Raw genomic sequence first — 54863 nt, 5'->3', positions numbered from 1 at the left:
GAGCAGGTTCTCGCCGCGGAACGCGACCATCGACTCGTAGCCCTTCTTGAAGTCCGGGCTCTTGGCGCCGGTCTCGGCATAATAGTCGTCCGCCGCCTTCAGCGCCGCTTCCATCACCGGCAGCGGGAAGGCGCGCAACTGCGCGCCCTGGGCGACGAGGCGGCGCAGCCCGCCCGGATTCACCGCGTCGTATTTGGCGAGCATCCAGTTGTTCGCCGCCTCGCAGGCGTGCTGGACGATGGCCTGGTAGTGCTTCGGCAGCTTGGCCCAGGCTTCCTTGCCGATGATCAGGTGCAGCATGGCGCCGCCCTCCCACCAGCCGGGGTAGTAGTAGTATTTCGCGACGCGGATGAAGCCGAGCTTCTCGTCGTCATAGGGGCCGACGAACTCGGCCGCGTCGATCGAGCCGCGCTCCAGCGCCGGGTAGACGTCGCCGGGCGCGATCTGGGTCGGCACCACGCCGAGCTTGGCCAGCACCGAGCCGCCCATGCCGCCGATGCGGAACTTCAGCCCCTTCAGGTCCTCGACGCCCTTGAGCTCGTTGCGGAAGAAGCCGCCCATCTGGCAGCCGGAATTGCCGCAGGGGATCGCATAGGCGTTGAAGCGGTCGAGCACGCCGTTCACGATCTCGCCGCCGCCGCCGAAATACCACCAGCTATGCTGCTGCCGGGCGTTGAGGCCGAAGGGAATGCCGGTGCCGAGCCCCAGCGTCGGGTCCTTGCCGATGTAGAAATAGGTCGGCGAATGCGCGCATTCGACCGTGCCGGAGGAGACCGCGTCGAGCGCCTGCAGGCCGGGGACGATCTCGCCCGGCGCGAAGACCTGCACCTCGAACTTCCCGTCCGTGGCGTCGGAGACGTATTTCGAGAACTGCTGCGCGGTGCCGTAGATCGTGTCGAGCGATTTCGGGAAGCTCGAGGTCAGCCGCCATTTCACCGCGGGCTGCGACTGCGCGATCGCGGGGGCCGCGACGGCGGTCGCGGCTGCGGCGAGGGCGCCCGTTTTCAAAAACGACCGACGTTCCATATGGTCTCCTCCCCAGAGCCTGGTCCAAGGCTCGTTGCGCCCTTATTGGCGCGTCCGGCAAGGAATGAAAAGAGATGAAGCTCGCCTCTCTCTCGCATGGCCGCGATGGCCGGCTGGTCGTGGTTTCCAGGGACCTGACGCGCGCGACCGACGCCTTTCCCGTCGTCGCCACATTGCAGGCGGCGCTGGACGACTGGGAGCGGCTGGCGCCGCGCCTCGCCGATCTCGCCGAGGGGCTGGAGCATGGCGCGGTGCCGTCCTTCCGCTTCCACGAGCATGATTGCGCCTCGCCCCTGCCGCGGGCGGTCCAGTGGCTCGACGGCTCGGCCTATGTGAACCATGTCGCGCTCGCCCGGAAGGCGCGCGGCGCGGCCCTGCCGGAGAATGTCTGGACCGATCCGCTGATGTATCAGGGCGGCAGCGACGCCTCGCTTGCGCCGCGCGGGCCGATCCTCGCCCGCAGCGAGGAGGACGGCATCGATTTCGAGGGCGAGGTCGCGGTGGTGACGGGCGACGTGCCGATGGGAGCGAGCCGCGAGCAGGGCCTTGCCGCGATCCGTCTCGTCATGCTCGCAAACGACGTGAGCTTGCGGAATCGGATTCCGAGCGAATTGGCGAAAGGCTTTGGATTCGTTCAGTCGAAGCCGGCCTCGGCCTTCTCGCCGGTGGCCGTCACGCCCGAGGAACTCGGCGAAGCCTGGCGCGACGGCAAGCTGCATGGCGCGCTGCTGGCGCAGCTCAACGGCGCCCCCTTCGGCCGGCCCGATGCCGGCGCCGACATGACCTTCGATTTCGGCACGCTGATCGCCCATGCCGCCGCGACGCGCCGGCTCTCGGCCGGCACGGTCATCGGCTCCGGCACGGTCTCGAATCGCGACGCCGATGGCGGGCCGGGCCGGCCGATGGCGGAAGGCGGGCTGGGCTATGCCTGCATCGCCGAGCAGCGCATGGTCGAGACGCTGCGCCACGGCGAACCGAGGACGCCCTTCCTGCGTTTCGGCGACACGGTTCGCATCGAGATGAAGGACGCCGCCGGGCATTCGATCTTCGGCGCGATCGAGCAGGAGGTTCTGCCGCATGGTTGAGACGGGCTCCGGCCGGCGCGGGGCGCTGGCCGCTCATTTCCGCAAGATGGCCCACAACAACGCCTGGGCGAACTGGCGGCTGCTCGCCGCCTGCGCCCGATTGAGCGAGGCCGCGTTCGAGGCCGAGCGCACGAGCTTCTTCCCCTCGCTGCACGCGACGCTGAACCACAATCTGATGATCGATCTCTACTATATCGATGCACTCGAACGCGGCGGCCTTGGCCAGCAGGTCTTCGCGCGCTTCCAGCCTCTGGAGATCGCCCAGCTCCTGCCGGCCCAGGCGGCGGCCGACCGGCGGCTGATCGCCTTCTGCGACGGGGCGAGCGACGACCTGCTGGCGACGACGGTCGCGACCGATCGCGGCGAGAGCGGCCGGATCGAGGAGCGCGTCGACGACCTGCTGGCGCATCTCTTCCAGCACCAGATCCATCATCGGGGGCAAGCCCATGCGATGCTGGCGGGAACCGCTGTCGCGCCGCCCCAGCTCGACGAATATTTCCTGCGCTACGATTCGCAGCAGACCCGCGTCGAGCTGCGCCGCCTCGACCTGGCCCCGCCCGAGGAATTGCTCTGACGGCCCTCCTGTCGCTGCCTGCTTGGCGGCGGCCGGGGGGACGGATAACCTGATGGCGACGACGCCCCTGCCGCGAGAGCCGAGACGCCATGATCGACCCCGTGCCGCTCTATTCGACGACCATTCCGCTGGCCTTCTTCATCTGGGGGCCGGTCTTCGTCGTGGTGCTCTACTGGCTCGTCGGCGCCTGGTCGAACCGGCAGGGCGTGCCGCGCATGCTGGAGAGCGACTGGGACGGCTATTCCGTCGCCGATGTCGAGAAGCTCTTCTCGCTCTATGGCGAGACGCGGCGGGCCCGCTACCGCAACCGGGTGCTGCCGGCCGACGTGGCCTGCGCCTTCACCTATGCCATCGTCGGCGCCATCCTGATCGCGGGGCTGACGACGCGCGGCCAGCCTCTCTGGGTGGCGGCGCTCTGCGGCGGCGGCTGGCTGATCGGCGGGCTTTGCGACGTGGCCGAGAATCTCGCGGTTGCCCGCCTGCTCGACCGATATCCTCGCGTCGCCGCCGGGGACGTCGCCTTCGCCAGCGCGATGACGCGGCTGAAGCTGGTCCTCTTCTCGCTTGGTGTCATCGGCGCGCTGGTCGCGGCCTATCTCGCCTTCAGGCCGCTGGCGGCCTGAGCCGCAGCCATGCCTCGCGGGTGAGCCGCAGGCGCGAAGCCGGCACGGCGGGCACGCCGATCAGGACCTGCGGATCGGTCGGCGCGGCCGCGAAGCCCAGCCGCTGCGCCAGCCTCAGCGAGGCGGCGTTGCGCGGATGGGTGGTGACGAGGACTTTTGGCAGGGCCAGCGTCTCGAAGCCGTGGCTGAGCAAGCAGGCGGCCGCCTCCCGCGCATAGCCCTTGCCCCAGTGGCGCACCGCGAAGCGATAGCTGAGCTGGACCTCGCCCGGGCCCTCGCCGTCCGGGATCAGCCCGACATAGCCGGCGAACGCCGCTGGCTCTTCTTTGGCGAAGACCGACCAGTAGCCGAGCCCGCGCGCGACGTGGCTGAAGCTGCGCGCGGCGACGGCGTCGCGCCCCATCGCCGGGTCGTCGACCGAGGCGATGTGGCGCATCACCTGCGGATCGGCGTTGAGGCGCGCGATGGCGTCGAGATCGTCGAGCCGGCGCGGTCGCAGCCGCAATCGCGGGCTTTCCAGTTCGGGGAGCATCCTGTCGCCTCTGCTTTGCTGTGGGGCGTGGCCGCGGAACTCTGGCGCGCCGGCGCGCGGCATCCCATATCCTGCCGGGCGCCGAACCGAAACGCGCCGGGAGAATGGGAATGCTGCTTCGTCGTTGGATCCTGGCTGCGCTGGCCGTCACCCTGTCCGGAGCGTTCATGGCGCCCGCCATGGCGCAGGAAGATCTCATCTTCAAGAAATCGACCGTCTGGAAGGCGCTGACGCCGGACGACAAGCTCGCCGTCTACGGCGTCGACGATCCGCTGGTGGAGGGCGTCGCCTGTCACTACACCGTGCCGGAGAAGGGCGGCGTCAAGGGCATGTTCGGCGTGGCCGAGGAGGTCTCGGAGATCTCGCTGTCCTGCCAGCAGATCGGCCCGGTCCGCTTCAAGGAGAAGGCGGGGCAGGGCGATGTCGTCTTCCGCGAGCGCCGCTCGCTGATCTGGAAGAAGATGCAGATCGTGCGCGGCTGCGACGCCAAGCGCAACGTGCTGGTCTATCTCGCCTATTCGGACAAGCTGATCGACGGCTCGCCGCAGAACGCGACCTCCTCGGTGCCGATCATGCCCTGGGGCAATACGGGCGAGGCGCCGAAATGCGCCGACTGGATCAGGTAGGGTCGACGATTATTCGCCGCAGGTGATGCTGAGCGGCTGCTCGGCGGCGGCGACCGGGCTCGGCCGGGTCACGGTGCCGGTGAAGTCGGCCTTGTCGGCGATGCCGAAGGCCACCGCCTTGCCGAAGCCCTGCGATTCGCACCAGGCATTGGCGACGATCTTGCCGCATTCCGCCTTGGCCGAGATGCAGTCGGCGATGCCGTAGCCGTCGCTGGCGGGGATCAGGAAGGTGCGCTGCTCGCTGGGCGCGGCGGCGGGGCGGCTCATCGGCATGATCGAGAGCGAGATCCCGGCGACGGCGATCCCGAGCAGTCCGACAAAAGCCACGGCGCGGCGCATCTGAAGCGATTCCTGAGGAAGCCGGGCGAGGAACCCGGGAAGCGGGAGCATGGTTCCGGCCGGTTAAATTTGAATGAATTCCGCCAGGGCCACGGCGCTTGCTGCGTTGCAGCAAGCGCGCGCCCTCTTGACGGAAAGCGCGCGGGAAGGCAATCACGTCTCCCCATGACGCGAGCCGCCATCAACAGCCGGATTTGCATTATTTGCCGCTAGCCTTCGCTGGCCGGCTGCTCACGTCCTCGTCCTGAAAAACGAACCGACAAAAGCGCCCCGGCCAGCGGCCAGGCCGTTTTTCGTGTTTTGCCGTTTCGTTCGTTCCAGGACCCAGCCCCGATGCCGCCGACCCTGAGGCTCTACAACACGCTGACGCGGACGAAGCAGGACTTCGCGCCGATCGATCCGTCGAATGTGCGCATGTATGTCTGCGGCCCGACGGTCTACGACTACGCCCATATCGGCAATGCCCGCCCGGTCGTCGTCTTCGACGTGCTCTACCGGCTGCTGCGCCACATCTACGGCGCGGATCACGTCACTTATGCCCGCAACCTCACCGACGTCGACGACAAGATCAACGCCCGCGCCGCGCGCGACTATCCCGGCCTGACGCTGAACGAGGCGATCGCCAGGGTCACGCAGGCGACGACCGCGCAGTTCCACGCCGATATCGACGCGCTCGGCACGCTCAGGCCGACCACCGAGCCGCGCGCCACCGAGCATATCGCGGAGATGAAGGCGATCATCGAGCGCCTGATCGCGCGCGGCGTCGCCTATGTCGCCGAGGAGCATGTGCTGTTCCATGTCCCGGCCGTCGCGCATCTCGCCAGGGCGCCGAAATACGGCACGCTCGCGCGCCGCTCGCTCGACGAGATGCTGGCCGGCGCCCGCGTCGACGTCGCGCCCTATAAGCGCGACCCGATGGATTTCGTGCTGTGGAAGCCGAGCCGCGACGGCATCGATCCCGGCTGGCCGTCTCCGGCCGGCATCGCCACGCCCGGCCGTCCCGGCTGGCACATCGAATGCTCGGCCATGTCGATGGCGAAGCTGCTCACGCCCTTCGGCGGCGGGCTCGCCTGCGACGATCCGCAGAAGAACGTCTTCGACATCCATGGCGGCGGCATCGACCTCGTCTTCCCGCACCATGAGAACGAGATCGCCCAGTCCTGCTGCGCGCTCGGTGGCGGGGAAGGGCAGCCGCTGATGGCCAATATCTGGATGCATAACGGCTTCCTGCAGGTCGAAGGCGAGAAGATGTCGAAGTCGCTCGGCAACTTCGTCACGATCCACGAACTGCTGGAGACGGAGAGCTTCGGCGGCCGCTCATGGCCGGGCGCGGTGCTGCGCCTCGCGATGCTCAAGACGCATTACCGCCAGCCGATCGACTGGACGGTGAAGGCGCTGGAGGAGGCGGAGAAGATGCTGCAGGACTGGGCGGAGGTCGCGCAGGGCGCGACGGCGTCCGAGCCTTCGGCCGAACTGCTCGATGCGCTGGCCGACGATCTCAACACGGCGCGCGTGCTGGCCGAGCTCCATGCCCTGCGCAAGTCCGGCGATCTGCCGGCGCTGCTGGCCGGCCTCGAGCTTCTCGGGGTCGCGCTGCCGCAGATCGCGGCGCCCGCTGCCGTCGATCCCGTGGTCGAGCGCCTGATCGCCGCGCGCCTCGACGCCCGCCGCGCGAGGAACTTCGCCGAGTCCGACCGCATCCGGGACGAACTCGCCGCCATGGGCATCGCGCTCAAGGACGGCAAGGACCCCGCCACCGGCGAGCCGACGACCACCTGGGAGGTCAAGCGATGAGCCCGAAGATCCGCCCCGCCGGCTCGCTCTCCTTCGCCATCAAGCTCGTCATGCTGGCGATGGTCGTGCCGCGCGTCGTCCGCTTCAAGCTGAGGGGCGGGCGGTGAGCGCCGCCCGCGTCCATCTCTTCGACACGACGCTTCGCGACGGCGCCCAGACCACCGGCGTCGATTTCTCGCTCGACGACAAGCGCGCCGTGGCGAGCCTGCTCGACCGGCTCGGCGTCGACTATGTCGAGGGCGGCTATCCCGGCGCCAACCCGCTCGACACCGCCTTCTTCGAGCGGAAGGCGACCAGGCGGGCGAAGTTCGCCGCCTTCGGCATGACCAAGCGGGCGGGGCGCTCGGCCGCCAACGACCCCGGCATCGCGGCGCTGCTGGAGGCGAAGGCCGATGCGATCGTCTTCGTCGCCAAGGCCTGGGACTACCATGTCCATGTCGCGCTGGAGATCTCGCTGGAGGATAATCTCGCCGGCATCCGCGAGAGCGTTGCGGCGGCGAGGGCCGCCGGCCGCGAGGTGATGCTCGATTGCGAGCATTTCTTCGACGGCTACAAGGCCAATCCCGACTACGCGCTCGCCTGCGCCCGCACCGCCTACGAGGCCGGCGCCCGCTGGGTCGTGCTCTGCGACACCAATGGCGGCACGCTGCCCGACGAGATCGGCGCCATCGTCCGCGAGGTCGCCAAGGCCGTGCCGGGCGACAATCTCGGCATCCACGCCCATGACGATTGCGGCTGCGCCGTCGCCAATTCGCTGGCGGCGGTGGAGGCGGGCGCGCGCCAGATCCAGGGCACGCTCAACGGCCTCGGCGAGCGCTGCGGCAACGCCAATCTCGTCACGCTGATCGGCGCGCTGAAACTGAAGGAGCGCTATCGCGACCGCTTCGCGCTCGGCGTCGACGACGGCCAGCTCGCCGAATTGACCCATGTCTCGCGCGCCCTCGACGAGATGCTGAACCGGGCGCCGAACCGCCACGCGCCTTTCGTCGGCGCCTCGGCCTTCGCCACCAAGGCCGGCATCCACGCCTCCGCCGTGCTCAAGGACCCGCGCACCTACGAGCATGTCGCACCGGAAGCCACGGGCAACACCCGCAAGGTCCTGATCTCCGACCAGGGCGGCAAGTCGAATCTCGTCGCCGAGCTGGAGCGCATCGGCGTCACGCTCGGCCGCGACGATCCGCGCCTCAACCGCGTGCTGCAGGAGGTCAAGGAGAAGGAGGCGCAGGGCTATGCCTTCGAGGGCGCCGACGCCTCCTTCTTCCTGCTGGTCAAGCGCATCCTCGGCGAGGTGCCGGAATACTTCTCCGTCGAGCGCTTCGCCGTGAATGTCGAGCGCCGCTACAACGCGCTGGGCGAGCTCGTCACCTTCTCCGAGGCGATCGTGAAGGTGCAGGTCGGCGACGACGTGCTGATCTCGGCGGCCGAAGGCGACAGCGGCCCGGTCAACGCGCTCGATATCGCGCTGCGCAAGGACCTCGGCCGTTACCAGTCGCTGATCGAAGGTCTGCGGCTGCTGGACTACAAGGTCCGCATCTTCCAGGGCGGCACCGACGCCGTCACCCGCGTGCTGATCGAATCCGGCGACGAGACCGGCGAGCGCTGGACCACGGTCGGCGTCAGCGCCAACATCATCGACGCTTCCTTCCAGGCGCTGGTGGACTCGATCACCTACAAGCTGGCCAGGGCCGGCGCGACGGCTTGAAAAGCTCCTTGCCGCAAACACGGATCATCCCGGGCGTAGCGAAGCGCAGACCCGGGCTCCATGCCGGAACCTTGGCCGGATGCGCTCCGGCATGGATCCGGATCGGCGCGGCTTCGCCACTTGTGTGGGACGACGGCGTGAGGGACGGCTAGAATCTCACTCCGTCAGGCGGATGACGCGGTCCCTGCACAGATCCATGTCGGCGTCGCTGGTGGCGTCGTCCTCGAACCTGCCCTGCACGGTGTAGGAGCAGCCCTGCGGCTTGTTGAGCCTGAGCGCGATGCTTTTGCCGGGCGCCAGCGGCTTGGCGAGCTTCGCGACGAGGCGAGGCTGGTCGCCCGCCGTGGCGATCTCGAAGCTGCTCAGGGGCACGCTGCGCTGGTTGTTGATCGTGATCTGCGGATGCGGTCGCGTGCCTTGCGCGGCGGCCGGCAGGGCAAGGCTGAGGACAGCCCCCAGTCCCAGGCCGATCGCGGCGAGTTTGCGGAATGCCATGGTCGTGTCTCCCCGTCTGCGAGCGTCGGGCGCTCTTTGCGAGGAGACACTCCCCCTTCGGCGAGAGCAAGGCAACTCCGCGGCGCAAGCTTGCCGGAGGCCGTGCCCCTTCCACCCTCTCGCTGCGGGTGCAAGGCCGCCCCTGCAACGAGCTGCATGCATGGTTGCCGATTTGCCCCTATATGGGTGCGTTCACTGGAATCGCTTGAAAATGTCCGTGCCTGCCGCGCCGTCCCCGGCGCCGAGCCTTGCCCGCTCCGTCACGATCCAGCCGGGGTCCGGCTTCTTCGCCACCTTCCGCGCGCTCTGGCCCTATCTCTGGCCGGCCGGGCGGTCGGATCTGCGCGCCCGCGTCGTCGCCGCCTTCGCCCTGATGATCATCGGGCGCCTGATCCTGATGGGCGTGCCCTTCACCTTCAAATGGATCACCGACGCGCTGGCCGGGACCCATTCCAGCGTCCAGGACTGGCTGCCCTGGCTGGTCGGCGCGCCGCTGGCGCTGACGGTGCTCTACGGGCTGGCGCGGGTCGGCTCCTCGGCCTTCGTCCAGATGCGCGACGCGATCTTCGCGCCGGTCTTCATGCATGCGGTCCGCACGCTGGCGCTGCAGACCTTCGGCCACCTGCATTATCTCTCGCTGCGCTTCCATCTCGAGCGCAAGACCGGCGGCCTGACGCGCGTTCTGGAGCGCGGCCGCAACGGCATCGAGGAGATGGTCCGGCTCGGCCTCAACCAGCTCGTGCCCGTCGTCGTCGAGGTCGTGCTGATCATCGCCGTGCTGCTCGGCCTGTTCGACTGGCGCTATGTCGTCGTGCTGGTCGCGATGGTCGTCGCCTACATGACCTATACCATCAAGGCGACCGAGTGGCGGATCGCCATCCGCTCGGCCATGAACGAATCCGACACCGACGCCAATTCCAAGGCGATCGATTCGCTCCTGAACTACGAGACGGTGAAGTATTTCGGCGCCGAGGCCCGCGAGACCGCGCGCTACGACACAGCGATGGCGCTCTACGAGCGCAACTCGATCAAGTCCTACACCTCGCTCGCCTGGCTGAATTTCGGCCAGGCCGTGATCTTCGCGGCCGGCCTGACGCTGTCGATGGTGATGGCGGTGCGCGGCTTCCAGGCCGGGACCAACACGGTCGGCGACCTTATCCTGATCAATTCGATGCTGATCCAGCTCTATCTGCCGCTGAACTTCATGGGCACCGTCTATCGCGAGATCAAGCAGGCGACGCTCGACATTGCCCAGATGTTCGCCCTGATCGGCCGCGACGCCGAGATCCAGGACAAGCCGGGCGCCCGGCCCCTGCAGGTCCCGGCCGGCGCGGTCGTCTTCGAGGACGTGCATTTCGCCTATGTGCCGGAGCGGCCGATCCTGCGCGGCGTCTCCTTCAGGGTCGAGCCGGGCCGGACCGTCGCCATCGTCGGGCCCTCCGGCGCCGGCAAGTCGACGATCTCGCGCCTGCTCTTCCGCTTCTACGAGCCGCAGAAGGGCCGCATCCTGATCGACGGCCAGCCCATCGCCGACGTCCAGCAGGTGAGCCTGCGCGCCGCCATCGGCATGGTCCCGCAGGATACCGTGCTGTTCAACGACACGATCGAGTACAATATCCGCTACGGCCGCCCCGATGCGACGATGGAGGAGGTCGAGGAGGCCGCCCGCCTCGCCCAGATCGACCGCTTCATCCGCACCTTGCCCGAGGGCTACGCCACCTCGGTCGGCGAGCGCGGCCTGAAACTCTCGGGCGGCGAGAAGCAGCGCGTCGCCATCGCCCGCACCATCCTGAAGGGGCCGCCGATCCTGGTGCTCGACGAGGCGACCTCGGCGCTCGATTCCTTCACCGAGAAGGAGATCCAGGACGCGCTCGACCGGGTCAGCGAAGGGCGCACCACGCTGGTCATCGCGCACCGGCTCTCCACCGTTGTCAATGCCGACGAGATCATCGTGCTCGACAAGGGCGTCATCGTCGAGCGCGGCCACCATCGCGAATTGCTGGCCGCGAACGGCGTCTATGCCGCGATGTGGAACCGCCAGCGCGAGGTCGACGAGGCCAAGGCCACCCTCCAGCGCGCGACGGCGGCGGAGGGCGAAAGCGTCAGGCTCACGCTGTCCTGACGGGCCGGCCGGAGCCGTGCGGGCGCCGCTCGCGGGGAGGCGCGAGAGGCCGGCGCAGAGTGGCGCGGGCGGCGGTTTTCCGGCATGATCGCCGCCGATGAGGTGACGGCGAGCCGCAGGGGGACGCCATGTTCGACCCGACGGCTCTGGTTGGCTTCCACACCTGGCTGAGCCTGGTCGCCATCGTCGCCGGTTTCCCGGTGGCGGCCGGGCTGCTCCGCGGCCACACCAAGCCGGGCTGGACCGGCGTCTTCCTCTCGACCGCCTTCGCGACCAGCGCGACCGGCTTCGGGCTTCCGGCGCCGGGCCTGCTGCCGTCCCATATCGTGGGGGCGATCTCGCTGGCGCTGATCGTCGTCGCCGGCTTCGCGCTCTATGGGAGGCTGCTCGAAGGGGCGTGGCGACGGACCTATGCGATCGCGGCCGTGCTCGCCTTCTACCTGCTTTTGTTCGTTCTGGTGGTGCAGCTCTTCCTCAAGGTGCCGGCGCTGCACGCGCTGGCTCCGACCGGCTCGGAGCCGCCCTTCGCGCTCGCGCAGGGCATCCTCTTCCTGATCTTCGCCGGCCTGACCTGGCAGGCGGCCATCCGCTTCGTGCGCGTCCCCCGTCTCGCCGGCTGAGCTGGGCCGCTCAGCGCCGCGGACGGGGCCGCATGCGCAGCGGCCGGCGCGGCCGCAGCGTGACCTTGAGCGAAGGCTCGGGCGCCCGCGTCGACAAGGGCTCCAGCCGGACGGCCGGCAGCAGCGAAGCCAGGATCGCGACGGCTTCCATCGTGGCGAAGGCGCTGCCGATGCAGATCCGCGGACCGGCGCCGAAAGGCAGATAGGCATAGCGATGCCGGGAGCGGCCGGCCTCGGGAAGGAAGCGCCGCGGGTCGAAGCGGTCGGGCTCCTCCCACAGCGTTTCGTGGCGGTGCACGGCCTGGATCGGCACATAGATCACGCTGCCTTCGCCCAGCATCAGCCCGCCGAGCTGGAAGGGCTTCTCGACCTGCCGCGTGATCACCGGCGCCGGCGGGTAGAGGCGCATCGCCTCCTGGAACACGGCCTTGGTGAAGGGCAGGGCCATGACCTGCTCGGGCGCCAGCGGCGCGCCGCCCGTCACCGCCGCGATCTCCGCCACGACCTGCTCCTCGATGTCGCGATGCCGCGCCAGCAGATGCAGCGTCCAGGCGAGGCCGAGCGCCGTCGTCTCGTGCCCGGCGGTGATGAAGGTCAGGAGATTGTCGACGATCTCGCCGTCCTGCATGGCGCGTCCGGTTTCCGGGTCGCTGGCCGTGAGCAGCATGTCGAGCAGGTCGCCGCGCTGCGTCGGGGCGCCGCGCCGCGTCGCCACGAGCTCTCCCAGGCTCTCGCGCAGATAGGCCGTCGCGGCTCTCGCCCGGGACCGGCCGGGATAGGGCAGCCATTCGGGCATGCCGAGCAGGCTGTAGGCGAAGACGAAGCTCGTCGGCTCGAGATAGTCGGTGATGCTGCGCTCGACCTTCGCCACGTCGAGATTGGCGCTGCCCGACAGCATCGTCTCGACGATGATCGCGAAGGTCGTCCGCATCATCTCGTGGCCGATGTCGAGGGCGTCGCCGCCATCGGCCAGCCAGCGCGAGCGCGTATCGGCGGCAGCCGCGAGCATCGCCGGAAGGAAGCCGCGCAGCCTCTCGTGCTGGAAGCCGGCTGCGACCGATTGGCGCTGCCAGCGCCAATGCGCCCCTTCCGCCGTCAGCAGGCCGTCGCCGAGCGCCGGGCCCAGCACCTTGTGCACGATCTCGCCCTTGTTGAGATGCCCGGCCTGGCGCACCAGCGCCTCCTGGATCAGCGGGGGATCGCAGACATAGAGGCTCTGCTTCCCGCCGACATCGGCCAGGACCATCTTCTCGCGGAAGATCTCCGGCGGCAGCGCCGTCAGCGGATTGCGCAGAATCGCGGCGAACAGGCCGATCGGGGAGCGGCTGGTCTGCGCGATTCCGGTTGCGGCGAGATGCTCCGGCTTGGCGGCGATCGTCATTCCTGGCCTTTCTGTGCGATCCGGTGTCGCCCCCTGAACTGGGGAGCCGATTGTGGCGGGACAATGCGGCCTCGCCGCCCCCGCCCGGGCGCGGCGATATGCAGTGAACCGGCGCGAGGCGCCCGGGTTCCGTGCCCCCCGGCCGCTCCATTCCGGGGGGAAGGCCGCCCCAGCCGCCTTCCGCTCTTTCCCTCGCCGTGCGAAGGCCCTAAATCAGCGCTGCGCCGTGGCCGGTTTCCGGGATCGCGGCAAGCCATTCCCGCGCGCCTCGCGCCGCACACGAACAGCGGAACTGTCCATGTCCCTCGTCGATTCCGTCCGCAAGGTGATCGTGCCCATCCACAAGGAGGGCTATGTCTTCATCGCGATCGGGCTGGTGGCGACCATCGTCCTGGCCAACCTCTGGTCGCCCTTCGGCTGGATCGGCGCGATCGTCACCGTCTGGATCTGCTATTTCTTCCGCGACCCGGTCCGCATCACGCCGCAGCGGGAGGGGCTGGTGATCTCCCCGGCCGACGGCCGCGTCAGCCAGATCGCCTCGGCCATGCCGCCGCCGGAGCTCGACCTGCCGGCCGAGCCGATGACCCGCGTCTCGATCTTCATGAACGTCTTCGACTGCCATGTGAACCGCGCGCCCGTGCCCGGCCGCATCCTGAAGATGGCCTATACGCCCGGCCTCTTCCTCAATGCCGAGCTCGACAAGGCGAGCGACGACAACGAGCGCAACGCCCTGGCGATCGAGACCGCGTCCGGCCCGATCGGCGTCGTCCAGATCGCCGGGCTGATCGCGCGCCGGATCGTGCCCTTCGTCAAGGAGGGCGACACGCTGGCGACGGGCGAGCGTTTCGGCCTCATCCGCTTCGGCTCGCGGGTGGATGTCTATCTCCCGGCGCATGTCGTGCCGCTGGTGGGCGAAGGACAGACGGCGATCGCCGGCGAGACGGTGCTGGCCGACCTGTCCGGCAACGAGCCGCTCGCCCGCAGCTATCGCGGAATCTGACCGGGCCGGGCACCGGCCGGCGCGGGATCTTCGCGCCGAAGCCAGGTTGGCGATCTAGACCCTTGTTTTCGCAGCGTATTTGCCCGGAAAGCGGATTCGACTTTTCGGGCCGGTGCTCTAGCTTAGAACTGCGAAACCGCGTATTTCGGCAGCCATGAGCGACCTGTTTCCTCCTTTCGAGCCCGAGCGCGTCGAGCCGAAGCGCGCCCGCTTCAAGTCGATCCCGTTCCGGCTGATCGCGCCGAACCTCGTCACGCTGCTGGCGCTCTGCCTCGGCCTGACGGCGATGCGGCTCGTGGTCGAGGGCAAGCTCGAGACCGCGACGATCTGCATCCTGATCGCCGCCGCGCTCGACGGTGTCGACGGCCGGCTGGCGCGGATGCTGAAGGGCACGTCGCGCTTCGGCGCGGAGCTCGATTCGCTGTCGGATTTCGTCAATTTCGGCGTGGCCACCGGCTATGTGCTGTGGATCTTCATCCTGCACGACCTGAAGTCCTTCGGCTGGATCATCGTGCTGACGCTGGCCTGCGCCATGGCGCTGCGGCTCGCGCGCTTCAACGTCATGATCGACGATCCCGACCGGCCCGAATGGCAGAAGAACTTCTTCGTCGGCATGCCGGCCCCGGCGGGCGCCATCACCGCCATGCTGCCGCTCTACCTCCATGCCGTCGGCCTGCCGGTGCAGGAATACGGCGCCCCCTTCGTCGGGCTCTACATCCTGTTCATCGCCTTCCTGACGATCTCGCGCATTCCCTGCTATGCCGGCAAGACGCTGGGCGCGCGGGTGCCGCGCGACATGGTGCTGCCGATCTTCGTCGCGGTAGTGGTGATCGCCGGCCTGCTCTTCGCCTACACCTTCGAGATGCTGACGCTGGTCGTCGTCGCCTATCTCGCGCTGATTCCGCTCAGCGTCGCCCGCTACCGCAAGCTCGAGCGCGAGCATGCGGCGCCGGCGCCGCTGCCGGCGACGACGCCGGAAGGCGCCGCCTGACTTTAAGACCGGCGAAGGGGATTACCGGCGCCGGCCCGTGAGCCTTGCGGCGTTGGCGCGGGTGCGGCGGGCGAAGGGTTCGAGCGTGCTGTGCGCGACCTTGGCGGCCGCCTCGGTCAGGTCGGCCTGCGCCAGCGGGTTGAGCGCGAAGCTCCACCAGAACGCCGTCGTGGCATAGGTCGCGGCGACGCTGCTTTCGACCACGGCCGAGACCTTCTCGACCACGGCCTTGGTCGCCTCGCGCTGGCCGGAGGAATCGCCGAGCGCGCCCTTCAGCAGCAGCGGCATCCGCATCGCGATGGTGAGCCCGGCCTCCGCCTGCATGGCGAGCATCCGCGTGGCCAGCGCCTGCGCCTCTGCCCCCGCCGCAGCGGTGAGCGACGGCTTGCGCGATCTCGGCATGGGGAAACTCCGGGGAATCGTGGCGATGGACGGCAGGGCGTCAAAAAAGGGCGCAGACTGTGGCGCGGCCGGAGGCCCTTGGCAATGGCCGGAACGAGGGGTGTGCCGCTTATCTTTTGGGCAGAACGCCGTCGCGGCGCCGGGCGCCGGCCCATGCTTGCGCTTCGGCGCGGGCAGGTCGGTCGCGGATTTATCAACCGGGCGAAATGCTCTAAAGCCTGGGGCTCCGCTCTTTTCCCCGCATGCTGGAACCCTGCCGAGCCGCCCCTTGAGTTTGTTCTCGTCCCCCAAGCAGGCCGGTTGGCGGCCGATGCTGGTCCTCGCCTCGGCCTCGCCGCGCCGGCTCGCCTTGCTGGAGCAGGCCGGCCTGAAACCCGACGCCCTTCTGCCGGCCGATCTCGACGAGACGCCGCACAAGGCCGAGCGCCCGCGCGATCTCGCCCGCCGCCTCGCCCGCGAAAAGGCCCAGGCCGCGCGCCAGGGCGCCAAGGCGCGCGCCGATCTCGAGAGCTGCTACATCGTCGCGGCGGACACCGTCGTCGCCGTCGGCCGCCGCATCCTGCCCAAGGCGGAGATCGTCGACGAGGCCGCGGCCTGCCTGCGCCTGCTCTCCGGCCGCGCCCACCGCGTCTATACCGGCGTGGCGCTGGTGACGCCCTCGGGCGCGATCCGCGACCGCATCGTCGAGACGCGGCTGCGCTTCAAGCGGCTCTCGACCGAGGATATCGAGCATTACCTCGCCTCCGGGGAATGGCGCGGCAAGGCGGGCGGCTACGCCATCCAGGGCATCGCCGGCTCCTTCGTCGTCAAGCTCGTCGGCTCCTATACCGGCGTGGTCGGCCTGCCGCTCTACGAGACGGTGAACCTGCTCGGCGGCGAGGGCTTCCCGATCCGCTTCGGCTGGATGAACGCCGCCTGATCCACGCAGATCGCCGGGGCTTGCCTCCTCGCCGCATTGCCCCGATCCTCCCGCCCGCGGCGCGCCGGACCGACAGGCGCGCATCATGGCGCGCCGGCGTTTCGGACCGGCGACGGGGAGGCACGGAATGGCGGGACGTCTGAGAGGCAAGGTCGCGATCGTGGCGGGGGCCGGATCGATCGGGCCGGGCTGGGGCAACGGCAAGGCGACGGCGACGGTGTTCGCCCGCGAAGGCGCCAGGGTGGTCTGCGCCGACATCAACCGCGACGCGGCCGAGGAGACCGCGGCCATCATCCAGAACGAGGGCGGCCAGGCCTTCGCCGTGCAGGCGGACGTCACCCGGGCCGATCAGGTCGCCGATCTGGTCGACCGGGCGCTGGGGCGTTATGGCCGCATCGACATTCTCGACAACAATGTCGGCATCGCCGAGGTCGGCAGCGTCGTCGACCTGCCGGAGGAGACCTGGGAAAAGGTCTTCCGCGTCAATCTCACCGGCGCCTTCCTGGCGATGAAGCACGTCATTCCGGTGATGCAGCGCCAGTTCGAGGAGACGGGCGAGGGCGGCTCGATCGTCAACATCTCCTCCATCGCCTCGATCCGCCATACCGGCGTGCCCTATGCCAGCTATTCCGCCACCAAGGCCGGACTCAACCATCTCACCCGCACGACAGCGGTGCAGTTCGCCGCGCAGAAGATCCGCGTGAACGCCATCCTGCCGGGCCTGATGAAGACGCCGATGGTCGAGCATTCGGCCGGGCTCGCCAAGGTCTATGGCGGGGGCGACGTCGAGGCGATGTGGGCGGCGCGTGCGGCGCAGGTGCCGATGGGTCATATGGGCGAGGCCTGGGACGTGGCCAATGCGGCGCTCTTCCTCGCCAGCGACGAGGCGCGCTATGTCACCGGCATCGAACTCGTGGTCGACGGAGGCATCACGCTGAAATATGGCTGAAACCGAGAAGAAACCGCCGGCCGCGCGGCCTTGCCCGATCTGCGGCAAGCCGGCGGCCGAGCGCTTCCGCCCCTTCTGCTCGGCGCGCTGCGCCGATATCGACCTCGGCCGCTGGCTCAAGGGCAGCTATGTGATCCCGGGCGAGCCGCTCGACGAGGCCGAGGACGCGCCGCCATCCCGCGAGCGGGACGCATGAGGCCGGCCGGTCTCCCGGGCCGGCGGCCCCCGGCCGCGCTCCGAAGCCTGCGGAACCTCCTATCCGAGCGCTTCGCGCTGCTTCAGGAGCTCGTTGAGCCGGTCCTGCTGCTCGGCGATGCGGTTGGCGATGGCCTCTTCCGCGGCCGCGCCGGCCGCGCCGGTGGCCTGCTCGGTCAGCTCGGCGATATTGCGCCGGGCGATGGCGATTCGAGCGTCCAGATCCTGCAACGTCGCATTTTCAGGCATAGGGGCCTCCGTGTATCGCGCCGGAACGAGGGCGTTCCGGATCGCGTGATCGTGCTGTGCCAGGACCGTCGGCGCCCGGGCTGCGCTGCCGGTCCGTCTCCGCATTCTTCCGCAGCTTGAGGCTCCGCGTCCAGCGCGAAGCATCGGCATGCGACGAAGGAGAAGCGCGCCGCCGGCGAGGGCCGGGGCTTGTGCATGGCCGGGACTTTGGGGGGTGCCACGGCAGGTCGCGATGCGCTAGTTTGCGGCATGGACGACTTTCCCGGGATCATCCGCTCGCCCCTGTCGCAGAGCATCACCCATGACGGCATCACCGTCCGGGTTGAGATCTATCGGCTCGACGGCACCGAGGGCTGGACGCTCGAGCTGGTCGACGAGGAGGGCGGCTCGACCGTCTGGCAGGACAGCTTCGCCACCGACGCCGAGGCCTTCGCCGAATTCATGGACGGCGTCCGGCAACTCGGCCTGGCCAAGCTCATCGACCCCGACGACGACGACATCGCCACGGTTCATTGAGGCCCGGCGTGCCGCGCTATTCCGACGAGCTCGAAGCCGTTCTCGCCTGCGAGCAGGCGCTCCGCCGCCGGATCGCGGAACGCATCGCCGAAGAGGCCGGCGCGCCGGTTCGCGGCGGTCTCTCGCCCGAGCATGTCGCCGCCGCCGATGCCGCCATCGCCTCCTGGCAGAGCGAGGGCGAGGAGATCCAGGATCTTGCCGCCTTCAGGCCGATGGGACCTCTGCAGGAACTGCTGGCGGAGCACCGCGCCATCCTGGAACGGATCGACGACATGCGCGACCGCAGGCTGTCCTGACGCCCATGGGCGGTTTGTCCGGCCGCTTCCAGGCGGTGGATCGTGCACGCCGCCGAAGACAAAAGCGCTATCGGAAAACGCCGAATGGGCGTTGATTACTTTCTAGGGCCAATCGACATTCAAGATTCTATTTTTTGCTGATGCGTGATTCATGGGCCTGCGGATTAGTTGATCTGGAGGTCGGTGATGTCGAAAGCGATACGAGTTGAGCCCTGAGCATTGGGTCCGGATCGGTGATCTGTTGCCGGGTAAGCCCGGCGATTCGGGCCGCTCGGGGGCTGACAATCTCACTTTCGTCAACGGCGTGCTTTGGGTGTTGCGTTCGGGTGCGCACCGGCACGACCTGCCTGAGCGCTATGGCAAATGGAAAACCGTTCACAAGCGGTTCACGCGATGGGCCAAGGCCGGTGTGTGGGAGCGTGTCTTCGCTCACCTGATCGATGGCCCCGCCAACGATTATATCAGCCTCGATTCAAGCCTCGCGCGAGCGCACCAGCAGGCAGCCACCGGCAAGGGCGGCGGTCAAAAAGGGGGGATCAGGCTCTGGGGCGTTCCAGGGGAGGACTGACCACTAAAATCCATATGGCCGTCGACGCACTTGGCCGGCCGCTCAAGCTGATCCTGACGCCCGGACAGCGCGGCGATGCACCACTCGCTCCAGCCTTGCTCAAAGGTCTTTCACCGCGACGCGTGCTAGGCGACAAGGCCTATGATTCCAATGCCCTGCGCGGCCTGATCACAGACATGGGCGCCGAGGCAGTCATCCCGTGCAACCCGACCCGCAGGCGCTCCATCCCCTATGACTTCCAAGCCTACAAGGTTCGAAACACTATCGAGCGGTGCTTCAACAAACTCAAACACTTCAGGCGCATCGCTATACGCTTCGACCGCAGGGCAATCCACTTCCTCGCATTCCTCCAACTTGCTGCCGCACTACTATGGATGCGATGAATGTCGATTCAGTTTAGGCCGACCCCTTGATAAGCCCGAGCGCGACGAGGTCCGCGCGCATCTGGTTTATCAGTTTCGCTCGCCTCGCCAAGCGCCTTGTTCTCGTTGGTGCGGGCCACGAGATCGTTTGCCTGTGCGGCGGTCGTGAAGCCGTAGGGCGTCGTGTTCGTGGCGCCGGTCGTTGCGACTGCCGCTCCAACTGAAGTGGTGACGGCAGCCTGATCGGCGTTCGCCGGCTGAGCGATCGGCGTCGCTCCGAAGAACGCGCGTTTAGCGGCGGCCGTGCGCCCGAGCACGTTCCGCCAGAGGGATCCGAACGTGCGCTTGGCGTTGACCGGTCCTGTCGTCGGGCGAACATAGATCAATTCGGCACTGCTGTATCGGCCGGCGCATCGGGGAGATTCGGGAGCGTCGTCATCGTGGGTCTACCTTCCGCTCCAGCCGCTGCATAATCGCGAGAATAACTTTCACGTCAGCGACGAGCTCGTTTGTCTTCTGGCGGTCAATCTCGGCAGACCGCCGAATCTCGACGATCTCCTCCTTGAACTGCCGCTTCGTATCGGCCAGGTCGTTCGTGAGCTGCTTGATGGCGCTGGCGGTTTGAATGTCGGCCGCTTTGCTGTCCAAACAGAAATCAGCATATTGAGTGCCGAGAGCGATGGCGACAGCGAGCAACGCCGAAACGAGGTTCGGCACCAGCCGCTCGAAGAACTTCCCGTCGCAGTTCCCGATCATGGCCTCGACTTTGTCGTTCATCACCAGCCGCACGCTCTCGCGCCATATTCGTTGTGCTTGACGATTGCCGCCTTGTCGGCGCGATCCATCACCGCGGCGGCCGGGGCGGAAGGACGTATCGGGGTAGCCACGTCGCAGAAATCGCCGCTATTCCAGGCGCACCCACTTGCTGAAGTGGTGATCAAGATCCGCATGGCCCAAGCCGTCCACTTCATCGTCGATATCCTTCCGTACCTGCCGAGCCTCCGCCCGCTTTTGCTCCTGCTCTTCCTGCATCGCGTCCTTGCCCTCCTCCCGGCTCGGTGTTGCCGAGTTTGGCCCGGCCCTCGTAGCGTTTCTGCGCCGGGGTCGGCCCCCACACCTCTCGGTCAAAGTGGAGCTTGCCGCTCTCGTGCATGATCTGAGGCAGGAACTGCGCCAAGCGGTGCGGCGGGTCGAGCCCGAACTTGGCGCCGTAGAGATCCAGTGCGGCAAGAACAGAGCCCGCGTTCGCAACAGCCTTCGCATTCAGCGGCTTGCGCGTGATCTTCCGAACCTGATCAAGGGAAAGCTGCATCTGGCAGCTCGTGATGCCAGACCATGGGCGGCGGCGCGCTCAGCCGCACCGCACAGCGCTATTCAGCCTTGGAGACGAGCGGCAAATCCGCGGCCTTCAAGAGCGCTTCCTTGAGGCCGATCTTTTCGGCCAGTTTCTTGCGAATGTTTAGCGGGAGGTTCCGGCGCAGATGGCCGGCGTCTCGATAAAGAAACTCGCCATCGAGAGTCGTCGAGCAGCCATCGCTGTCGCACATATTCTGGCCGGGCATCAACGAGCTCGCGGCGGCAGATCGAGCCGGGACCGATTCAATAACCGAACCGGCCTGCTCCTGAAACTTCCGCACCCAAGCGCGTGGCGTCTTAAACATATCTGGCGCACAGTGCCGCCGGAAAATCATGCTCTCTTCGGTCACAATGCACCCGAGATCGTACCCCAGCCGAATCGGCACGTCTCCGATGATAAGAGCGCGCCGATTGGGCGCGGCAACGGTTTGCATCAATTCGTCAATGCCTTCAGCCATAAGCCGAAGAGCTTTCTCCCGCGAGCGCTCGGAAGGATCGTCACGGTACAAGCTATCGGGGTATGCCGACCAAGCTGCGGCTACTACCACGAGCGATATGTCTTTGGCCCCGCGAAGATAATTGACTAGGGGCTGGCTAACTTCGGTGCAGTAATGTGTGTAAGTCGGCATCTGAGCGAGAACGCGCTTGATGCTGGTCGTTCCTACCAGAGGCATGCAAGCCTTGTAGAACGCGAGGGAAATCCCCGCTTCTTTCGCGGCGACATCCAGCAGAGGCGCGAAATGCTCTGCATGGCTGTCGCCAGTGAGTACCCCTTTAATCTTTGCGGTTTCCCAGTCAGCGCCGAGGATGCAGTAGCTATTGGCCGGCCATCCCGGCATGACGCGCTCCTGCCGGCAGTCCCATTTCCACATCTCGTCGAGGCTCATCAGCGAGGCGGTGGAGGGCGGGATGCGAGCGGGGAAGCCGCCAGCGCGAACCACATATGCGCCGACGAGCATCATGGCGCAGGCCGTAGCCAGACCTGCGCCGATGTTCGCGAACTTCGGGAAGGGGGAATGCCGAGCCGGCTGTTCGATAAAGCGCCACGACAGCCAAGAGGCCGTGACGGATGCCGCGAGGATAGCGGCGCCGTCGATGGCGCCCGGCGGCATACCGAGGTTGTAGTGCCGATACAGAACGATGATCGGCCAGTGCCAGAGGTAGAGCGAATAGGAGATGCGCCCGATGAATACGGCTCCGGGCGTGGAGAGGATCGAATAGACGCGGCCAGATTGCAGAGGCGCTAACACGCACAAGGCACCGATCACCGCCGGCAGCGCTCGCCAGCCGGGGAAATCCATGTCCTTTCGAAGCATAAGCGCGGATACTACAATCAGCGCGAGCCCGACCCCGGCGATCCAGTTGCCATACCGCTTCGCCTTCGCCAGCAGGCCCATCGGCGCCAATGCCAGCCCCCCGCCCAGGGCGAGCTCCCACGTCCTCGACCAGGGCGAGTAGAACGCTTGCCTGCCATCGGTCGCGACGGCGTATAGACTCATGCCGAAGCTAGCCGCGGCGAGCGCGAGCGACACGACCAGCACCACGCCGCGCCGGCCGCCGGACAGCCTGAAACTGGCCCATATGACCAGTGGCCAGACCAGATAGAATTGCTCTTCGACGGCCAGAGACCACGTGTGGAGCAGAGGCATCAGGTCGGACGCCTGATCGAAGTATCCGGTGTTGAACCAGAAGAAGAAATTGGACGCGCTGGCCGCCGCCCACACCGCGCTTCGGGCAGTGGCCTCAAAATCCCCCGGCATGAGCAGGAACGGTCCGGCCGCCAGCACAACAGCCAGCATCGCCAGCAGGGCCGGGAAAATGCGGCAGATGCGGCGGTCATAGAACGAGAGAAGCGAAAACCGCCCGGCCCCAAGCTCGCGAGCGAGAATGCCGGTGATCAGATAGCCGGAGATGACGAAAAACACGTCCACGCCGACGAACCCGCCGGGGATGAACAGCACGCCGAGGTGGAAGAGGATGACCAGCGCAACGGAAACCGCGCGAAGCCCATCGATTTCGGGGCGATACGCCAGCATGCCGCTCGCAATATCGCGACGCACGACACAGCGCAAGTCGGTTGAACTACGCCTTGAACTCCCAAACACTCTCGCCCTTTGAGGCTTAGATTTTCGGACCAGAGGTGCCGTTGCCGACGATCTGATGGCCGATCGTCTTTCGCACCCTGGCATCGAGCAGATCCTGCATAGCGCTCGTGATGTCGACCGCATCGACGACAGGGCTTGTCGTGCTGGCCCGCGTGAGCGTCGCCCCAATAAAGGCAACGATATTCGTGGGGCCACTGTCCGCCGTCACTAGCCGGACGCCGTTCGCCGAGGGGGTCGTCGCATTCGGATTCCACGCCACCCACCAGCGTGCAGAGTGGATCGTCACGCCTTCTATGTGGTCGGCGATGACTGCATCGTGTTCGCCGAAAGGGCCGTAGCCGGGAAGGCCCACGCCCCCGACGACGTCCCCTCGGCGGCCTTCGGGGAAGACGCAGCGGCGGGTTTCTGGTGAATTGGCGGCTTCCATTCCGGGAACTTGGCGGCACCCGCATCCGGCGTGTAGTCGCCCTCGGCCCGGTGCTCCAAGACGAGGTAGACATCGCGCTTTACGCGAGCGGCAGCTTCCAGCAACCGGGCCCGGCTGTCGGCATCGACAATCAGTGCCTTCGCGGCCAGCCGTTCATCCACCCCGCGCCCGAACTCGCGTTCCATCGCTGCGGCCCGCTCGGGGTCCGCAATCTCACTCAGCGGCATTCCCTCTTCTATCGGGACGCTATAGCGCGTGGCTTCGTCAATCTCCACGCGACGCTGGCGCCATCGTTCAGGTGAGCCGGGGTCCTGCTCGAAGGCCCGCACCAGGGTCGCATAGAGTTCCCCGGAGAGGGCGGCAATCTGGTCCTGACGGAGGCGGATGGGGCCGTTGTCGTTGGCCTCGCGGAGGTTCCGCCACACTTGCTCCAGATACGCCGCTGCCGCTGCCTGCCGGAGCTTCACTTCGGACTTGTCGGCTGTCCTCAACGAGAAGCGAATGTCTGCTGCCCCTGCCGGGACGGTCTTATCCACAAATCCATCGGCGAGAGGGATGCAGAGCTTCAAGCCGGCTGCGCGGGCCTTCACATCGACGGGGATACGCTGGACGAAATAGGCGTTGGCGGACGTGTTGCGTTTCATCGAGCGGACTAGGCGAAAAAGCATTGTTGCTCACCGTTGTTGACCAGTGCGGTGAGGCGTAAGCCCTTATTATCAGCTATGTATTTGGCGTTTCAGCACTTCTGGAAAGTGATGGTGCCCAGGGGCGGAATCGAACCACCGACACTGCGATTTTCAGTCGCATGCTCTACCAACTGAGCTACCTGGGCGCCCCCGGGGCGCGACGCGCCGTCCGTGTTGGTGGGGGCGATATAGAGGCTGGCGCGAAGCCTGTCCAGTCACTTCAGCCGGCTTTCTACAGCCCGGCGGGAGCATGATCCGGAACCCGCTGCAAAATCGCTTCCGGGGCGGGTCCGGCCGCCGTCGAGCCTGTCGGTCCGGCCGTCGCGGCCAAGGTCGCGAGCCTGTCTATGCTCGTCAACGCCTTGCGGCGGGCGCTCTCCGATTCGGCGATCTGCGCCTGTCCGTAGAGGAGGCGCGCGAAGGCGATGACGTCGGTCACCACCTGGAAGCAGGCCTCGTCCAGCGCGGAGGAGGGCGGCAGCCGCCCGGCGAGCTTCGCGACATGGCTTTCGGCGCCCGCCTGAAGCGCCTTGGCGTTGAGGACGCCGGCTTTCAGCACGCCGTCGCGCAAGCAGTCGAGGCCGTCGCAGGGATCCACGCCGATCGGTGCAGCCATGCGCTTCTCCGTAAGCGGTTCCTGATGCCGATTCAGGCCAAAATAACGCGAAAACAGGCGATTTTCAGCAGGAACAGGCGGGATGGTTACCCGGAGGTCTACGGGCGTGCAGGCGGCGGGAGGAGGCTTCAGCTCTCGGTATCCTGCCGGATCGGCGTGTCGGCCGGCCGGAACTGCTTGCCCCGGACGAGGCGCACCAGGGTCCTGATCAGGGCGGCGACGACGACCGCCAGCGGCAGGGCCATCACGGCATTGCCGTCGAGCGCGAGCCAGACCGCCAAGCCGCAACTGGCGGCGACTCCGAGGAGCAGCAGCAGCTTCATGGGCGGATGGTGCCTGCGCCCGGCAAGCCAGGCAAGAGGCCCCTCGCAGGAGGCGGGGCCGTCCTCGCCGGCTCGGCCCCGGCCCGCTCACCGAAACGCGCATTGACGGCGCGCTCCCGGCGGGGAAGGATGCGGTCGTGCTCGCCGTCTCTGCTCCCGAGTTTCGGGGCGCAACCGGACCGAACTGGGCGCCGAAGCGCAGCTTCCTGAGGCTGGCTCTCGGGGTGGCGCTATCTGTGCTGTCCGGGGCCGGCCTGGCCGCCGCGGGCGGGCTCGAGCGCTGGTCCTTGCCGGAAACGCCCGAATTGGCGCTGCAGCGCCTCGATGCGGGGCCGCTCGCTCTCGCGGAATTGCGCGGCAAGCCCGTCATCGTCCATTTCTTCGCCACCTGGCGCGGGCCCTGCATCACGGAAATGGCGTCCCTGAACGCGCTCGCACGGCGCGGCGATCCCGCCGTGACCATCCTCGCCGTCAATGTCGGCGAGGTTCCGGCGCGGCTGCGCAGCGTCTTCAGGGCACGCCCCGTCGATTTCCCGGTGCTGCTCGACGCGGACCGCGCCGCGACGAAGCGCTGGCAGGTCCTCGGCCTGCCCACGAGCTTCGTGCTCGACACAAAGCTGCGCCCGGCGCTTCGGACCGAGGAGCCGCTGGACTGGCTGAGCCCGCCGGTCCTCGAAGCCCTCTCCGGCATGGAGCGGGCGGGCGGCGCGGAACCGCCCGGCGCGACCGCCGCGGCCAAAGAGGAAGGACCCATCCGATGATCGATCGTCGCCTTATGCTCCAGGCGGGCGCCGCGGCCGGCGCCGCGCTGCTGCTTCCGCGCCACGGTTTCGCGCAGGCGCCCGCCTTCGCGCCGAAGCCGGGAGCATGGCGCCATTTCGAGGTGGTGACCCGGCTCGACCTCGCCGGGCAGGGCAAGGCGCAGGCCTGGATCCCGCTGCCTTCGGTGGAGGAGGAAGCCTGGATCAGACCCGGCAAGAGCGACTGGACCACCAACGCCGCCTCGGCCGAGCTGGTGCGCGAGCCGAAATACGGCGCGCAGATGCTGCATCTCGTCTTCAGGGACGGCGAGGCGGCGCCGTCCGTCGAGCTCCGCAGCCGTTTTTCGCTGCGCGACCGGGCGGAGGATTTCGCAGCGGGCGGCAAGGCGGCGTTGGCGGAGGCCGACCGCAAGCTCTATCTCGAGGCGACCGAGCTGATGCCCACCGACGGCATCGTCAGGGAAACGGCCGAGAAGGCCGTGGCGGGCAAGGCGAGCGACGTTGAGAAGGCGCGCGCCATCTATCAATGGGTCGTCGAGAACACCTTCCGCGACGCCAGGACGCGCGGCTGCGGCTCCGGCGATGTCGCCTCGATGCTGCGCACCGGCAATCTCGGCGGCAAATGCGCCGATCTGAATGCGCTTTACGTCGCGCTGGTCCGTTCCGTCGGCATTCCGGCGCGCGACATCTACGGCATCCGCGTCGCGCCGTCGCGCTTCGGCTATGCCAGCTTGGGAGCCGGCTCGGCGACGATCACCAAGGCGCAGCATTGCCGTGCCGAGGTCTGGCTCGAGGGGCATGGCTGGGTCGCGACCGATCCGGCCAATGTCCGCAAGGTCGTGCTGGAGGAGCCGCCCGGCAACAACGCCATCGACAATCCCAAGGTGGTCGCGGCGCGCCAGACGCTGTTCGGCGCCTGGGAGGGCAACTGGCTCGGCTACAACATGGCGCATGACGTCGCGCTGCCGGGCTCGCGCCACAAGGTCGCCTTCCTGATGTACCCGCAGGCCGAGGTCGCCGGCGCGCTGCTCGACTGCCTCGACCCCGACGGTTTCAGATACGCGATCAAATCGGCCGAGATCGCCGCCTGATCCGGCCGTCGCGGGACAGGGTGACGGAATGCGGGCCATCCCGGCCGCCGCGAGGCGAGGAGCCGGGATGGCCGCGTCAGCGCAATTCGGGCCGAGGCGGCGCCGAAAGGAGATTGTCGAGATGAGTGACACGATCGAGCGCGAAGCCCCGGTGCAGGCGCCGGCGCCCCGGCTGACCAGCCTCGCCCATGGCGGCGGTTGCGGCTGCAAGCTCGCGCCTTCGGTGCTGCAGGAGCTGCTGGCCGAGCATCCCGCCGCGGGCCCCTACAGGCAGCTCCTCGTCGGCACCGAGACCGGCGACGACGCGGCGGTCTGGCAGATCGACGACGAGACCTGCGTCGTCGCCACCACCGATTTCTTCATGCCGATGGTCGACGATCCGCATGATTTCGGCCGCATCGCCGCGACCAACGCCATCTCCGACGTCTACGCCATGGGCGGCAAGCCGATCATGGCGCTCGCCATCCTCGGCATGCCGCTCGACAAGCTGCCCGTGGCGATGACGCGCGAGATCCTGAAAGGCGGCGCATCGATCTGCGCCGAGGCCGGCATTCCCGTGGCCGGCGGGCATTCCATCGACGCGCCGGAGCCGATCTACGGGCTCGCCGTGATCGGCCTGCTCAACCCGAAGAATCTGCGGCGCAACAACGCGGCGAGGCCGGGCGACGCGCTGATCCTGACCAAGGCGCTCGGGGTCGGCATCTATTCGGCGGCCTTCAAGAAGGGCGAGCTCTCGCCGGCGGCTTATGACGAGATGCTCGCCTCGGTGACGCTGCTCAACCGCGTCGGCGCCGAGCTGGCGCAGGATGCCGACGTCCATGCGGTCACCGACGTCACCGGCTTCGGCATCCTCGGCCATGGGCTGGAGATGGCGCGCGGCTCGGGCGCGACCCTGCGGCTCAGCCTGGCCGATCTGCCTTTCCTGTCGCAGGCGGAGCGGCTGGCGCAGGAGGGCCGGGTGACCGGCGCCTCGCACCGGAACTGGGCGAGCTATGGCGAGGGTGCCACGCTGCCGGCCGGCTTGCCCGACTGGCGCCGCCATTTGCTTACCGATCCGCAGACCTCCGGCGGCCTGCTCGTTTCCTGCAAGGCGGAGCGGGCCGGGGATCTGCTCGCCCGGATCAGGGCGGCGGGTTATCCGTCCGCGCGGATCGTCGGCAGGGTCGAGGCCGGTCCGGAGCGCGTCGTGGTGGCCTGACGCGGCCTCACGCCTCCTCGACCTTGAGGGTCCGGCCCCAGACGTCGAAGAAGGCGCCCTCGTTCAGCACCAGCCGGTTGCCGCGCAGCGCGGTTTCCAGCTCCCGCAGCCGGGCGCGGGCGGTCTCGTCGGGCACCAGGCCGCCATCGTCGTCGCGGGTCGGGAAGAAGGCGGCGCCGTCCCAGTTCACGCCGGCGCCGCGCAGCATCAGCACGATATCGCCCCAGTCGATCGCGTCGCCGACCACATGGACGAAGGTCGAGCGCAGCGGCTCGACCTTCGTCTGGGCGATCCTCACCAGCACGATCAGCGCCGTGAAGGGCCCTTTGCGGAAGAGCCGGCCGAGCCAGCGGTCGAAATCGGTGCCGAGCCCGCGCTCCCGGCCGCTAGAAGTCGACACGCGGCGTCTCGGGCATGTAGCGCTCGAACAGCGCATAGAACTCGCTGCCGGTCTCGGCGCGATACCAGTCCTCGAAGCGGCGCAACGCTGCCGCCGCGCCTGATTCCGCGGCATTGCCGTCGGCAGCGGCGGCGCCGGGCGCCAGGCTTGCCGACAGCGCCTCGAGAAAGGGCGACAGCCGGTCGAGCACGAGCGCCTGCCGGGGGCCGGGCTCCTCCCAGCCGAGCGTCTGCGCGATGACGAAGCGGGCCCGGGCGACGGCTTTCTCCGGCTCCTCGGCCTCGGCGATGGCGGTCGCGACGCTGCGCACCAGGTTGAGGCGCCGGAAGGCCGTGGCGCGCGCGCCGGCGAGCGTGGCGATCCGCGCCGCCGCTTCCTTGCGATAGGCGTCCTCGGCCTGCCGGGCGGTCTCGGCGGCCTGCACGAAGCCGGCGATCAGGGCGGGGGCGGGGGATTCGCTGTCGATCATCTGGCCTCTCCGGCATCGGCCGGGCAACCGGAAGCCGGGCTTCGGAGGAGGCCGATGCGAGCAGCGGGGAACCGACGAGGCCGCACTGGATTCGCCATTCAATGCGACGCCGTCGAAACTGGCGGAAGAGAATGGGAGTCGAACCCACCAGAGACCGTCTGACGGCCCCTCCCGGATTTGAAGTCCGGACGCCCCACCGGGGACGTTTCTCCTCCATCGGGCGTGGCCGGCAGCGGGCCGAACAGGTCGAGCCGCTGCCGGTTGACGCGCCTCAGATCGCCGCGGCGGATGGTGACGCCGTGACGGTCGAGGAATTCGAGGATCTGGATAGCGACCTTTCGCCCGTTGTCGAGCCTGTCGCGGAATTGCGCGGCGTTGAAGCCCGCCGCCGCCTTCGATGCGAGCCCCGATGCGACGCCGACCATCTCGGCGACGGTGGGGCGCAGGAAGAAATGATCGAGCGCGACCTCGTGCACGTCGCCGCGCCGCCCCACGAGCCGGAACAGCCGGCGGATATCCTCCTCGCGCCGGCCGAGCATCTGGCCGATATCGCGCACGCGCGGCGGGCGGAAGCGCTCCCCGCCGCCGATCAGCGGCGCGACCAGCGTCCAGAGCGCCTCGTCCTCGGGGGAAAGCCGGACCTCGTGGTCCGGCCGCCTGATCCAGGAGCCGGAGGCGGCGACCAGCCCGTCCTCCGTCAGCCGCGCCAGGACCTGGCGGAAGAGCGGCGTCGGCTGGCGCGGGGCGACCGCGAGCCGCAGGCGCTCCAGCCCCATGCCGGGCAGATCGGGGTGGTCGGCGTGATAGGCGTCGAGCGTCGCCGCCACCGACCGCGCCAGCGCCTGCCAGTGCTGGGGGAGCATGGCGAGCGCGCCGATCCTGACGAGGCCGAGGCCTGCGGCCAGTTCGCCGGCCGCTTCGGGGGCGAGGGCGCGATCGCGGACGAAGCTGTCGAGCACGGCATGATGGGGAGGCACCGAAAGCAGGGCGCGCAAGGCTTCGGCCGGATCTGCCAGGCCGAGGGCCGCAAGCTGCGCCAGCCGTTCAGGGCTGCGGCGCCTGCGCTCGGGCGCGCGCAGATCGAGGAAGCGGCCGCCGCCGAGGGTGCGCGAGGCCGAGACGTCGCGCAGCACGAAACGGTCGAGCGCCGCGGCGGCGAGCGGGCTGTCGAGCACGAGCTGGACCGGGGCCGTTGCGCCCGGCGCGATCTCCTTTCCGAGCAGGACGATGCGTGCGCCGACCTCCGCCGCCGCATGATGCAGACGCACCGGCTGCCACATGGCGAGCGGCTTCGCTTCCGAGGCGAGCAGCGTGACTTCGGCGTCGATCCGGCTCGCCGGGGCGTGCAGGGCCGGAGTCACCACCATGTCGCCGTGCCGGATCGCTTCCTTCGTGACGCCCGGTCCGGCGAGGTTGAGCGCGCAGCGGTCCCCGGCGCGGCCGGCTCCGGCGGGGAGATTCTGGGCGTGGATCGAGCGGATGCGCGCCGGCAGGCCGGAGGGGGAGACGACGACGCTGTCGCCGGTCGAGACGGTCCCGGAGAGCACCGTGCCGGTCACGACGGTGCCGGCGCCCTGCAAGGTGAAGCAGCGGTCGACCGCAAGGCGGAAGGCTCCGCCGGCCGGCCGGTTGCGGCCTTGCCGCGCCTTCTCCGCGAGCAGGAGGCCGAGCTGCGCCAGCCCTTCGCCGGTCATGGTCGAGACCGGCAGCATCGGCGACCCGGCGAAGGGCGTGCCGGCGAGCAGCGCCGCGACCTCGACGCCGACGGCGGCGATCCGCTCCGCATCGACGAGGTCCGTCTTGGTCAGGGCGATCACCGCGTCGCGGATGCCGAGCAGCCGGGCGATGGCGACATGCTCGCGCGTCTGCGGCATCACCCCGTCATCCGCCGCGACCGCCAGCAGGAGCAGGTCGATGCCGGAGGCGCCGGCCAGCATCGTATGGACCAGCTTCTCATGGCCGGGCACGTCGATGAAGCCGATCGCGGAACCGTCGTCTTGCGGCCAATAGGCGAAGCCGAGCGCGATCGAGATGCCGCGCGCCTTCTCCTCCTTCAGCCGGTCGGTGTCGACGCCGGTCAGCCGCCCCACCAGCGAGGTCTTGCCGTGGTCGATATGGCCCGCCGTGCCGATGATCATGGCTCAGGCCTCCGCCGGGGAGACAGCGGCCCGCGCGGCCTTGATGAAGGGCGCGGCGAGCCGGCTGCCCTTGCTCTCGGCGGCCAGCAGCAGGTCGAGCGCGTGCCGCGCATCGGGCGCGAGGCCCTGGCCGAGCAAGGTCGCGGCGCCGAGCATGGCTTCGGCGTCGGGATCGCCGGCCGCCATGCCGCGCCGCCACCAATCGGCGGCGACAGCCGGGTCGCGCTCCACCCCGAGCGCATCGTGGAACATCATGCCGAGCCGCGTCATGCTGGTCGCGACGCCGGCCTGCGCGGCGGCCTGCGCCCAGTGCAGCGCTTCCGGCCGGTCGCCGGGCGCGCCGCCCTCGAGCAGCATCCAGGACAGCATGTCCTGCGCGGGCGCGTCGCCCTGCTCGGCCGCCAGCCGGTAGAGGCGCATCGCTTCCGTGTCGCTCTGCGCGACGCCGTCGCCCCTGAAATGCAAGGCCGCCAGATTGCGCTGCCCGACAGGGTCGCCGTTCTCCGCCGCAAGCGAGAGCCAGCGCAGCGCGAGCGCGAAATCGCGCGCGACGCCGAGCCCTTCGGCGAAGCAGGCGCCGATATTGTTCTGCGCCCGTCCGACGCCGGCCTGGGCGAGCGGCCCCCAGAGCGCCAGCGCCGTGCGATGGTCGCCGCGTTCGGCCGCTTCGGCCGCGCGTGCCATGACGGCGCCGATATCCGCCGCGCCGGCGCCGTTCCTGCCGCGCAGCCGGTCAAGCCAGCCCATCGCCGCCTCCGGGCTTCAGTGCGGCGAGCTGTGCGGCGAAGCTGCTTTCGTCCGAAAGGCAGCGCAGGTCGAAGACCAGCGCACCCTGCGCGATCCGCCCGATCACCGGCAGCGGCACGGCCCGGAAGGCGGCCGCCAGCGCCTCGACCGCCGCGCCGGAGGCCTTGCCCGACGGCCTGATCGCCAGCCCCGCGCTCGGCAGGGTTTCCAACGGCAGGGCGCCGGAACCGATCTGGCTGGCGCAGGCGATGGTCTCGACGGCCCAGCCCGGGCCGAGCGCTGCCGCCAGGCGCGGCCGCAGCCGCTCCGCCAGCGCATGCAGTTCCTCCGCCTTGCGCGTGAACAGCCGCAGCGTCGGCAGGCGCTCCGCCAGCCGGTCGGGGTCGCGATAGAGCCTGAGCGTTGCCTCCAGCGCCGCCAGCCGCAACTTGTCGAGCCGCAGCGCTCGTTTCAGCGGATTCCTGGCGAGCCTGGCGATCAGCTCCTTGCGCCCGGCGACGATGCCGGCCTGCGGTCCGCCGAGCAGCTTGTCGCCGGAGAAGGTGACGAGGTCGGCGCCGCCCTGCAGCGCATCCTGCACCGTCTTTTCATGGCGCAGCCCCCAGCGGGCGAGGTCGATCAGCGTGCCGGAGCCGAGATCGTCGACGAAGGGCAGGCCGTGGGCGCGGGCGAGCTTCGCCAGCTCCGCCGGCGCGACCTCCGCCGTGAAGCCCTGCACGACATAGTTGGAGGTGTGCACCTTGAGCAGCAGCCCGGTATCGGGGCCGATGGCCTCGGCATAATCCTTGAGATGCGTGCGGTTGGTGGTGCCGACCTCGCGCAGGATCGCGCCGGCGCGGCCCATGATGTCCGGCATGCGGAAGGCGCCGCCGATCTCGATCAGCTCGCCGCGCGAGACGACGGCCTCGCGATCCCTGGCGAGCGTGTTGAGCACGAGCAGGACCGCCGAGGCGTTGTTGTTCACCAGAACGGCGTCCTCCGCGCCGGTCAGCTCGCGGATCAGCCCGCGCACATGGGCATCGCGCTCGCCGCGCTGCCCGGCCTCGACCTCGTATTCGAGATTGGTCGGCGCGCGCATCGCCGCGACCACCGCCTCGATCGCCTCCTCGGCCAGCAGAGCCCGGCCGAGATTGGTGTGCAGCACCGTTCCGGTGAGGTTGATGACGGGACGCTGCGACGGCTGCCCGCGCCGCTCCAGCGCTTCGAGGGCGCCGCGGGCGATCGCGTCGGCCGCGCCGAGGCGGGGGGCCTCGCCCTGCCGCATCCGTTCCAGAACCTGCCGCACGACCCGGGTCGTCTCGGCGCGGCCGTGGCGGGCGATGGCGAGCGCGCCCTCGCCGCTGCGCAGGATCTCGTCGACCGAGGGCGGGCGGAAGCGTTCGGGCCGGTTCATCAGGCTCCCTCCGGGAGACGCATGATCGTCAATAGCCGAGCAGGAATGGGTTCACTCCCGCGCGCCGCCAGCCGGCTTCGGTCACCAGCAAATCGAGGCCGAGGCTGGCGACATCGTCGGCCACGGCTTCCAGCTCCGTATCCTTGCGCCGGTTCAGGATCTTCACATAGGTCCGGCATTCGCCGCAGGTCTCGGCCTTGATCGTGTCGGCGATGCCCTCGATCGCCTGATAGGAAATGCCCTTGGTCGACCCGCAGGAGACGCATTTCACCCGGACATGGTTCCACTGCGCCGCGCAGAGCGAGCACTGGACGTAGCGCACCCCCTCGACATTGACGTCGGCGACGACGGCGCTGGTCACCGGCGGGGCGCCGCAGCAGGGGCAGACGCCGTCCGCGACCGGCTGCGGCAGCAGCGGGTCGAGCTGCGCGCTGCGCCGCGCCGCCACGACCTGCAACGCCGCCGCCGCGAAGATGTGCTCGGCCACCGCCTCGACCGGGATCGCATCGGCCAGAACGGCGTCGAACAGGGCGTGAAGCGCCTCCTCGCCCGCCGCCGTCACGCGTTCCAGCGCGCCGCGGGCGAGATCGGGCATGGCGATGGCCTCAAGCCGGGCCGCCAGCCCGGAGAGGGCTGCCGCGGCGGCGGGTTCCGTCGCCAGCTCCTCGCGCGGCATCAGCGGCATGGCGTTCGCCGCGCGCGTCCTGAGCGCGCCGGGAGCGGGCAGGGTGGGGGGCGGAGCGGCGCGCACGACCTCGTCCTGCGCTGCCGAAAGCGCTGCGAGAAAGCCGAGATAGGGTTCGAGCTGGTGGCCGGGGGCCAGGGCCGCGAAGCGCATCGCCCGCAGGCCGAACAGCGTTTCCGGCGCGGGCAGGCGGATGAAGGGCGGCTTGTCGCGTTCCGCGATGCCGACCTCGTCGGGGGCTTCGAGCCCGGGAAGCTCAGTCATTCCGATCCTCTCGAACCGCACGGGTCACGGGAGGCGGGGCGGCGGCGGCCCCGCATCAGGGCATTGTGCTACTCGGCCGGGCCGATATTGGGGCGGCGCGGCGGCGCCTGGCGCTCGTCGATCACGCCTTCGCGCGCCTCGTGGCGCAGCCAGAGCCGATGGTGGCGGAAGGCCCAGCCGCCCGTCACCTTGCCCTCGGTCATCGCCGCCATGGTGCCGCGCACATAGAAGCCGGCATAGATATGGACGATGACCACCAGCAGCATGGCGACGGCCGCCAGCGCGTGGATGATATGGCCGAAGCGCTGCTGCTCGATGGTGAAGCTGTCGCCGAAATACTCGTACCAGATCATGATTCCCGTCGCGAACAGGACGAGGATCAGCAGCGTCATCAGCCAGAAGACGATCTTCTGGGCGCCGTTGTACTTGCCGATCTCGGGCAGGTTCTCCTCATGGCCGGACATCACGTCGCCGATATGGCGCATCCACTGCGTGTCGACCTTCCTCCAGAAATTATGGCGCACCATCTGGACGAAGAGGACGGCGAAGCTCGCCAGCAGCACGACGCCGAGCCAGGGGTGAAGGGCGCGGGTGTTGGCGCCGCCGCCGAACAGGCTCGACAGGAAGAACAGGGCCGGATGGAACAGCGCGGCACCGCTGAGGGCGAGCAGGATCAGCGAGATCGCGGTGATCCAGTGGTTGACGCGCACGCGGCCGGGATAGCGGTCGACGGTGGTGCGCTCCTCCTCACGTCTGACGGCCACGGGCAGCCTCCTCGTCGATCAGGTGCTCGGCTTCGCGGTCCTCGGCGCGGCTGACGTCGTTGCGCCGCGCGACGATGCCGTGGACGAAGGCGAAGGCGGCGGCGAAGCCGACCGCAGCCATGCCGGCATATTTGGTCAGCCCCTTCCACAATTCGACGACCTGGCTGATCCGCGGGTTCTGCGGCAGCCCGGCATAGAGCTGCGGCTGGTCGGCATGATGCAGCACATACATCACATGGGTGCCGCCGACGCCGGGCGGATCGTAGATCCCGGCATTCTCGAAGCCGCGCGACTTCAGGTCGGTGATGCGCGTCTGCGCATAGGTCAGCATCGCCTGCTTGGTGCCGAACACGATGGCGCCGGTCGGGCAGGCCTTGGCGCAGGCCGGCGCCTGGCCGACCGAGACCCGGTCCGAGCAGAGCGTGCATTTATAGGCCTTGTGGTCGGCCTGGCTGATGCGCGGGATGTTGAACGGACAGCCCTTCACGCAATAGCCGCAGCCGATGCAGTTCTCCGAGACGAAATCGACGATGCCGTTGTTGTACTGCACGATCGCGCCGGGGGAGGGGCAGGCCTTGAGGCAGCCCGGATCGGCGCAGTGCATGCAGCCATCCTTGCGGATCAGCCATTCGAGATTGCCGCTCTGCGGGTTCTCCCATTCGGTGAACCGCATCAGCGTCCAGGTGTTCGGCGTCAGGTCGTGCGGGTTGTCGTAGGAGCCGGTATTGAAGCCGACCTCCTCGCGCAGATTGTTCCATTCCAGGCAGGCCGCCTGGCAGGCCTTGCAGCCGATGCATTTCGAGACGTCGATGAGCTTGGCCACCTCGAAATCGTGGCGGACGTCCGGCGGCCGGAAATTGGTCGCCGAGATGCGGGCGAAGTCCTGACTCTGCAATCCTGCCATCGGACCCTCCCTAGCTCGTCGCCGGTCCGTTGGACGGCTCGACATTCACCAGGAACGCCTTGAATTCGGGCGTCTCGATGTTGGCGTCGCCGACGAACGGGGTGAGGCTGTTGGGGCCGAAGCCCTTCCTGGCCGCACCGGTGAAGCCCCAGTGGAGCGGGATGCCGACGACATGGACGGTCTTGCCGTCGCAGATCAGCGGCTTGATGCGCTTGGTCACCACGGCCTTGGCATAGACCGTGCCGCGGTTGGACGAGACCTTCACCCAGCCGCCGTTCTGGATGGTCTTCTCCTGGGCGAGCTGCTCGCTGATCTCGACGAAGAACTCCGGCTGGAGCACGGCATTCACCCAGACATGCTTGGTCCAGTAGTGGAAATGCTCGGTCAGGCGGTAGGAGGTCGCCGCATAGGGGAACTTGTCCGAGGTCCCGAGCGCGGCGAGGTCGTCCTTGAAGATGCGCGCTGCGGGATTGCCGCGGATCTTGGGCGCCAGCACATTGGCGACCGGGCTCTCGAACGGCTCGTAATGGGCCGGGAAGGGGCCATCCTTCATCATCCCGCGCACGAACAGCCGCGCCGTTCCCTCCGGGTTCATGATGAACGGGCCGACATCGCGCGGCTTGGCCGCCGGCGCGATGTCCGGCACGTCGTAGCCGGTCCAGGCCGTGCCGTTCCATTCGATCAGCTTGCGCCGGGGGTCCCAGGCCTTGCCGTCGATATCCGCCGAGGCGCGGTTGTAAAGGATGCGCCGGTTGGCGGGCCAGGAGAAGGCCCAGTTCGCATAGGCGCCGGTATTGGCCGGGTCGCTGGTATCGCGCCGGGCCATCATGTTGCCCTTCTCGGTCCAACAGCCGGAATAGATCCAGCAGCCGCAAGCGGTCGAGCCGTCGTCGCGCAACTGCCCGAAGGTGTCGAGCTGCTTGCCCTTCTCCAGCAGCACCTTGGTCGGATCGGCCGGGTCGGTGACCGTCGAGACGACATAGCCGTTCATCTCCCTGGCCATCTCGTCCGGCTGCGGGTCGTCCGCGACCCGGTAGGGCCAGTGCAGATTGACGATCGGATCGGGGAAGGCGCCGCCTTCCTTGATGTAGAGGGCGCGCAGGCGCTGGAAGAGCTGCGCCATGATCCAGGTATCGGTCTTCGCCTCTCCCGGAGGCTCGGCGCCCGGCCAGTGCCATTGCAGCCAGCGGCCGGAATTGACCAGCGAACCCTCGTCCTCGGCGAAGCAGGTGGTCGGCAGCTCGAACACCTCGGTCTGGATGTCCTCGGGCTTGACGTCGTTATGGACGCCCTCGTCCTTCCAGAACCGCGCGGTCTCGGTCTGCAGCGGGTCCATCACCACCAGGAACTTCAGCTTCGACAGCGCCTGCGAGACCTTGCCGCGGTTCGACAGCGAGAGCAGCGGGTTGAAGCCCTGGCAGAAATAGCCGTTCACCTTGCCCTGGTGCATCATGTCGAAGGTGCGCAGCATGTCGTAGCCGGGCACGTCGAGCTTCGGCAGCCATTGATAGGCGAAGTCGTTCTCCGCCGTCGCGGCCGGCCCCCACATCGACTTCAGGAAGCTCACCATGAACTTCCTGTAGTTCTGCCAGTAGCTCATCTGGTTGGGCCGGAGCGGCTTGAAGCCGCGCGTCGACATATAGGTCGGGAAGTCGACCTCCTTGTCGGTCGGCAGCGTCAGATAGCCCGGGATCAGGTTCGACATCAGGCCGATATCGGTGAGCCCCTGGATGTTGGAGTGTCCGCGCAGCGCGTTCATGCCGCCGCCGCGCAGGCCGATATTGCCGAGCAGCAACTGCAGCATCGCCATCGAGCGGATGTTCTGCGAGCCCTTGGAGTGCTGCGTCCAGCCGAGCGCGTACATCGAGGTCATGACCTTGTCGCGCGCCGAGGTCTCCGCGATCATCTTGCAGACCGTGAGGTACTTGTCCTTGGGCGTGCCGCAGATGCGCTCGACCATCTCCGGCGTATAGGCCGAGACGTGCTTCCTCAGGAGCTGGTAGACGCAGCGCGGATGCTGCAGCGTCTCGTCGACCTGGACATAGCCGTCCGGCCCGAGCTCGTATTCCCAGCTCGAGCGGTCGTAGTCGCGCTTGGCCTCGTCATAGCCCGTGAACAGGCCGTCCTGATAGCCGAAGCCCTCCTTGACGATATAGGGCGCGTTGGTGAAGGCGCGCACATAGTCGTGCTGGATCTTGTCGTTGTCGATGCAGTACTTGATGGCGCCGAGCAGGAAGGCGATGTCGGTGCCCTGCCGGATCGGCGCGTAATAATCCGCGACCGAGGCCGAGCGCGTGAAGCGCGGATCGACGACGATCAGCTTGGCGCCGCGCTGGGCCTTGGCCTCGGTGACCCATTTGAAGCCGCAGGGATGCGCCTCGGCGGCGTTGCCGCCCATGATGATGACGAGGTCGGTGTTCTTGATGTCCGTCCAGGAGTTGGTCATCGCACCGCGACCGAATGTTGGGGCCAGACTGGCCACCGTCGGTCCGTGTCAGACGCGCGCCTGGTTGTCGAACGCCAAAATCCCGGAACTTCGGACCACTTTATAGGTCAGGAACGCCGTCTCGTTCGTCGTCGCCGAGGCGGCGAGGAAGCCCGTCGTCAGCCAGCGGTTGACCGTGACGCCGTCCTGGTTCGTCCTGATGAAGTTCTTGTCGCGGTCGTCCTTCATCAGCCGCGCGATGCGGTCGAGCGCCTCGTTCCAACCGATCGGCCGGAACGCCTTCTCGCCGGGGCCGCGATATTGCGGCGTCGTGGTGCGCGTCTCGGAATGGATGAAGTCGAGGAGGGCGGACCCTTTCGGGCAGAGCGTGCCGCGATTGGTCGGATGGTCCGGGTCGCCTTCGATATGGACGATCGCCTGATGGGCGTTCTTCGACTTGTCGCCCAGGCTGTACATGATCACGCCGCAGGCGACGGAGCAGTACGGGCAGGTGTTTCGGGTTTCCGTCGTGCCGGTCAGCTTGAAGGGCCGCACGGCCTGGGCGAGGGCTTCCTCAGCCCCGCCGAATCCGAGCGCGGCGACGGCAGATCCGCCAAGCCCCGCTCCTGCGGCTTTCATGAACTGGCGGCGCGAGAGCTCTTGCAGCATCTCAACCTCCCAGGCGAACAATCACACATCGTTCAATTTGGAATAATGAGACTCTGGCCCGGAAGCGTCAAGCCGGGCCAGGGAGAGGCTCTCCCAGCGCGTCCTAGACTTTTGTCGTAATCATCCCGCGCCGCTGCAGGGCCCTGCCGGACGGCCGGCGGCGGGAGCCCGTTCAGGCGGACGGGCACGCAGGGATGGGGCCGGGCGCGCGCCCTGCGTCCTTCTCCGGTCGCGGGGCAGGGCGCCCGATCCGGCGCGCGGCCCTGTTCGCGGGGCGCGCGCGGTATCAGGCCGCAGCCTTCGCTTCCTTGCCGGTCCCGCGCAGGCGCCGGACGAGGCGGACGACGGCGACGTAGAGCAGCGGCACGAAGAAGACGCCGACGGCGGTGGCGGCGATCATGCCGCCCATCACGCCGATGCCGATCGAGTTCTGGCTGCCGGAGCCCGCGCCGGTGGCGACCGCCAGCGGCAGCACGCCGAGCACGAAGGCGAGCGAGGTCATCAGGATCGGCCGCAGGCGCTGGCGCGACGCTTCCAGCGTCGCCTCGACGAGGCCCTTGCCCTGCGCCTCCTGCTCGATCGCGAACTCGACGATCAGGATCGCGTTCTTGGCTGCGAGTCCGATCGTCGTCAGCAGGCCGACCTTGAAGTAGACGTCGTTGGTCTGGCCGAACAGCGTCGCCGCCAGCAGGGCGCCGAAGATGCCGATCGGCACGCACAGCATCACCGCGAAGGGGATCGACCAGCTCTCGTAGAGCGCCGCCAGGCAGAGGAACACGACCAGCATCGAGATGGCGTAGAGCGCCACCGCCTGGCTGCCCGAGAGCTTCTCCTGGAAGGAAAGCCCGGTCCATTCGTGGCTGAAGCCGGTCGGGAGCTGCGTCATCAGGCGGTCGACCTCGTCCATCGCCGCGCCGGAGCTGACGCCCGGCGCCGCCCCGCCCTGGATCTCGACCGCCGCCGCGCCGTTGTAGCGCTCGAGGCGCGGCGAGCCATAGGTCCAGCGGCCCGAGGAGAAGGCCGAGACGGCACCATGTCGCCGCTCTGGTTGCGGACGAACCAGCGCCCGACATCCTCCGGCTGCATGCGGGAGGCCGCATCCGCCTGGACATAGACCGACTTCACCCGGCCGCGGTCGATGAAGTCGTTGACATAGGCCGAACCCCAGGCGGTCGAGAGCGTGGTGTTGACGTCGGCCAGCGAGAGCGTCAGCGCGCTCGCCTTCTCCTGGTCGATCTCGACGGCGTATTGCGGCGTGTCCTCCTGCCCGTTCGGGCGGGTGCCGGCCAGGACCTTGCTCTGCGCGGCGAGGCCGAGGAGCTGGTTGCGGACCTGCATCAGCCGTTCATGCCCGGCCCCCGCGATGTCCTGCAGGTAGAAGTCGAAGCCCGCGGTGTTGCCGAAGCCCTGGATCGCCGGCGGCGCCAGCGCATAGACGGTGCCGTCCTTGATCGAGCGGAAGGCGCCCATGGCGCGCCCGGCGATGGCCTGGGCGGTCGCCTGCTTGCCGACGCGCGTGGCGAAGGGCTTCAGCCGCACGAAGGCGAGGCCGACATTCTGGCCCTGGCCGCCGAAGCCGAAGCCGGCGACGGTCAGCACGCCCTCGACAAGGTCCTTCTCGTTCTCGAGATAATGCTTCTGCACCTGGTCGAGCACGCGCAGCGTCCGGTCCTGGGTCGCGCCCACCGGCAACTGCACGCTGGTCAGCAGGATGCCCTGGTCCTCGTCGGGCAGGAAGGAGCTCGGCAGCCGCGCGAACAGCCAGGCCATGCCGCCGCCGATCAGCAGGAAGACGAGGAGGAAGCGCAGCGGCCGCGCGATCATGCCGGCGACGCCGGAGCGGTAGCCATTGGTCGTCCGCTCGAAATTGCGGTTGAACCAGCCGAAGAAGCCCTTGCGCTCGCCATGCTCGCCGACCGGCTTCAGGAGGGTGGCGCACAGCGCCGGCGTCAGCACCATGGCGACCACGACCGAGAGGATCATCGCGGTCACGATCGTCACCGAGAACTGCCGGTAGATCACGCCGACCGAGCCGCCGAAGAAGGCCATCGGCACGAACACCGCCGAGAGCACGGTGGCGATGCCGACCAGCGCGCCGGTGATCTCGCCCATCGACTTGATCGTGGCCTCCTTCGGCCCGAGCTTCTCCTCCTGCATCACGCGCTCGACGTTCTCGACCACGACGATGGCGTCGTCGACGAGCAGGCCGATGGCGAGCACCATCGCGAACATCGTCAGCGTGTTAATCGAGTAGCCCGCCAGCGCCAGCACGCCGAAGGTACCGAGCAGCACCACCGGCACCGCCAGCATCGGGATGAAGGTGGCGCGGATGTTCTGCAGGAAGACGAACATCACCACGAAGACGAGCAGGATCGCCTCGAACAGCGTATGCACCACCTTCTCGATCGAGAGGGTGACGAAGGGGGTGGTGTCGTAGGGATAGGTGACCTCGACGCCTTCCGGCAGGGTCTGCTTGAAGCGCTCGATCGTCGCCTGCACGGCCTTGGCGGTGTTGATGGCGTTGGCGCCGGTGGCGAGGCTGATGGCGAGGCCGGTGGTCGGGTGCCCGTTATAGCGCGAGGAGGTGTCGTAGCTCTTGGCGCCGAGCTCGACGCGGGCGACGTCGTTGAGCCGCACGATCGAGCCCGAGGAGCCGCTCTTCAGGATGATGTTCTCGAACTGGGCCGGGGTCTGCAGGCGCGAGGCGGCGGTCACCGTGGCGTTGAGCTGCTGGCCCTTGACCTGGGGCAGGCCGCCGAGCTGGCCGGCCGAGACCTGGGTGTTCTGGGCCTCGATCGCTGCGATGACGTCGCTCGGCATCAGCGCGTATTTGCGCAGATTGTCCGGGTCGAGCCAGATCCGCATGGCGTAGCCGGCGCCGAAGAGCTGCGTCGTGCCGACGCCCTCGACGCGCTTCAGCGTGTCGTTGAGCGTGGAATCGACATAGTCGGCGAGGTCGGTGGTGGTCATGCGCCCGTCGGTCGAGACGAAGGCGACGACCATCAGGAAGCCGGTCGAGGCCTTGGCGACCGTGATGCCGGTGCTCTGCACCACCGTGGGCAACTGGCGGGTGACGAGCTGCAGCTTGTTCTGCACCTGCATCTGCGCCACGTCCGGATCGGCCTGGCTGTTGAAGGTCAGCGTGATCTGGGCGTTGCCGGTCGCCGTCGAGGTGGCGGTCATGTATTGCAGGTTGTCGACGCCGGTCATGCCCTGCTCGATGACCTTGGTCACCGAATTCTCGACCGTCTGCGCGTCGGCGCCGGGATAGTTGGCGCTGATCTGCACGGTCGTCGGCGCGATCTGCGGATATTGCGAGATCGGCAGCGTCTGGAGCGCCAGCAGGCCCGCCAGCATGATGACGATGGCGACGACCCAGGCGAAGATCGGTCGCTCGATGAAGAAGCGCGACAGCATCGGATCAGTTCTTCGCGCTGTTGCCGGCGTCGAGCTCGGCCCGCCGGTTGGCGGATTTGAGCTCGCCCGTCGCCTCGTCGACGCTGACCTCGTTCGCGGTCACGACCTGTCCCGCCCGGACGAGCTGGCCGCCCTCGACGATCAGCCGCTCGCCGTCCTTGACGCCGCCATCGACCAGCCAGTTGTTGCCGACGCTGCGCCGCGTGGTCAGGACGCGCTCCTCGACCTTGCCGTCGGGGCCGACGAACTTGCCGGTCGCCTCGCCCTTGGTGTTGCGGCCGACGCCGCGCTGCGGCAGCAGGAAGCTGTTCTCGGCGATGCCCTCCTGGATCAGGGCGCGCACGAACATGCCCGGCAGCAGCAGCTTGTCCGGGTTGGGGAATTCGGCGCGGACGCGGAAGGTGCCGGTGGTCTCGTCGATATTGGCCTCGGCGAATTCGAGCTTGCCGGACTTGTCGTATTGCTGCCCGGTGTCGAGCTTGAGCTTCACCGCGACGCCGAGCCCGGTGAAGCGCAGCCGGCCCGCGGCGATGTCGTCGCGCAGGCGCAGCAGGTTGGTGCTGGACTGGGTGACGTCGACATTGATCGGGTCGAGCTTGCGGATCGTCGTCAGGGCGGTCGCCTGGTTCGCGGTGACCAGCGCGCCCGGCGTCAGCGCCGATTTGTCGATGCGCCCGTCGATCGGGGCCGTGACCTTGGTGTAGGCGAGGTTGATCCGCGCCGTCTCGACGCTCGCCTTGGCCGAGGCGACGTTGGCCTGGGCCTGGGCCAGCGTGGCGTTGGCGTCGTCCATGTCCTGCCGGCTGCCGGCATTGCGCTGGAACAGCTCCTGATAGCGGCTGGCCCGGACCTGGGCGTTGGTGACGGCGGCCTCCGCCTTGCGCTGCGCGGCGATCGCGCTGTCGAGCGCGGCCTGATAGGGGGCCGGGTCGATCTCGTAGAGCACGTCGCCGGCCTTGACGTCGCCGCCTTCCTCATAGAGGCGCGACTTGATGATGCCGTTCACCTGCGGCCGGACTTCCGCGACGAGGTTGGCGGCGACGCGCCCCGGCAGCTCGGCGGTGATGGCGACCGGCTGGGGATGGAGCACGACGATGCTGACCTGCGCCTGCGGCTGCATCGGCGGCGTCGCCGACTTCTCCTCGTTGCAGCCGGCCAGGGCCGTCGCGCACAGCAGAAGGCCGGGCAGGGCAAGACGCGGGGAGAGCTGGGCGCGCGCGGCCGACATGGAATGTCCTTCTTGCAGGCGGGCGAATCCTGCGTTCAATCCCCGATTGCGGCTACCGCGTCAATAAGGCGGAAAGCCGGTCGGGTCGCCGGCGTTCCCGTCGGAGCGGAAACCTAACGGTCGGGAAACCGGTCGTCGACCATGATCGAGCCGGGGGATGGGCGCTTCTCGATGGATCGTGTCATGATAGCCTGAGGATACGCCGCCGCATCCTGTTCAGCTTCGCGGCGGTGCTCGCGGTGATGTCCGCCATGGCGGTGCTGTCCTATTTCCGCTTCATCCGCACCGAGCAGGAAGCGCTCGCGGCGGATCTGCCGGTCGGGTTCCCGCAGCAGCGGGCCGTCGCCGATCCCGAGTGAGCCGGGAGGGCGGGCCGCCGCCGCCGAGGAACGAAACCCGCCGCGACGCAGCCACAAGGAGACGACCATGGACGATGCCCGGCGCTTTCTGTGCGAGGCGGTCGCGCTCGCGCAGGCCAATATCGAGGCCGGAGGCCGGCCCTTCGGCGCGGTGGTCGTCAGGGACGGCGCGGTCGTCGCGACCGGCGTCAACGCGATCGCGCGCACCAACGATCCCACGGCCCATGCCGAGTTGATGGCGTTGCGCGCCGCGGGCCGGGCGCTCGGCACGCCCGATCTCTCCGGTTGCATCGTCTATGCCAGCGGCCATCCCTGCCCGATGTGCATGGCGGCGATGCGGCTCGCCGGCGTGGAGGAGGTCTGCTTCGCCTATTCGAACGAGGACGGCGCGCCCTACGGCCTCTCCACCGCCGCGATCTACGCCGATCTGGCCCGGCCTTTCGCCGAACAGACGATGCGGATCCGCCATCTGCCGGTCCCTGCGGAGGAGGGAGCCAATCTCTATGCCGCCTGGAAGCGCCGGCAGGCCGGGGGAGCCTGACGCCGGGCGGGGCCCGTCCGGGCCTAGCCGCCGGGCGCGAGCGCCGCGTTCAGCTCCGCCGCCAGGCCGCCGTCCAGCGGCGCGCCGTCGCTCCAGCAATGGCGGACGATGGCGATCCGGCCCGCATCGATGAAGCTGTTCTCGTCGCCGGGGCGGCTCGTATGCGGCCGGCCGCGGCGGATGCGCCAGACGATCCTGCCGCCGTCATCCGCGCCGATATCGGCCGCGCCGGCGATCTTGTCTCGGCCGATCCTGGCCAGGCCGATCTGCGCCGGCAGCTCCTTCGGCAGGTTGACGCTGAGAAAGGTCCCCTCGCGCTGCCAGGCCGCGCCCCGCTGCCAGAGCGCGTCGATCAGGGCGGCGAGCGCGGCGACGTCCTGCTCGCCCGCGCTTCCGCCCTTGCTGCGGGAGAAGCCGACGGCCGGAATGTGCCAGAAGCTTGCCTCGCGCGCGATCGACAGCGTGCCGGAATAGGCGGCGTCCTCAGCGGCGTTGCGCCCGTCATTGACGCCCGACAGCACGAGGTCCGGGCGCCCGCCGTCCCGGAACAGCACCGTCATCGCGGCGACGACGCAGTCGGCCGGCGTGCCGTCGAGAGCGTAGACCTGTTCCGCGCGGCGGGTCAGCGTCAGGTCGCGGTCGAAGGAGAGGTGATGGCTGGCGGCGGTCCATTTCCGCTCCGGCGCCACGACCCAGATGTCGGAGGTCAGGCGGGCGGCGGCGCGCCGCAGCAGGGCGATGCCCGGAGCGTCGATGCCGTCGTCGTTGGCGATCAGGATGCGCATGATCAGATCTCGATGCTGTCGCCGGGCTTGAGATCGGCGACGAGGTTCGGAATGTCGGGGGCGAGCAGGCGGGCCGTCTGCGCGTCGCAGGAATGCGCGAGCACCCGCGCGGCGCCGCTCGCCGCGGCGAGGGCGGCGTTCTCCGGCAGGGTCGGATGGGTGGGGAAGCGCAGCCAGTCCGCCAGTCCGGCGGTGCGCATCGCGTCGGCCGGGCTGGCCTTGGGAATATGGCCGGTCAGCAGCACCGGATGCCCGACGCGACGCGCCTCCGCCAGCGCCGCCCTGGAGGGGCCGGCGAGCCCCATGCCGTCGTCGCAGAGCAGCGGCGCCGGCGGCAGCGGCCGGCCTTCCTCCCAGAGCTGCGCCGCGGCGAGGCGTGCCGCCAGCAGCGCCGCGATCCCGGGCTTCAGCCAGGCTTCGGCCGCGATCTGCTCGCTCAGGGCCGCGCGCATCGACGGGTGGATGGCGATCGGGCCCTCGATCAGGCCGATCAGCTCGACCGAGCGGCCGGAGAGCGGCGTCGGCAGCACGGCGCCCTGCGGATGCGCGGCGAGCCAGCGGCGGATGGCGCCGCCGCGCTCGGCGGCCGGGACGCGGTCGGCGCCATAGGAGGCGTCGACCAGCAGCAGGTCGCAGGGCGGCAGCGGGTCCATGGCGAAGACCGGGCTCGCCGGAACCACGTCGCCGCAATAGCCGAGGCTGCGGCCCTCCGCGCCGAGATGGCACCAGACGCCGCCGACGACATGGCCGCTGCGGCCCGTGCGGATCGCGAGCGGGCCGATGCCGAAATCCTGGCCGGCCGCGATGATCTCGGGCGCGATCCGCGCGGCGAGGGCGCATTCCTCCGGCGTCGCATAGGCGGCGAGCGTCGCGCCCATCTCCGCGGCGCTCTCGGCGGTCATCAGGACGCGGCCGGCGAAGCCGTTGGCGAGGCACCAGCCCAGCGCCGCGACATGGTCCTCATGCGCATGGGTCACGATGATCGCGTCGAGCCGGCGCAGCTCGTCGCGGCCGATCGCGGGATAATAGCCCAGACCGCGCGGGCTGCTGGTGTCGACGCCGACATCGAGCAGGATGCGCGTGCCCGCCTGGGCGACGCCGATGCAGGTGCGGCCCTTCTCGCCGACGCCGCCGTGAATCGTCACTTGCATAGGCTGGTTCTCACGCGACTTCGCGCAGGGCCCCGGCATCGGGGATGACCCAGCCGTCATGGATGGCGATGCGGACGGTGTCGCCCGGGGCGGCCGGAGCCGGTTCGTTGGCGTCGAGATGGAGCAGGGTATCCCCGGCGCAGGCGGGGCGCGCCTCGAGCCGGAAATGCCCGCCCTGGTAGGAGAGCCGCTCCACCGCCGCCGCGAGCCCGTCCTGCCCGGTCGCGGCGAGGCCGATGTCGCGGGCGCGCAGGCACAGCTTCGCCCCGTCGGTGACCGGCTGGTCCGGCCGGCAGCGCACCACGGCCTCCAAGCCGAGCACCTTGACCCGGCAGCGTCCGGCCTGCGGCGCGGACAAGACGGTGGCGGGCAGCACCATGCCCTCGCCGATGAAGCCGGCGACGGTGGCGTTGGCCGGCTCGCGGTAGAGCAGGGAGGGCGTGGCGAGCTGGAGCAGCCGGCCGCGATCCATCACCGCGATGCGGTCGGCCAGCGCCATCGCCTCGGCCTGGTCATGGGTGATGTAGACCATGGTGGTGCCGGTGCGCTCGTGGAAGCGGGCGAATTCGTCCTCCATCGCGGCGCGCAGATGCACGTCGAGATTGGCGAGCGGCTCGTCGAGCAGCACGAGCGAGGGCTCGGTGACGAGGCAGCGGGCCAGCGCCACGCGCTGGCGCTGGCCGCCCGACAGCAGGCCGGGCCGGCGCTCGGCGAAGCCGTTCAGCCCGACGAGGTCGAGCGCGGCCGCGACGCGCCGGGCCCGCTCGGGATCGCGCACGCCGGCCACGGTGAGCCCATAGGCGACGTTCTCCGCCACGGTCATATGCGGCCAGAGCGCATAGGACTGGAAGACGATGCCGAGCTTGCGGTGCTCGGGCGGGATATGGGTTTCGGCCGAGGAGACCAGGCGCTCGCCGATGCGGATCGCGCCGCCGTCGAGCTTGTCGAAGCCGGCGATCTGGCGCAGCAGCGTGGTCTTGCCGCAGCCGGAGGGGCCGAGCACGGCCAGGAATTCCCCGTCCTCGACGTCGATCGAGACATGGTCGAGGGCGAGATAGGAGCCGAAGCGCTTCTGCGCCCGGTCGATGGTCAGTCGCGCCACGGCAGGACTCCCTGGGGCAATCTCTGGGCGAAGAGGGTGGTCGAGAGCATGAGGCCGACGGTGACGAGCACGGTGATCGTCGCCAGCGCCGAGGCATAGGTCGAATCGCCGCCCTGCTCGAAGGAGAAGACGACGACGCCGAGCGTTTCCGCGCCCGAGGACCAGAGCAGCGCCGAGACCGTCAGCTCGTTGAAGGCGGTGAGGAAGATCAGGAGCGCGCCCGCCACCGCCGCCGGCGCGACCAGCGGGAAGATGATGGTGACGAGCCGGCGCGGCAGGCCCGCTCCCGCGACCTGGGCGGCTTCCTCCAGCGTGCGGTCGATCTGGAGATAGCCGCTGACGACCGGCCGCAAGCCCAGCACGAGGAAGCGCGCGAGATAGGCGAAGACGATGATCCAGACCGTGTTGTAGAGCGAGACGTTCAGCACCGGCAGCGGCTTGAGGAAGAGCAGGATCGCGGCGATGGCCAGCACCACGCCGGGCATGGCGTAGGGCAGCTCCGCGGCGAGGTTGAGCAGGCGCAGCGCCCGCGACCTCTTCCAGACGATGAAATAGCCGAGCGGCACGCAGATCAGCACGATCAGGAGCGCGGCGCCCGCCGACATCAGGAAGCTGTTGACGAAGGCGCGGCGCGAGGCGGCGTGCTCGATCAGCACATAGGCATAGTTGCCGAGCGTCGCCGTCGCGGCGTTGAGCGGCACGCCGAAGGCCGGGATCAGCGAGGTCGTCAGCAGCCCGAGGAAGGGCAGGGCGAGGACGAGGATGGCGAAGCTCCAGAGCAGGATCTCGACCGGCCGCCGCCAGCGGCCGAGCTCGAAGGGCCGGGCAGCGCTGGAGGTCGTGGTGATGCGGAAGTCGCGGCGGCGCATCATCACGTCCTGAAGCAGGATTCCGGCCATCGCGATGATGCCGATCAGCAGCGACAGGATGGCGACCTCGGAGAGCACGCCCGGCCCGAGCCCGGCGAGGCGCTGATAGATCAGCGTCGGCAGCACGATGAAGTTGCCGGGAATGCCGAGGAAGGCGGGGATGCCGAAATTGCCGAGGCAGGAGACGAAGCAGAGCGCGATGCCGGCGACGAGCGGCGGCGTCATCAGGGGCAGGACCACCGTCCGCAGCACCGTCAGCGGATGGGCGCCGGCGGCGAGTCCGGCCTCGATCAGCTCCTTGGGCAGCGCCCGCAGGCCGGCGCGTAGCGTCAGGAAGATCAGCGGGGCATATTGCAGCCCGAGCAGCAGGACGATGCCCTCGCGCGAATAGAGCGGGTTGCGGCTGCCGAGCGGCGGCGCCAGGCCGATCAGCTTGAGCAGCGTGCTCGACGGCCCGAAGAGCTGGAGCCAGGCCAGCGCGGTGACCTGCGGCGCGATCATCAGGGGCAGGACGAAGCAGAAGGTGAAGGCGTTGCGGGCGCGGATGTCGGTCAGGGTCGCGAGCAGCGCGACGGACCCGCCGACCAGCACCGCGAGCACGGTGCCGGAGACCGCCGTGACGAGGCTGTTCCAGGTCGCGGTCCAGGTCGTCGGGCTGGCCAGCACCTTGCCGAGCGCGGTCGCGGAGAGCTGGCCGCCCGGCGCCAAGCCCTCGACCACGAGGCGCCCGATCGGCAGGAGCGAGAGCAGCGCGACGAGGCCGACGAGCCCCCAGAGGAGGCCCGTCTCCTCGACGCGCGTGCGCAGCGTCGCGGTATCGGCGAGGGACATGCGCACCCGGCGTCTCAGTTGCCGAACAGGGTGGCGAAGCGGGCCTTGTCGGCCTCCGTCGCCTTGACCACGGCCGCGATGTCGGAGGGCATGACGTTGATCCTGGTGCCTTCCGGCAGCCAGGACGGCGAGCCGACACCGGGCTTCGCCGGGATGTAGCCCATCGACAGGGCAAGCTTCTGGCCCTCGTCGGAGAGGATGAAGTCGACGAAGGCCTTGGCGGCGGCCTCGTTGCGGGTCGTCCTGACGATGGCGACGGGCTCGGTCACGGCCGGCGCGCCCTCCTTCGGGAAGACGAAGTCGATCGGCGAGCCCTGCTTCTTGGCGTTGTAGGCCATGAAGTCGACCAGCACGCCATAGGCCTTCTCGCCGGTGGCGACGGCGCGCAGCACGGCGCCGTTGCCGCGCACCGCGACGGCCTCGTTGGCCTTCAGCCCCTCGAACAGCTTCCAGCCCAGGTCGGAGCGCGCCGTCATGGTCGAGAGCATGATCGCGGCCGCGCCCGAATAGAGCGGGCTCGGCATCGAGATCTGGCCCTTGTAGGCGGGCTTGTCGAGATCGGTCCAGGAGGTCGGCTTCTCCTTGGCGGCGGTGTTGTAGGCGATGCCGGTGGTGATCAGCTTCGAGCCGAAATAGGTCTTGTCCTTGTCGAAGGAGCCTTCCTGCAGGCCTTCCGTCTTCGCGCCGGGATAGGCGAGGAGCTGGTTCTGGCCCTTGAGGATCTCCATGCTCGCGGCATCCGCGATCAGCAGCACGTCGGCGCCGGGCTGGCCGGCCGAGATCTCCGCGGCGAGCTTGCCCATCACCTCGGTCGTGCCGGAGCGGAAGATCTCGACCTCGACATTGGGATAGGCCTTCTTGAAGGCGGCGGTGGTCTGGGCCGCGTCCTTCTCCGGCTGCGAGGTGTAGAGCACGAGCTTGCCCGAGGGCGCCTGCGCCAATGCCGGGGCGGTCGCGAGCAGCGCGCCCAGGGCGGCGGCTGCCAGAACGTTGCGTCTCGTCTGCGTCGTCATCGTGTTTCCTCCCATGATCGCCGTCGGCCTTATGCCGGTTGCGGCGGGCCGATCTTGCTTTTCCGATGGTCTATGGCCGGCAGTAAACGGTTTTGTTCGGCGGCGAAGACCTTTCCATCACAGGAGAACCTCGGGGTTCTCCAGCGCCTCGCGCAGCTCGGCCATGAAGCGCGCCGCGGCGACGCCGTCGACGATTCGGTGGTCCGAGGACAGCGTGAAGTTCGCCATCGGCCTGAGCACGATCTGTCCGTCCCGGCCGACCGGCTTGTCGAGCGTGCGGCCGACCGCGAGGATCGCGCCCTGCGGCGGATTGATGATCGCGGTGAACGAGTCGACGCCGTACATGCCGAGATTGGAGATGGTGAAGGTGCCGCCGCCGAGCTCGGCCGGGGTCAGCGTGCGCTTCGCCATGCCGTCGCGCAATCTGGCGAATTCACGCGACATGGCTGGCATGTCCATGGATGCGGCATCGCGCAGCACAGGCACCACGAGGTCGCCGTCGCGCTCCATGGCGATGCCGATGTCGATGCGCTCGTGGAAGCGGGTCGCCTCGCCCTCGGCGGAGGCGTTGATGACCGGATGGTCGCGCAGGATGCGGGCGGCGACGCGGGCGATCAGCACGGTGAGGCTGGGCTTCGGCGCGCCGATGCGCTCATGACGTCTGGCGAGGCGGCGCAGCAGCTCGCGCGCGGCGCTCATCTCGATCTCGGCGGTGAGGTAGAAATGCGGCGCCGTGCGCATGCTCTCGGAGAGCCGGCTGGCGACGATGCGGCGGATGGCCGAGAAGGGCTGCAGGCGGCCTTCGGAAGGGCTCGCGGCGGGGGCGGGCGCCGGACGCGCCTCCTGCGCCGGAATGCAGCGGGGCGGCTGCTCCAGATGGCGTTTCACATCCGCTTCGCCGATGCGTCCGCGCGGACCGGTGCCCGTCACGGCCTTGAGGTCGAGGCCGTTCTGGCGGGCGATGCGGCGGGCGAGCGGGGTCGCGCGCAGGCCTGATGCCGCGGAGGGGCCAGCGATCGCCGGAGACAGCGGCGCCTCGGCCGGCGGGAGCGATGCGGCGGCCGCCGGCTCGGAGGCGGCTTCGCCGTCGCGATAGATCCAGGCGACGGGGGTTCCGACCGCGATCGGCACGCCGGTTTCCGCCTTGATGTTGCGGATCGCGCCGCTGGCGGGAGCCTCGACCTCCATCACCGCCTTGTTGGTGCCGATCTCGAAGATCGTGTCGCCCTGGCGGACCTGGTCGCCCTCCTTGACGTGCCAAGTCTCGATCGTGCCGGTCTCCATGTCCATGTCGACCTTGGGAAGGATGACCTCGACCGGCATCAGGCTTCCCCGCGGCGGACGAGATTGGTTGCGGCGGCGACGATGTCGTCCTCCTGCGGCACGGCCGCCTTCTCCAGCACCGGATTATAGGGGATCGGCGCATCGGCGCCGCCGAGCCGGACGATCGGCGCGTCGAGGAAGTCGAAGACCTCGCTCTCGGCGATCATCGCCGAGATCTCGGCGCCGATGCCCATGGTCTTCACGCCCTCATAGACGACCAGCAGGCGATGCGTCTTGCGCACGCTCTCGGCGATGGTGGTGAAGTCGATCGGGCGGATCGAGCGCAAATCGATCACCTCGGCCGAGATGCCGTCCGTGGCCAGCCGTTCGGCGGCGGCCTCGGCCTTGCGGGCCATGATCGAGGAGCCGACGATGGTGATGTCGCTGCCCTCGCGGCGGATCGCGGCCTGGCCGATCGGCACGCGATAGGCCTCGGCGGGAACGTGGCCCTTGGTCTTGTAGAGCAGCTTGTGCTCGAAGATCAGCACCGGGTTGGGGTCGTCGATGGCTGCGAGCAGCATGCCCTTGGCGTCGTGCGGCGTGCTCGGCTGGAGAACCTTCAAGCCCGGCACATGGGCGAACCAGGCTTCCAGGCTCTGGCTGTGCTGGGCGGCCGCACCCGTGCCGGAGCCGCCGGGCAGGCGCACCACCATCGGCACGCTCGCCTTGCCGCCGAACATGAAGCGGATTTTTGCCGCCTGGTTGACGAGCTGCTCCATGGCGAGCGTGACGAAATCCGAGAACTGGATCTCCAGCACCGGGCGCATGCCGGTGATCGCGGCGCCCACCGCCGCCCCGGCGATGCCGAGCTCGCTGATCGGCGTGTCGATCACGCGCTCCTTGCCGAAGCGGTGGACGAGATCGCCGGAGACGCCGAAGGCGCCGCCATAGACGCCGACATCCTCGCCGAAGAGGAAGACGCGCTCGTCCGCCTCCATCGCCTGTCCGAGCGCCTCGCGCACGGCTTCGGCATAGGAAAGCTCGCGGATCTCGCTCACGGCTTCGAGCGTGTCAGAGGGCATAGACGTCACGGGTCAGGTCTTTCGGATCGGGGTCCGGGCAGGTGCGGGCGAACTCGACGGCGGCGTCGATCTCGCGCTGCGCATCCTCTTCGAGCTTCATCAGTGCGGCGGCGTCGAAGCGGTCATGCGCCTTGAGCTCGTCTTCCAGCCGCCGGATCGGGTCCTGGTTGCGCCATTCCTCGATCTCCTCCTTGGAACGGTAGAGATTGCGGTCGCTCTTGGAATGGCCGCGCCAGCGATAGGTCTTGCACTCGATCAGCGAGGGGCCCTCGCCGGAGCGGGCCCGCGCGATGGCCTGCTTCGCCACCGCCGCGACGCCGGCGAGATCGTTGCCGTCGAGGCAATGGCCGGGCATGCCGTAGGCGCTGGCGCGGTCGGCGACGTTCGGCACCGCCATGGCACGGCCGATATCCATCGACATGCCGTATTTGTTGTTCTCGCAGACGAAGACGACCGGCAGCTTCCAGATCGAGGCCATGTTCAGCGCCTCGTGGAAGGCGCCCTCGTTCGAGGCGCCGTCGCCGAAGAAGACCATGCAGACGCGGCCGTTCTTCTGCGCCTTGATGCTCATGCCGACGCCGACCGCGATCGGCAGGCCGCCGCCGACGATGCCGTTGGCCCCGAGATTGCCGCCCTCGACATCGGCGATGTGCATCGAGCCGCCGCGGCCCTTGCAATAGCCGGTCTCCTTGCCGAAGAACTCGGCGAACATCAGCTTCGGCTCGGCCCCGCGCGCGATGCAGTGGCCATGGCCGCGATGGGTCGAGAGGATGTAGTCGTGCGCCTCGAGCGGCAGCGTCGTGCCGACCGCGCTCGCCTCCTGCCCGATCGAGAGATGCATCGTGCCGTGGATCAGGCCGCGCATATAGCTCGCCTCGGCCGCCTCCTCGAACTTGCGGATCAGGTGCATCCTGGTCAGCGCACGCGCCACCGTCGCGTCGTCGAGCGCGGCGAGTTCCGGCCGCTGGTTCGGCTTCTGATGGGCGCTCATGCGGCGGCTCCGGAGGTCAGCGCGGCGATCATCGCGTCCTGGGCGCGGCGCACCGCGACGATCTTCAGCTTTTCGTCGGGGGAGGCGTCGGCCAGCGTGATCAGCTCGCCCTTGGCGACGGGGCGGGTCACTTTCGCGCCCTGGGCGAGGCCGATCGGCAGCGCCTGGCGCGCCTGGGCATCGGCCCGCGAGAGGGCGAAGCCGCGATAGCCGTATTCGCCGATGGCATCGAGCGTCTCGCCCACCGCGAGGTCGCGCTTGGCGATGCAGCCGACCTCGGAGGTCGGCACCGGCAGCGGGCGCATATGGCTCTGGTTGAAGATCACGGCGGCGGCGGCCGAGAGCGGCACTTCCAGGCTGGTCAGGTGATAGGGCCGGAAGAAGGAGTAGTACGGGCCGGGGCCGAGATGCAGGTCGCTCATCCGCTCGCGGACGCGGGGATGGCGCATCTCGGCGACGGCGAAGACGCCGGGCGCCACGCCCTTCGCCACCGAGAAATCGACCACGCCCTTATGCGAGAGCAGGCCGCCTTCCTCCTTCGGGCAGAAATAGTTCTGCAATTCGTCCTTCGGCGCGGCCGGGCCGTGCATGCCGGGGATGTCGGGAATGAAGCCGCAGGCATTGGCGATGGCGACCATCTCGACCATCGTCTTGGAGCCGTCGACGAACTCGACCAGCATGCGCGGGTTCATGTTCCGTCGCCTGGCTTCCTCCATATAGTCGGCGGGCACGGCGTCGATCCGGAACGGGTTGTTCTTGCCCTTGCCGGCCGCGACGACGGGATAGCCCATGGCCCGGATGAAGTTGATCAGCTCCATCGCGGCGGCGGGCTCGTCGCCGGCGCCGAGCGTATAGACCACGCCGGCCTTGGCCGCTTCGACCGCGAGATAGGAGCCGATGGTGATGTCGGCCTCGACATTCATCATCACGATATGCTTGCGCGCCGCGATCGCCGTCAGCGCGACGCGCGAGCCGGCCTCGGGATTGCCGGTCGCGTCGATGATGACGTCGACCGAGGGCGAGCGGCAGATCAGGTCGAGCGAGGCCGTCGCGGCGATGCGGCCCTTGCGACGCGCGGCGTCGAGCCCCGCCTCGTCCGACACCGAATCGACCTCGCCTTTGCGGCCGGCGAGGGCGGCGGCCTCGCTCACGCGGTCCGGCGCGATGTCGGCGACGGCCGCGATCTCGATTCCGTGCATCTGGGAGATCTGCACGACGATGTCGGTGCCCATCTGGCCGGCGCCGATCAGGCCGACGCGGACCGGCTTGCCGGCTTTCCCACGCAGGTCCAGCGCCTCCGCCAGGGACAGTCCGGCTGCCGGCGCGCCAATGAGCGGCTGGGTCAGGGTGGCGACCATGATCGCAGGAACTCCCTAGAACATATGTTATTTGATAGGCACAAAAGAACAGTACATTGATGCTGTCAAGGGCACATTTGTTCGAG

At 68.7% G+C, this 54863-nt stretch carries 53 protein-coding genes, 2 tRNA genes and 3 pseudogenes (1 of these 58 cut by a window edge); 20 read left to right on the top strand and 38 right to left on the bottom strand.

What is annotated here, in order from left to right; genetic code table 11:
• Nucleotides 1-1026 carry the 5' portion of a TRAP transporter substrate-binding protein gene (locus ACWH43_RS15095; RefSeq protein ID WP_158448250.1) on the bottom strand. It extends 60 nt beyond the left edge of the window, so the window shows 1026 of its 1086 coding nt (coding positions 1-1026); its start codon is at nt 1024-1026; its stop codon lies off the left edge, out of view.
• A gap of 74 nt (nt 1027-1100) precedes the next feature.
• Here ACWH43_RS15095 and ACWH43_RS15090 point away from each other — a divergent pair, with 74 nt between their 5' ends.
• From ACWH43_RS15090 to ACWH43_RS15080, 3 genes are all read left to right on the top strand, one after another.
• Nucleotides 1101-2111: a fumarylacetoacetate hydrolase family protein gene (locus ACWH43_RS15090; protein ID WP_158446088.1), complete on the top strand. Its 1011-nt coding sequence runs from the start codon at nt 1101-1103 to the stop codon at nt 2109-2111.
• The gene (locus ACWH43_RS15085; RefSeq protein ID WP_158446087.1) at nt 2104-2685 is read left to right on the top strand and encodes a DinB family protein; all 582 of its coding nucleotides are present in this window, start codon (nt 2104-2106) and stop codon (nt 2683-2685) included. The genes ACWH43_RS15090 and ACWH43_RS15085 overlap by 8 nt, the downstream gene beginning before the upstream one ends.
• Before the next feature lie 89 nt (nt 2686-2774).
• The gene (locus ACWH43_RS15080) at nt 2775-3308 is read left to right on the top strand and encodes a hypothetical protein (protein ID WP_158448251.1); all 534 of its coding nucleotides are present in this window, start codon (nt 2775-2777) and stop codon (nt 3306-3308) included.
• Here the strand turns inward: ACWH43_RS15080 and ACWH43_RS15075 are convergent.
• On the bottom strand, nt 3289-3840 hold the full coding sequence (locus tag ACWH43_RS15075) for a GNAT family N-acetyltransferase (protein ID WP_260347911.1): 552 nt from the start codon (nt 3838-3840) through the stop codon (nt 3289-3291). The two genes, ACWH43_RS15080 and ACWH43_RS15075, sit on opposite strands and share 20 nt — an antisense overlap.
• A 110-nt stretch (nt 3841-3950) precedes the next feature.
• Between ACWH43_RS15075 and ACWH43_RS15070 the strand changes: the two genes are divergently transcribed.
• Nucleotides 3951-4466, top strand: a complete 516-nt coding sequence (locus ACWH43_RS15070; protein WP_260347910.1) for a CreA family protein — start codon at nt 3951-3953, stop codon at nt 4464-4466.
• Between the two features lie 9 nt (nt 4467-4475).
• Here the strand turns inward: ACWH43_RS15070 and ACWH43_RS15065 are convergent, their stop codons facing one another.
• Nucleotides 4476-4805, bottom strand: a complete 330-nt coding sequence (locus ACWH43_RS15065; protein WP_158446083.1) for a hypothetical protein — start codon at nt 4803-4805, stop codon at nt 4476-4478.
• Nucleotides 4806-5138: 333 nt separating this feature from the next.
• On the opposite strand from ACWH43_RS15065, the gene cysS reads away from it, so the two are divergent.
• Both cysS and cimA read left to right on the top strand, forming a co-directional pair.
• Nucleotides 5139-6599: a cysteine--tRNA ligase gene (gene cysS / locus ACWH43_RS15060; RefSeq protein WP_158446082.1), complete on the top strand. Its 1461-nt coding sequence runs from the start codon at nt 5139-5141 to the stop codon at nt 6597-6599.
• 103 nt (nt 6600-6702) lie between these two features.
• A complete protein-coding gene (gene cimA / locus ACWH43_RS15055; protein ID WP_158446081.1) occupies nt 6703-8301 on the top strand; it encodes a citramalate synthase in 1599 nt (532 codons plus the stop codon).
• Between the two features lie 156 nt (nt 8302-8457).
• Here cimA and ACWH43_RS15050 read toward each other — a convergent pair whose 3' ends face one another.
• Nucleotides 8458-8796, bottom strand: coding sequence for a hypothetical protein (locus ACWH43_RS15050; RefSeq protein ID WP_158446080.1), 339 nt, complete (start codon nt 8794-8796; stop codon nt 8458-8460).
• Nucleotides 8797-9007: 211 nt separating this feature from the next.
• Between ACWH43_RS15050 and ACWH43_RS15045 the strand changes: the two genes are divergently transcribed.
• Nucleotides 9008-10918 (top strand): ABCB family ABC transporter ATP-binding protein/permease, encoded by a 1911-nt coding sequence (locus ACWH43_RS15045; RefSeq protein WP_158446079.1) that lies wholly within the window; start codon nt 9008-9010, stop codon nt 10916-10918.
• 128 nt (nt 10919-11046) lie between these two features.
• Nucleotides 11047-11538 (top strand): hypothetical protein, encoded by a 492-nt coding sequence (locus tag ACWH43_RS15040; protein WP_158446078.1) that lies wholly within the window; start codon nt 11047-11049, stop codon nt 11536-11538.
• Nucleotides 11539-11548: 10 nt separating this feature from the next.
• Here the strand turns inward: ACWH43_RS15040 and ACWH43_RS15035 are convergent, their stop codons facing one another.
• The gene (locus ACWH43_RS15035) at nt 11549-12919 is read right to left on the bottom strand and encodes a cytochrome P450 (RefSeq protein ID WP_158446077.1); all 1371 of its coding nucleotides are present in this window, start codon (nt 12917-12919) and stop codon (nt 11549-11551) included.
• A 52-nt stretch (nt 12920-12971) separates the two neighbouring features.
• On the opposite strand from ACWH43_RS15035, the gene ACWH43_RS15030 reads away from it, so the two are divergent.
• Entirely contained in the window at nt 12972-13919 is a 948-nt protein-coding gene (locus ACWH43_RS15030) for a phosphatidylserine decarboxylase (RefSeq protein WP_311734777.1), read from the top strand.
• A 154-nt stretch (nt 13920-14073) separates the two neighbouring features.
• Nucleotides 14074-14910 carry a CDP-alcohol phosphatidyltransferase family protein gene (locus ACWH43_RS15025; RefSeq protein WP_158446075.1) on the top strand — a complete coding sequence of 279 codons (837 nt, stop codon included), beginning with the start codon at nt 14074-14076 and terminating at the stop codon, nt 14908-14910.
• A 21-nt stretch (nt 14911-14931) separates the two neighbouring features.
• On the opposite strand, the gene ACWH43_RS15020 is transcribed toward ACWH43_RS15025, so the two are convergent.
• Nucleotides 14932-15312 carry a hypothetical protein gene (locus ACWH43_RS15020; protein WP_158446074.1) on the bottom strand — a complete coding sequence of 127 codons (381 nt, stop codon included), beginning with the start codon at nt 15310-15312 and terminating at the stop codon, nt 14932-14934.
• A 310-nt stretch (nt 15313-15622) separates the two neighbouring features.
• Between ACWH43_RS15020 and ACWH43_RS15015 the strand changes: the two genes are divergently transcribed.
• From ACWH43_RS15015 to yacG, 3 genes are all read left to right on the top strand, one after another.
• Nucleotides 15623-16231 carry a Maf-like protein gene (locus ACWH43_RS15015; protein ID WP_158446091.1) on the top strand — a complete coding sequence of 203 codons (609 nt, stop codon included), beginning with the start codon at nt 15623-15625 and terminating at the stop codon, nt 16229-16231.
• 127 nt (nt 16232-16358) lie between these two features.
• Nucleotides 16359-17180 (top strand): SDR family NAD(P)-dependent oxidoreductase, encoded by an 822-nt coding sequence (locus ACWH43_RS15010; RefSeq protein ID WP_158446073.1) that lies wholly within the window; start codon nt 16359-16361, stop codon nt 17178-17180.
• Nucleotides 17173-17376 carry a DNA gyrase inhibitor YacG gene (gene yacG, locus ACWH43_RS15005; RefSeq protein ID WP_158446072.1) on the top strand — a complete coding sequence of 68 codons (204 nt, stop codon included), beginning with the start codon at nt 17173-17175 and terminating at the stop codon, nt 17374-17376. The genes ACWH43_RS15010 and yacG overlap by 8 nt, the downstream gene beginning before the upstream one ends.
• A gap of 59 nt (nt 17377-17435) precedes the next feature.
• Here yacG and ACWH43_RS15000 read toward each other — a convergent pair whose 3' ends face one another.
• Nucleotides 17436-17624, bottom strand: coding sequence for a hypothetical protein (locus tag ACWH43_RS15000; protein WP_158446071.1), 189 nt, complete (start codon nt 17622-17624; stop codon nt 17436-17438).
• Between the two features lie 249 nt (nt 17625-17873).
• Here ACWH43_RS15000 and ACWH43_RS14995 point away from each other — a divergent pair, with 249 nt between their 5' ends.
• The 3 genes and pseudogenes from ACWH43_RS14995 to ACWH43_RS14985 all read left to right on the top strand — a co-directional run bounded on the left by ACWH43_RS14995 (nt 17874) and on the right by ACWH43_RS14985 (nt 19387).
• Nucleotides 17874-18140, top strand: coding sequence for a hypothetical protein (locus ACWH43_RS14995; RefSeq protein ID WP_158446070.1), 267 nt, complete (start codon nt 17874-17876; stop codon nt 18138-18140).
• 8 nt (nt 18141-18148) lie between these two features.
• Entirely contained in the window at nt 18149-18436 is a 288-nt protein-coding gene (locus tag ACWH43_RS14990) for a hypothetical protein (RefSeq protein WP_158446069.1), read from the top strand.
• 205 nt (nt 18437-18641) lie between these two features.
• Nucleotides 18642-19387: pseudogene (locus tag ACWH43_RS14985) on the top strand (IS5 family transposase).
• 8 nt (nt 19388-19395) lie between these two features.
• On the opposite strand, the gene ACWH43_RS14980 reads toward ACWH43_RS14985, so the two are convergent.
• The 10 genes from ACWH43_RS14980 to ACWH43_RS14935 all read right to left on the bottom strand — a co-directional run bounded on the left by ACWH43_RS14980 (nt 19396) and on the right by ACWH43_RS14935 (nt 24879).
• Complete coding sequence (locus ACWH43_RS14980) at nt 19396-19752, bottom strand: hypothetical protein (protein WP_158446068.1); 357 nt, start codon at nt 19750-19752, stop codon at nt 19396-19398.
• Nucleotides 19753-19801: 49 nt separating this feature from the next.
• Nucleotides 19802-20155 carry a hypothetical protein gene (locus ACWH43_RS14975; protein ID WP_158446067.1) on the bottom strand — a complete coding sequence of 118 codons (354 nt, stop codon included), beginning with the start codon at nt 20153-20155 and terminating at the stop codon, nt 19802-19804.
• The gene (locus tag ACWH43_RS14970) at nt 20143-20337 is read right to left on the bottom strand and encodes a hypothetical protein (RefSeq protein WP_158446066.1); all 195 of its coding nucleotides are present in this window, start codon (nt 20335-20337) and stop codon (nt 20143-20145) included. Before ACWH43_RS14970 ends, ACWH43_RS14975 begins: the two co-directional genes overlap by 13 nt.
• Complete coding sequence (locus tag ACWH43_RS14965) at nt 20334-20678, bottom strand: hypothetical protein (protein ID WP_158446065.1); 345 nt, start codon at nt 20676-20678, stop codon at nt 20334-20336. Before ACWH43_RS14965 ends, ACWH43_RS14970 begins: the two co-directional genes overlap by 4 nt.
• A gap of 58 nt (nt 20679-20736) precedes the next feature.
• Complete coding sequence (locus ACWH43_RS14960) at nt 20737-22758, bottom strand: acyltransferase family protein (RefSeq protein ID WP_377785406.1); 2022 nt, start codon at nt 22756-22758, stop codon at nt 20737-20739.
• A gap of 85 nt (nt 22759-22843) precedes the next feature.
• Complete coding sequence (locus ACWH43_RS14955; protein ID WP_260347907.1) at nt 22844-23113, bottom strand: hypothetical protein; 270 nt, start codon at nt 23111-23113, stop codon at nt 22844-22846.
• 5 nt (nt 23114-23118) lie between these two features.
• Nucleotides 23119-23898, bottom strand: a complete 780-nt coding sequence (locus ACWH43_RS14950) for a DUF6538 domain-containing protein (protein ID WP_158446063.1) — start codon at nt 23896-23898, stop codon at nt 23119-23121.
• Nucleotides 23899-24010: 112 nt separating this feature from the next.
• Nucleotides 24011-24086 (bottom strand) — tRNA-Phe (locus ACWH43_RS14945).
• Nucleotides 24087-24172: 86 nt separating this feature from the next.
• Nucleotides 24173-24556, bottom strand: a complete 384-nt coding sequence (locus ACWH43_RS14940; protein WP_158446062.1) for a hypothetical protein — start codon at nt 24554-24556, stop codon at nt 24173-24175.
• 128 nt (nt 24557-24684) lie between these two features.
• Nucleotides 24685-24879, bottom strand: a complete 195-nt coding sequence (locus ACWH43_RS14935) for a hypothetical protein (RefSeq protein WP_158446061.1) — start codon at nt 24877-24879, stop codon at nt 24685-24687.
• Nucleotides 24880-25016: 137 nt separating this feature from the next.
• Here ACWH43_RS14935 and ACWH43_RS14930 point away from each other — a divergent pair, with 137 nt between their 5' ends.
• From ACWH43_RS14930 to selD, 3 genes are all read left to right on the top strand, one after another.
• Nucleotides 25017-25640 (top strand): TlpA disulfide reductase family protein, encoded by a 624-nt coding sequence (locus ACWH43_RS14930; protein WP_260347906.1) that lies wholly within the window; start codon nt 25017-25019, stop codon nt 25638-25640.
• Complete coding sequence (locus tag ACWH43_RS14925; RefSeq protein WP_448153532.1) at nt 25637-26731, top strand: transglutaminase-like domain-containing protein; 1095 nt, start codon at nt 25637-25639, stop codon at nt 26729-26731. Before ACWH43_RS14930 ends, ACWH43_RS14925 begins: the two co-directional genes overlap by 4 nt.
• Nucleotides 26732-26852: 121 nt before the next feature.
• On the top strand, nt 26853-27929 hold the full coding sequence (gene selD, locus ACWH43_RS14920; RefSeq protein ID WP_375796992.1) for a selenide, water dikinase SelD: 1077 nt from the start codon (nt 26853-26855) through the stop codon (nt 27927-27929).
• Between the two features lie 7 nt (nt 27930-27936).
• Here the strand turns inward: selD and ACWH43_RS14915 are convergent, their stop codons facing one another.
• The 12 genes and pseudogenes from ACWH43_RS14915 to ACWH43_RS14860 all read right to left on the bottom strand — a co-directional run bounded on the left by ACWH43_RS14915 (nt 27937) and on the right by ACWH43_RS14860 (nt 43432).
• Nucleotides 27937-28329 (bottom strand): hypothetical protein, encoded by a 393-nt coding sequence (locus ACWH43_RS14915; protein ID WP_158448252.1) that lies wholly within the window; start codon nt 28327-28329, stop codon nt 27937-27939.
• A complete protein-coding gene (locus ACWH43_RS14910) occupies nt 28316-28798 on the bottom strand; it encodes a hypothetical protein (RefSeq protein ID WP_158448253.1) in 483 nt (160 codons plus the stop codon). Before ACWH43_RS14910 ends, ACWH43_RS14915 begins: the two co-directional genes overlap by 14 nt.
• A 119-nt stretch (nt 28799-28917) precedes the next feature.
• Nucleotides 28918-29013, bottom strand: a tRNA-Sec gene (locus ACWH43_RS14905).
• A gap of 108 nt (nt 29014-29121) precedes the next feature.
• Nucleotides 29122-30936, bottom strand: a pseudogene (selB, locus tag ACWH43_RS14900) (selenocysteine-specific translation elongation factor); the annotation flags it as partial.
• 3 nt (nt 30937-30939) lie between these two features.
• Complete coding sequence (locus tag ACWH43_RS14895) at nt 30940-31620, bottom strand: tetratricopeptide repeat protein (RefSeq protein WP_448153662.1); 681 nt, start codon at nt 31618-31620, stop codon at nt 30940-30942.
• Between the two features lie 49 nt (nt 31621-31669).
• The gene (selA, locus tag ACWH43_RS14890; RefSeq protein ID WP_158445136.1) at nt 31670-33076 is read right to left on the bottom strand and encodes an L-seryl-tRNA(Sec) selenium transferase; all 1407 of its coding nucleotides are present in this window, start codon (nt 33074-33076) and stop codon (nt 31670-31672) included.
• Nucleotides 33077-33104: 28 nt separating this feature from the next.
• Nucleotides 33105-34025, bottom strand: coding sequence for a formate dehydrogenase accessory protein FdhE (gene fdhE / locus ACWH43_RS14885; RefSeq protein ID WP_158445137.1), 921 nt, complete (start codon nt 34023-34025; stop codon nt 33105-33107).
• Nucleotides 34026-34093: 68 nt separating this feature from the next.
• Nucleotides 34094-34789: a formate dehydrogenase subunit gamma gene (locus tag ACWH43_RS14880; RefSeq protein WP_260347905.1), complete on the bottom strand. Its 696-nt coding sequence runs from the start codon at nt 34787-34789 to the stop codon at nt 34094-34096.
• Nucleotides 34773-35693 (bottom strand): formate dehydrogenase subunit beta, encoded by a 921-nt coding sequence (gene fdxH, locus ACWH43_RS14875; protein WP_158445139.1) that lies wholly within the window; start codon nt 35691-35693, stop codon nt 34773-34775. The genes ACWH43_RS14880 and fdxH overlap by 17 nt, the downstream gene beginning before the upstream one ends.
• Nucleotides 35694-35703: 10 nt before the next feature.
• Nucleotides 35704-38787 carry a formate dehydrogenase-N subunit alpha gene (fdnG, locus tag ACWH43_RS14870; protein ID WP_158445140.1) on the bottom strand — a complete coding sequence of 1028 codons (3084 nt, stop codon included), beginning with the start codon at nt 38785-38787 and terminating at the stop codon, nt 35704-35706.
• Nucleotides 38788-39073: 286 nt separating this feature from the next.
• Nucleotides 39074-42201, bottom strand: a pseudogene (locus ACWH43_RS14865) (efflux RND transporter permease subunit).
• A gap of 7 nt (nt 42202-42208) precedes the next feature.
• Complete coding sequence (locus ACWH43_RS14860; protein WP_448153531.1) at nt 42209-43432, bottom strand: efflux RND transporter periplasmic adaptor subunit; 1224 nt, start codon at nt 43430-43432, stop codon at nt 42209-42211.
• A 426-nt stretch (nt 43433-43858) separates the two neighbouring features.
• Between ACWH43_RS14860 and ACWH43_RS14855 the strand changes: the two genes are divergently transcribed.
• Nucleotides 43859-44332 carry a nucleoside deaminase gene (locus ACWH43_RS14855; protein ID WP_158445142.1) on the top strand — a complete coding sequence of 158 codons (474 nt, stop codon included), beginning with the start codon at nt 43859-43861 and terminating at the stop codon, nt 44330-44332.
• Nucleotides 44333-44355: 23 nt separating this feature from the next.
• Here the strand turns inward: ACWH43_RS14855 and ACWH43_RS14850 are convergent, their stop codons facing one another.
• The 9 genes from ACWH43_RS14850 to ACWH43_RS14810 form a co-directional block, all read right to left on the bottom strand.
• Nucleotides 44356-45117, bottom strand: a complete 762-nt coding sequence (locus tag ACWH43_RS14850; RefSeq protein WP_158445143.1) for a 5'/3'-nucleotidase SurE — start codon at nt 45115-45117, stop codon at nt 44356-44358.
• A 2-nt stretch (nt 45118-45119) separates the two neighbouring features.
• Entirely contained in the window at nt 45120-46268 is a 1149-nt protein-coding gene (locus ACWH43_RS14845) for an MBL fold metallo-hydrolase (protein ID WP_260347904.1), read from the bottom strand.
• A 10-nt stretch (nt 46269-46278) separates the two neighbouring features.
• On the bottom strand, nt 46279-47370 hold the full coding sequence (locus ACWH43_RS14840) for an ABC transporter ATP-binding protein (protein WP_158446320.1): 1092 nt from the start codon (nt 47368-47370) through the stop codon (nt 46279-46281).
• Complete coding sequence (locus ACWH43_RS14835; protein WP_158446321.1) at nt 47358-49070, bottom strand: ABC transporter permease; 1713 nt, start codon at nt 49068-49070, stop codon at nt 47358-47360. The genes ACWH43_RS14840 and ACWH43_RS14835 overlap by 13 nt, the downstream gene beginning before the upstream one ends.
• 14 nt (nt 49071-49084) lie before the next feature.
• A complete protein-coding gene (locus ACWH43_RS14830; protein ID WP_158446322.1) occupies nt 49085-50083 on the bottom strand; it encodes an ABC transporter substrate-binding protein in 999 nt (332 codons plus the stop codon).
• A 117-nt stretch (nt 50084-50200) separates the two neighbouring features.
• Nucleotides 50201-51406 carry a dihydrolipoamide acetyltransferase family protein gene (locus ACWH43_RS14825; RefSeq protein WP_158446323.1) on the bottom strand — a complete coding sequence of 402 codons (1206 nt, stop codon included), beginning with the start codon at nt 51404-51406 and terminating at the stop codon, nt 50201-50203.
• On the bottom strand, nt 51406-52428 hold the full coding sequence (locus ACWH43_RS14820) for an alpha-ketoacid dehydrogenase subunit beta (protein WP_158446335.1): 1023 nt from the start codon (nt 52426-52428) through the stop codon (nt 51406-51408). Before ACWH43_RS14820 ends, ACWH43_RS14825 begins: the two co-directional genes overlap by 1 nt.
• Nucleotides 52418-53419, bottom strand: coding sequence for a thiamine pyrophosphate-dependent dehydrogenase E1 component subunit alpha (locus ACWH43_RS14815; protein WP_158446324.1), 1002 nt, complete (start codon nt 53417-53419; stop codon nt 52418-52420). The genes ACWH43_RS14820 and ACWH43_RS14815 overlap by 11 nt, the downstream gene beginning before the upstream one ends.
• On the bottom strand, nt 53416-54777 hold the full coding sequence (locus ACWH43_RS14810) for an NAD(P)H-dependent oxidoreductase (RefSeq protein ID WP_158446325.1): 1362 nt from the start codon (nt 54775-54777) through the stop codon (nt 53416-53418). The genes ACWH43_RS14815 and ACWH43_RS14810 overlap by 4 nt, the downstream gene beginning before the upstream one ends.
• Nucleotides 54778-54863 lie beyond the last annotated feature (86 nt).

It is taken from the genome of Allobosea minatitlanensis (genome assembly GCF_964020775.1).
The sequence above is the reverse complement of the archived record's forward strand: the minus strand, read 5'-3'. Positions and strand labels throughout refer to the sequence as shown.

Coding starts and splice junctions, on each gene's coding strand:
- ACWH43_RS14830 (WP_158446322.1), bottom strand. CDS start 50,083: ATGACGACGCAGACGAGACGCAACGTTCTGGCAGCCGCCGCCCTGGGC.
- ACWH43_RS14935 (WP_158446061.1), bottom strand. CDS start 24,879: ATGAAGCTGCTGCTGCTCCTCGGAGTCGCCGCCAGTTGCGGCTTGGCG.
- ACWH43_RS14970 (WP_158446066.1), bottom strand. CDS start 20,337: ATGAAGTGGACGGCTTGGGCCATGCGGATCTTGATCACCACTTCAGCA.
- fdhE (WP_158445137.1), bottom strand. CDS start 34,025: ATGACTGAGCTTCCCGGGCTCGAAGCCCCCGACGAGGTCGGCATCGCG.
- ACWH43_RS15090 (WP_158446088.1), top strand. CDS start 1,101: ATGAAGCTCGCCTCTCTCTCGCATGGCCGCGATGGCCGGCTGGTCGTG.
- ACWH43_RS14820 (WP_158446335.1), bottom strand. CDS start 52,428: ATGCCCTCTGACACGCTCGAAGCCGTGAGCGAGATCCGCGAGCTTTCC.
- ACWH43_RS15020 (WP_158446074.1), bottom strand. CDS start 15,312: ATGCCGAGATCGCGCAAGCCGTCGCTCACCGCTGCGGCGGGGGCAGAG.
- ACWH43_RS14825 (WP_158446323.1), bottom strand. CDS start 51,406: ATGCCGGTCGAGGTCATCCTTCCCAAGGTCGACATGGACATGGAGACC.
- cysS (WP_158446082.1), top strand. CDS start 5,139: ATGCCGCCGACCCTGAGGCTCTACAACACGCTGACGCGGACGAAGCAG.
- ACWH43_RS14895 (WP_448153662.1), bottom strand. CDS start 31,620: ATGGCACGCGCGGCCGAAGCGGCCGAACGCGGCGACCATCGCACGGCG.
- ACWH43_RS15070 (WP_260347910.1), top strand. CDS start 3,951: ATGCTGCTTCGTCGTTGGATCCTGGCTGCGCTGGCCGTCACCCTGTCC.
- ACWH43_RS14960 (WP_377785406.1), bottom strand. CDS start 22,758: ATGCTGGCGTATCGCCCCGAAATCGATGGGCTTCGCGCGGTTTCCGTT.
- ACWH43_RS14995 (WP_158446070.1), top strand. CDS start 17,874: ATGGACGACTTTCCCGGGATCATCCGCTCGCCCCTGTCGCAGAGCATC.
- ACWH43_RS14850 (WP_158445143.1), bottom strand. CDS start 45,117: ATGCGCATCCTGATCGCCAACGACGACGGCATCGACGCTCCGGGCATC.
- ACWH43_RS14950 (WP_158446063.1), bottom strand. CDS start 23,898: ATGAAACGCAACACGTCCGCCAACGCCTATTTCGTCCAGCGTATCCCC.
- selA (WP_158445136.1), bottom strand. CDS start 33,076: ATGAACCGGCCCGAACGCTTCCGCCCGCCCTCGGTCGACGAGATCCTG.
- fdxH (WP_158445139.1), bottom strand. CDS start 35,693: ATGGCAGGATTGCAGAGTCAGGACTTCGCCCGCATCTCGGCGACCAAT.
- ACWH43_RS15025 (WP_158446075.1), top strand. CDS start 14,074: ATGAGCGACCTGTTTCCTCCTTTCGAGCCCGAGCGCGTCGAGCCGAAG.
- ACWH43_RS14810 (WP_158446325.1), bottom strand. CDS start 54,777: ATGGTCGCCACCCTGACCCAGCCGCTCATTGGCGCGCCGGCAGCCGGA.
- ACWH43_RS14965 (WP_158446065.1), bottom strand. CDS start 20,678: ATGCAGCTTTCCCTTGATCAGGTTCGGAAGATCACGCGCAAGCCGCTG.
- yacG (WP_158446072.1), top strand. CDS start 17,173: ATGGCTGAAACCGAGAAGAAACCGCCGGCCGCGCGGCCTTGCCCGATC.
- ACWH43_RS15075 (WP_260347911.1), bottom strand. CDS start 3,840: ATGCTCCCCGAACTGGAAAGCCCGCGATTGCGGCTGCGACCGCGCCGG.
- ACWH43_RS14860 (WP_448153531.1), bottom strand. CDS start 43,432: ATGTCGGCCGCGCGCGCCCAGCTCTCCCCGCGTCTTGCCCTGCCCGGC.
- ACWH43_RS15010 (WP_158446073.1), top strand. CDS start 16,359: ATGGCGGGACGTCTGAGAGGCAAGGTCGCGATCGTGGCGGGGGCCGGA.
- selD (WP_375796992.1), top strand. CDS start 26,853: ATGAGTGACACGATCGAGCGCGAAGCCCCGGTGCAGGCGCCGGCGCCC.
- ACWH43_RS14910 (WP_158448253.1), bottom strand. CDS start 28,798: ATGATCGACAGCGAATCCCCCGCCCCCGCCCTGATCGCCGGCTTCGTG.
- ACWH43_RS15000 (WP_158446071.1), bottom strand. CDS start 17,624: ATGCCTGAAAATGCGACGTTGCAGGATCTGGACGCTCGAATCGCCATC.
- ACWH43_RS15040 (WP_158446078.1), top strand. CDS start 11,047: ATGTTCGACCCGACGGCTCTGGTTGGCTTCCACACCTGGCTGAGCCTG.
- ACWH43_RS15080 (WP_158448251.1), top strand. CDS start 2,775: ATGATCGACCCCGTGCCGCTCTATTCGACGACCATTCCGCTGGCCTTC.
- ACWH43_RS14845 (WP_260347904.1), bottom strand. CDS start 46,268: ATGCAAGTGACGATTCACGGCGGCGTCGGCGAGAAGGGCCGCACCTGC.
- ACWH43_RS14815 (WP_158446324.1), bottom strand. CDS start 53,419: ATGAGCGCCCATCAGAAGCCGAACCAGCGGCCGGAACTCGCCGCGCTC.
- ACWH43_RS14835 (WP_158446321.1), bottom strand. CDS start 49,070: ATGTCCCTCGCCGATACCGCGACGCTGCGCACGCGCGTCGAGGAGACG.
- ACWH43_RS15045 (WP_158446079.1), top strand. CDS start 9,008: ATGTCCGTGCCTGCCGCGCCGTCCCCGGCGCCGAGCCTTGCCCGCTCC.
- ACWH43_RS14940 (WP_158446062.1), bottom strand. CDS start 24,556: ATGGCTGCACCGATCGGCGTGGATCCCTGCGACGGCCTCGACTGCTTG.
- ACWH43_RS14925 (WP_448153532.1), top strand. CDS start 25,637: ATGATCGATCGTCGCCTTATGCTCCAGGCGGGCGCCGCGGCCGGCGCC.
- ACWH43_RS15050 (WP_158446080.1), bottom strand. CDS start 8,796: ATGGCATTCCGCAAACTCGCCGCGATCGGCCTGGGACTGGGGGCTGTC.
- ACWH43_RS15085 (WP_158446087.1), top strand. CDS start 2,104: ATGGTTGAGACGGGCTCCGGCCGGCGCGGGGCGCTGGCCGCTCATTTC.
- ACWH43_RS15015 (WP_158446091.1), top strand. CDS start 15,623: ATGCTGGTCCTCGCCTCGGCCTCGCCGCGCCGGCTCGCCTTGCTGGAG.
- ACWH43_RS15065 (WP_158446083.1), bottom strand. CDS start 4,805: ATGCGCCGCGCCGTGGCTTTTGTCGGACTGCTCGGGATCGCCGTCGCC.
- ACWH43_RS15035 (WP_158446077.1), bottom strand. CDS start 12,919: ATGACGATCGCCGCCAAGCCGGAGCATCTCGCCGCAACCGGAATCGCG.
- ACWH43_RS14855 (WP_158445142.1), top strand. CDS start 43,859: ATGGACGATGCCCGGCGCTTTCTGTGCGAGGCGGTCGCGCTCGCGCAG.